The 47663-nt window shown below is 45.5% G+C and carries 45 protein-coding genes and 1 pseudogene (1 of these 46 running past the window's edge); 9 read left to right on the top strand and 37 right to left on the bottom strand.

Going from position 1 to position 47663, the window contains the following annotated elements; translation table 11 throughout:
* The 7 genes from C7820_RS20930 to C7820_RS20900 form a co-directional block, all read right to left on the bottom strand.
* Positions 1-833 (bottom strand): carbohydrate-binding protein (locus C7820_RS20930; protein WP_147306292.1); only part of this gene is annotated, 833 nt, incomplete at its 3' end.
* A gap of 532 nt (positions 834-1365) precedes the next feature.
* Positions 1366-1929: an S-layer homology domain-containing protein gene (locus C7820_RS20925; protein WP_116232632.1), complete on the bottom strand. Its 564-nt coding sequence runs from the start codon at positions 1927-1929 to the stop codon at positions 1366-1368.
* A 405-nt stretch (positions 1930-2334) separates the two neighbouring features.
* Positions 2335-3522: an MFS transporter gene (locus tag C7820_RS20920; protein WP_116232631.1), complete on the bottom strand. Its 1188-nt coding sequence runs from the start codon at positions 3520-3522 to the stop codon at positions 2335-2337.
* 165 nt (positions 3523-3687) lie between these two features.
* Positions 3688-4275 (bottom strand): TetR/AcrR family transcriptional regulator, encoded by a 588-nt coding sequence (locus C7820_RS20915; protein ID WP_116232630.1) that lies wholly within the window; start codon positions 4273-4275, stop codon positions 3688-3690.
* On the bottom strand, positions 4272-5126 hold the full coding sequence (locus C7820_RS20910) for an oxidoreductase (protein ID WP_116232629.1): 855 nt from the start codon (positions 5124-5126) through the stop codon (positions 4272-4274). The genes C7820_RS20915 and C7820_RS20910 overlap by 4 nt, the downstream gene beginning before the upstream one ends.
* 46 nt (positions 5127-5172) lie before the next feature.
* Complete coding sequence (locus C7820_RS20905) at positions 5173-6258, bottom strand: aldo/keto reductase (protein ID WP_116232628.1); 1086 nt, start codon at positions 6256-6258, stop codon at positions 5173-5175.
* A 554-nt stretch (positions 6259-6812) separates the two neighbouring features.
* Positions 6813-7172, bottom strand: coding sequence for a MerR family transcriptional regulator (locus C7820_RS20900; RefSeq protein ID WP_116232627.1), 360 nt, complete (start codon positions 7170-7172; stop codon positions 6813-6815).
* Positions 7173-7275: 103 nt separating this feature from the next.
* Between C7820_RS20900 and C7820_RS20895 the strand changes: the two genes are divergently transcribed.
* The gene (locus tag C7820_RS20895; RefSeq protein ID WP_116232626.1) at positions 7276-7986 is read left to right on the top strand and encodes an SDR family NAD(P)-dependent oxidoreductase; all 711 of its coding nucleotides are present in this window, start codon (positions 7276-7278) and stop codon (positions 7984-7986) included.
* A 210-nt stretch (positions 7987-8196) separates the two neighbouring features.
* Here C7820_RS20895 and C7820_RS20890 read toward each other — a convergent pair whose 3' ends face one another.
* From C7820_RS20890 to C7820_RS20850, 8 genes are all read right to left on the bottom strand, one after another.
* Positions 8197-9384, bottom strand: coding sequence for an oxalate decarboxylase family bicupin (locus tag C7820_RS20890; protein ID WP_116232625.1), 1188 nt, complete (start codon positions 9382-9384; stop codon positions 8197-8199).
* 1066 nt (positions 9385-10450) lie between these two features.
* Positions 10451-11077 (bottom strand): histidine phosphatase family protein, encoded by a 627-nt coding sequence (locus C7820_RS20880; RefSeq protein ID WP_258875320.1) that lies wholly within the window; start codon positions 11075-11077, stop codon positions 10451-10453.
* Positions 11078-11395: 318 nt separating this feature from the next.
* Complete coding sequence (locus C7820_RS20875) at positions 11396-12790, bottom strand: MGH1-like glycoside hydrolase domain-containing protein (protein WP_116232622.1); 1395 nt, start codon at positions 12788-12790, stop codon at positions 11396-11398.
* A 20-nt stretch (positions 12791-12810) separates the two neighbouring features.
* Entirely contained in the window at positions 12811-13083 is a 273-nt protein-coding gene (locus tag C7820_RS20870; protein ID WP_181909135.1) for a carbohydrate ABC transporter permease, read from the bottom strand.
* Complete coding sequence (locus tag C7820_RS20865; protein WP_116232620.1) at positions 13059-13655, bottom strand: carbohydrate ABC transporter permease; 597 nt, start codon at positions 13653-13655, stop codon at positions 13059-13061. The genes C7820_RS20870 and C7820_RS20865 overlap by 25 nt, the downstream gene beginning before the upstream one ends.
* Positions 13633-14688: a carbohydrate ABC transporter permease gene (locus tag C7820_RS20860; RefSeq protein ID WP_258875319.1), complete on the bottom strand. Its 1056-nt coding sequence runs from the start codon at positions 14686-14688 to the stop codon at positions 13633-13635. Before C7820_RS20860 ends, C7820_RS20865 begins: the two co-directional genes overlap by 23 nt.
* Before the next feature lie 16 nt (positions 14689-14704).
* Positions 14705-15976, bottom strand: a complete 1272-nt coding sequence (locus C7820_RS20855; protein WP_116232619.1) for an ABC transporter substrate-binding protein — start codon at positions 15974-15976, stop codon at positions 14705-14707.
* Between the two features lie 66 nt (positions 15977-16042).
* A complete protein-coding gene (locus tag C7820_RS20850; RefSeq protein WP_181909134.1) occupies positions 16043-17098 on the bottom strand; it encodes a LacI family DNA-binding transcriptional regulator in 1056 nt (351 codons plus the stop codon).
* Positions 17099-17421: 323 nt separating this feature from the next.
* Between C7820_RS20850 and C7820_RS20845 the strand changes: the two genes are divergently transcribed.
* Positions 17422-19215 carry a glycoside hydrolase family 36 protein gene (locus C7820_RS20845; protein WP_116232617.1) on the top strand — a complete coding sequence of 598 codons (1794 nt, stop codon included), beginning with the start codon at positions 17422-17424 and terminating at the stop codon, positions 19213-19215.
* Positions 19216-19711: 496 nt separating this feature from the next.
* A complete protein-coding gene (locus C7820_RS20835) occupies positions 19712-19906 on the top strand; it encodes a hypothetical protein (protein ID WP_116232615.1) in 195 nt (64 codons plus the stop codon).
* Positions 19907-20046: 140 nt separating this feature from the next.
* Here the strand turns inward: C7820_RS20835 and C7820_RS20830 are convergent, their stop codons facing one another.
* Both C7820_RS20830 and C7820_RS20825 read right to left on the bottom strand, forming a co-directional pair.
* Positions 20047-20505 (bottom strand): GerAB/ArcD/ProY family transporter, encoded by a 459-nt coding sequence (locus C7820_RS20830; RefSeq protein WP_258875335.1) that lies wholly within the window; start codon positions 20503-20505, stop codon positions 20047-20049.
* Positions 20506-20615: 110 nt separating this feature from the next.
* Positions 20616-20840, bottom strand: a complete 225-nt coding sequence (locus tag C7820_RS20825; RefSeq protein WP_116232613.1) for a hypothetical protein — start codon at positions 20838-20840, stop codon at positions 20616-20618.
* Positions 20841-21840: 1000 nt separating this feature from the next.
* Between C7820_RS20825 and C7820_RS20820 the strand changes: the two genes are divergently transcribed.
* On the top strand, positions 21841-22920 hold the full coding sequence (locus C7820_RS20820) for a hypothetical protein (protein ID WP_116232612.1): 1080 nt from the start codon (positions 21841-21843) through the stop codon (positions 22918-22920).
* 998 nt (positions 22921-23918) lie between these two features.
* Here C7820_RS20820 and C7820_RS20815 read toward each other — a convergent pair.
* The 8 genes from C7820_RS20815 to C7820_RS20785 form a co-directional block, all read right to left on the bottom strand.
* Complete coding sequence (locus C7820_RS20815; RefSeq protein WP_147306291.1) at positions 23919-24368, bottom strand: hypothetical protein; 450 nt, start codon at positions 24366-24368, stop codon at positions 23919-23921.
* Complete coding sequence (locus C7820_RS20810; RefSeq protein WP_116232610.1) at positions 24365-25045, bottom strand: response regulator transcription factor; 681 nt, start codon at positions 25043-25045, stop codon at positions 24365-24367. Before C7820_RS20810 ends, C7820_RS20815 begins: the two co-directional genes overlap by 4 nt.
* A 565-nt stretch (positions 25046-25610) precedes the next feature.
* Positions 25611-25757 (bottom strand): erythromycin esterase family protein, encoded by a 147-nt coding sequence (locus tag C7820_RS33330; protein ID WP_147306290.1) that lies wholly within the window; start codon positions 25755-25757, stop codon positions 25611-25613.
* A gap of 141 nt (positions 25758-25898) precedes the next feature.
* Entirely contained in the window at positions 25899-26153 is a 255-nt protein-coding gene (locus tag C7820_RS20805) for a DUF3231 family protein (RefSeq protein ID WP_258875317.1), read from the bottom strand.
* A gap of 49 nt (positions 26154-26202) precedes the next feature.
* A complete protein-coding gene (locus C7820_RS20800) occupies positions 26203-27474 on the bottom strand; it encodes an MmgE/PrpD family protein (protein WP_258875334.1) in 1272 nt (423 codons plus the stop codon).
* A gap of 194 nt (positions 27475-27668) precedes the next feature.
* The gene (locus C7820_RS34125) at positions 27669-27890 is read right to left on the bottom strand and encodes an SDR family oxidoreductase (RefSeq protein WP_116232607.1); all 222 of its coding nucleotides are present in this window, start codon (positions 27888-27890) and stop codon (positions 27669-27671) included.
* The gene (locus tag C7820_RS34120) at positions 27857-28063 is read right to left on the bottom strand and encodes an SDR family NAD(P)-dependent oxidoreductase (protein ID WP_116232606.1); all 207 of its coding nucleotides are present in this window, start codon (positions 28061-28063) and stop codon (positions 27857-27859) included. Before C7820_RS34120 ends, C7820_RS34125 begins: the two co-directional genes overlap by 34 nt.
* 381 nt (positions 28064-28444) lie before the next feature.
* Positions 28445-29245 (bottom strand): SDR family NAD(P)-dependent oxidoreductase, encoded by an 801-nt coding sequence (locus C7820_RS20785; RefSeq protein WP_116232605.1) that lies wholly within the window; start codon positions 29243-29245, stop codon positions 28445-28447.
* Between the two features lie 399 nt (positions 29246-29644).
* Here C7820_RS20785 and C7820_RS20780 point away from each other — a divergent pair, with 399 nt between their 5' ends.
* From C7820_RS20780 to C7820_RS20770, 3 genes are all read left to right on the top strand, one after another.
* On the top strand, positions 29645-30313 hold the full coding sequence (locus C7820_RS20780) for a TetR/AcrR family transcriptional regulator (RefSeq protein ID WP_116232604.1): 669 nt from the start codon (positions 29645-29647) through the stop codon (positions 30311-30313).
* A 332-nt stretch (positions 30314-30645) separates the two neighbouring features.
* Positions 30646-31470: an oxidoreductase gene (locus C7820_RS20775; protein ID WP_116232603.1), complete on the top strand. Its 825-nt coding sequence runs from the start codon at positions 30646-30648 to the stop codon at positions 31468-31470.
* 20 nt (positions 31471-31490) lie between these two features.
* Positions 31491-32234, top strand: coding sequence for an SDR family NAD(P)-dependent oxidoreductase (locus C7820_RS20770; RefSeq protein WP_116232602.1), 744 nt, complete (start codon positions 31491-31493; stop codon positions 32232-32234).
* A gap of 508 nt (positions 32235-32742) precedes the next feature.
* On the opposite strand, the gene C7820_RS20765 is transcribed toward C7820_RS20770, so the two are convergent.
* The 3 genes from C7820_RS20765 to C7820_RS20755 form a co-directional block, all read right to left on the bottom strand.
* The gene (locus tag C7820_RS20765) at positions 32743-33729 is read right to left on the bottom strand and encodes an oxidoreductase (protein ID WP_116232601.1); all 987 of its coding nucleotides are present in this window, start codon (positions 33727-33729) and stop codon (positions 32743-32745) included.
* Positions 33730-34181: 452 nt separating this feature from the next.
* Positions 34182-35267: an NADH-dependent flavin oxidoreductase gene (locus C7820_RS20760; protein WP_116232600.1), complete on the bottom strand. Its 1086-nt coding sequence runs from the start codon at positions 35265-35267 to the stop codon at positions 34182-34184.
* Positions 35268-35534: 267 nt separating this feature from the next.
* Complete coding sequence (locus C7820_RS20755; RefSeq protein ID WP_116232599.1) at positions 35535-36716, bottom strand: MFS transporter; 1182 nt, start codon at positions 36714-36716, stop codon at positions 35535-35537.
* 321 nt (positions 36717-37037) lie between these two features.
* Here C7820_RS20755 and C7820_RS20750 point away from each other — a divergent pair, with 321 nt between their 5' ends.
* Positions 37038-37712, top strand: a complete 675-nt coding sequence (locus tag C7820_RS20750) for a TetR/AcrR family transcriptional regulator (RefSeq protein ID WP_116232598.1) — start codon at positions 37038-37040, stop codon at positions 37710-37712.
* A gap of 104 nt (positions 37713-37816) precedes the next feature.
* Here C7820_RS20750 and C7820_RS20745 read toward each other — a convergent pair whose 3' ends face one another.
* From C7820_RS20745 to C7820_RS20720, 6 genes are all read right to left on the bottom strand, one after another.
* Positions 37817-39217 carry an MFS transporter gene (locus C7820_RS20745; RefSeq protein ID WP_116232597.1) on the bottom strand — a complete coding sequence of 467 codons (1401 nt, stop codon included), beginning with the start codon at positions 39215-39217 and terminating at the stop codon, positions 37817-37819.
* A gap of 286 nt (positions 39218-39503) precedes the next feature.
* Complete coding sequence (locus C7820_RS20740; RefSeq protein WP_116232596.1) at positions 39504-40379, bottom strand: sugar phosphate isomerase/epimerase family protein; 876 nt, start codon at positions 40377-40379, stop codon at positions 39504-39506.
* Positions 40376-41242, bottom strand: coding sequence for an alpha/beta fold hydrolase (locus C7820_RS20735; RefSeq protein ID WP_181909132.1), 867 nt, complete (start codon positions 41240-41242; stop codon positions 40376-40378). The genes C7820_RS20740 and C7820_RS20735 overlap by 4 nt, the downstream gene beginning before the upstream one ends.
* 26 nt (positions 41243-41268) lie before the next feature.
* Positions 41269-42105 carry an oxidoreductase gene (locus C7820_RS20730; protein ID WP_116232594.1) on the bottom strand — a complete coding sequence of 279 codons (837 nt, stop codon included), beginning with the start codon at positions 42103-42105 and terminating at the stop codon, positions 41269-41271.
* A 242-nt stretch (positions 42106-42347) separates the two neighbouring features.
* Positions 42348-43070, bottom strand: coding sequence for an alpha/beta fold hydrolase (locus C7820_RS20725; RefSeq protein ID WP_116232593.1), 723 nt, complete (start codon positions 43068-43070; stop codon positions 42348-42350).
* Between the two features lie 71 nt (positions 43071-43141).
* Complete coding sequence (locus tag C7820_RS20720) at positions 43142-43588, bottom strand: cupin domain-containing protein (protein WP_116232592.1); 447 nt, start codon at positions 43586-43588, stop codon at positions 43142-43144.
* A gap of 802 nt (positions 43589-44390) precedes the next feature.
* Here C7820_RS20720 and C7820_RS20715 point away from each other — a divergent pair.
* Entirely contained in the window at positions 44391-45200 is an 810-nt protein-coding gene (locus C7820_RS20715) for a tyrosine-protein phosphatase (protein ID WP_116232591.1), read from the top strand.
* A 195-nt stretch (positions 45201-45395) separates the two neighbouring features.
* Here the strand turns inward: C7820_RS20715 and fabF are convergent, their stop codons facing one another.
* The 3 genes and pseudogenes from fabF to cuyB all read right to left on the bottom strand — a co-directional run.
* Complete coding sequence (fabF, locus tag C7820_RS20710; protein WP_116232697.1) at positions 45396-46634, bottom strand: beta-ketoacyl-ACP synthase II; 1239 nt, start codon at positions 46632-46634, stop codon at positions 45396-45398.
* A 575-nt stretch (positions 46635-47209) separates the two neighbouring features.
* Positions 47210-47590: pseudogene (locus C7820_RS20705) on the bottom strand (response regulator transcription factor); the annotation flags it as partial.
* A gap of 36 nt (positions 47591-47626) precedes the next feature.
* On the bottom strand, positions 47627-47663 hold the 3' end of the coding sequence (gene cuyB / locus C7820_RS20700; protein WP_116232589.1) for a cysteate racemase. 698 nt of this gene lie beyond the right edge of the window; only the last 37 of its 735 coding nucleotides appear in the window; the start codon falls outside the window, past its right edge — the gene reads right to left on this strand; its stop codon occupies positions 47627-47629.

Below are 47663 nucleotides of genomic sequence, written 5' to 3'. Positions count from 1 at the left end.
TTTGGAGTATCGCTCTCGTCGGCCCCGAACCGCTGGAGCGCTGCACCGTCAATGTTGTACGTCTTCATCCATTCGAAATGCTTGTTTACCGTGTCTTGATCGTACGAAGAGAACAGCTTGGCCGGGCTGCCGTTGCCCAGATTGGCCAGATCGGTCTGATACAGCTTCGAATACTCGCGAGTATCCGGATACAGCTCGAAATTCACGTTTCCGCCCGCAGACGGGGCGCTGCTGTTTTTGGACCAATGCACCCAGCCGCCGTTCGGCGACCCGTCCCCCGCCGCATTGAACCAGCCTTGGTAGCCGGCAAAGAGGTGGCCCACGACGTCTCCGTCACCAGATGAACCGCTGTTAAACTTAAACCACAGTACATTAAACAGATTGCCTGTCCCACCGGTAAATTTTAAAAACAGTGTATGCACCCCGGTAACGGAGCTGACCGGTGCCGAGCGGGTCACCCAGGACTGCCATCCTCCCGTACCCGGAACCGTCACCGTGCCGATCAGCGTTCCGTTCGGATTGTCCAGCCGTACCTCAATCTGCCCCCCGTTATTATTGCTGGCCACCCTCACATCGATGGAGGAAGCGCCGCTTCCGAAGTCCACGTTCGAAAATGCGATGTAATCGCCGTTATCGATAAACGCCACATTCTGTCCGCCTTCGGTGGAGTTTTCCAATTGAATGCCGAATTGCGAGCTGAAGCTGGAAGCGGGCGTTTGGCTGAAGGCTGATGCGGCCAAGACCGCCCGGGGGAATAATGACAGCACCATGACAACCAGCATGATGGCAGACAAGCTTTTGAAGACATATTTTCGGACTGGCGGAATGTACATTTCATTTCCCTCCTTGATTCGTTTGAGCTGCTGTATACGCGCCCCTTGCGCGGGCTCAACCTGATGCCGACCTTTCGGCAGCCTGAATCATTCTGTCTTAAACCCCGGAGCTGCGCTGCCGGAACACTTGAGTTTTGCGTCCCTCCTTTCCGTGGATCCGTCTCTCTTTCCTCTCCACTCCCCTAGCATACGATTAGGCCCCGACCACCTTCTATGAGGTAATTTTAAACTATTCAGGCAATATGAAAAGAAAAAGCTGCTCTTTTAAAATATGGGAGAGTTACTTCTGTATGAGCCCTCGACCAGCTCCCTGTAAATGAATCGCGTTATGGACAATGAACAGCGGCATCACCTGACTTCTCGAAGCTAGATAAATATCCATTCTCGTTTAGCTCCTGTTTTTCTAAAAAAACGTCCTCCCCCAAAAAAAAGCCACCCATTTTGAGGGAGGCTTCTTTTGTCTATATTCGGCATGCCTTGCGGCTGTGACGGATCTCGTTTCAGTTTGATCATACGGATAGTTTCAACGCTGTTATTCCGCCTTAGGGTGATCCTGCGTTTTCAAAAACTCAAGTGCGTTGTACACCATCACTGCCGCTTCAGACCGGGTCACTTGATCTTGGGGACGAAAGTTGCCGCTGCTGTCCAGGTCAGCAATCCCCCAGGCGAGCGCCCGTTGAATTGCCCCTTGATACCCAGGGGTCATTTTGCTTTCATCTGCTATGTCCTTAGGTATCAAATTGATCATCGGCAGGTTGCCCTTCTTTTCCACCGTCTCGATCAAATATTGCGTGAAAGCTTCACGAGTCATGCCTTGACTAGGCTCAATGTCAGCCGGCAGGGCGATTCCGTGGTTGGTAACTGTAAGAAAAGCTGGAGCAAACCAAGCGCCTGCCTTCACGTTTGTCAGGGCTGCGGTTTCGCTTCCCTCGGCTGCCTTCGTGACCGGTACGTTAGCTAGCAAGTTTGCCAATAGCTGAACGCCTTCCGCGTTCGTCAGATTTGCCTGCGGCCGGAAGGCCAATTCACTTTCGCCCTTCAGCAGCTTTTGCTGCTGGAGCGCAGCGATTTTATCTGCACCGGCGACTCCCGCCAAATCCGTAGAGCCCTCTGCTGCCGCGAATACGGACCCACCGATCGCCAGGGATAACGCCAGGACTGCAACACTTTACCAAAGAAAATGTTCAATATACAAAAACATGGGCTGAGGATTAATCGCCAGCCCATGTTTCTTTTCTTCCACAGTGCACTCGAATCGCATTCATATTGAGTGATTCGGGATAATGTCACTTCTACCCTCTTTGTCGCCATAAAAAGCACCCCTTAGTTTTTATTGGCTAAATCACAAGGATATTACCAATGTCCATTCTAAGGAGTGCCCTTCCTTTTTTTCGATGGGCTTTCCAACCTCCATTCTGAATTTAACGGATCTTTTACTTGTTCAGATGTCTCACCACAATTACCGAATTAAACTATTTTGCTGAATTAGCACTTCTACAAATCAGGCTGTATCCGACAAACGCTGACGTGCAAGTACCCAAATGATAAGACCCGCAAGGTTAACCACCAAGGCAATAATGATAATCGCCTTCCAGCCGCCAAATGCCCAAATCGGACCTGAGATAGCTGATCCGACTGAACCTCCGAGAAAATTACTCACAATGATGGCCGTATTCAGCCGACTACGTCCGCTACCAGGCAAAGCGAAAAGTCGTGTTTGGCTAAGAACAAGGATGCCTTGTGTTGCTAAGTCTAACACGATGACGACAACGATGATCGCGATGATTGAGTGACTCGTCGTTAAGGCTCCCACTAATGACAGGCTGAGAAGTGCCAGGGCGCCCCCTGTCGCAGGCACAGACCAGCCACGATCATGCAAATCACCTGCGCGCCGAGCAGCAACTGCCCCTGCCAAGCCTGCAATACCTAAGAGTCCGATCTGACGTGCCGAATAAGAGAAAGGCGGTGCGGTTAGCAGGTAGGTGAGTGACGTCCAGAATAATGAGAATACGGCGAAGCCCGAAGCAGAGATGACTAGGGTAGGAAGTGCTGCACGATGACGGGCTACGGTAGTGAACACAGAACCTAGTAGATGCATATAAGGAATGGGTTCACGCGGTTCAAGGCGTGGGATAATGATTCGCAAGATGACAGCAACCATAATTGCAGCTGCTGCAGCGATCCCGTACACTACTCTCCATCCGAAGAAATCAGCCACGAAGCCGCTGACCGTACGCGAGAGCAGAATACCGATTAATGCCCCTGAAGCAATCGTACCGACCACTTTTCCACGTCGCTGAGGCTCAGCAAGCTCGCTCGCCAGGGGAGTCAATAACTGCGCTGCGACGGTAGTCAGTCCCATCCCTCCGAGCGCCGCCAGGAGCACTGAGAAAGTTGGAGCAATAGCAGCGCCGATAAGCATGACACCCGATAATATCAAAATTAGCGGAATGAGCCACTGTCGGTTTAGAACGTCACCCAGTGGCACGAGAAGGAAGATACCGAGGGTGTATCCTAACTGGGTAACAGTTACAAGGATTGATGCACTTGATGACGAGACACCGAGGGATGTGGCAATGATCCCAAACAAAGGTTGGGACAAGTATAGATTTCCGACCGCCAATGCAGCTGCAATTGCGAAAATTACAGCCATCATAGGGGTCATCTGACGGTTGGACGTAGTAGACATGGTGAACCTTCTTTCTAACGGTTAAATTCGGAAATTCTAACTTAACGTTAACGATCTATTTTACGAAGCCAGAGCCTCTATTTGAGAAAACACGCTATCTTTTGTATCTAAATCAGCAGTGATCTCCCTATCTTATGGATATATTACAATTGGCATCGTGACTGCTTACTTTTTCTTAATCCCTGATAACAGGACTTCAACAATTTCCTCAGCAGCCTCGTCGTCTAGTGGGGCATGACCAGTCAACAGACGGTAAATCATTGGTCCATATAGCAAATCTACTGCTATATCCTTATTGATTTCTGGACGTACTTCTCCTCGTTGGACAGCCCGCTCCCACATTCGGTAAGCCTCTTTACGGCGTTTTTTCAGAAAGAGGTCCCGGAATGTTTCGGCAATCTGAGGGTCAAACTGACCTTCAGCGATTAGTTGGGAGAACACCTTGCCCCTAGGACTTAAGTAAAACCGTGTGACTGATTTAAGTTGTAGCGTAAAGTCCTCCAGAATACTTCCTGTATTCGGAATAATGACTTCCGCCTCCATCATGTCTAAGAAGGCATCAATTGCTACCGCGGTCTTATTCGACCACCATTTATAAATGGTAGCCTTGCTTATGCCTGTACGGTTGGAAATCTCATCCACAGTCATATCTCTCAAACCGGATTCTAGCAGCAGTTCTGTGGCGCAACTTAATATGGCATGTTTGGCTTTCTCACTTCGGGGTCTTCCCCTCTTTTTCTTCTCCTCACTCAATGCACAGTACCTTCCTTATATCCAGTATTAAGCGTGATGTTCTCCCAAGTTTGTATATCTTCTTCAACAGAGTCTAGTTTCTTGCGCAAGCGCATAAGACAGTCCGGACCCAATGGCAGACGCAGGGTAGAATGCTCCATTTCCACAGCACGAAGGATTGCTTCAGCGGCTTTTGCAGGATCTCCTTGCTGCAGACCGTTTTGATTCAGTAATGTTTCCTTCATCGCACCAGCTGTCGATCGGTAATCTTCCAGATGTTGTTCTGCAACGCGGAGGGAATCACCAAGGAAGTTAGTACGGAATTGACCTGGTTCAACGATCGTTACCTTAATGCCTAACGCAGCGGCTTCGGAGGATAAAGCTTCCGATAGGCCCTCTACGGCAAATTTGGATGCAGCGTACAGACCAGAGCCCGTTCCCGCTGCTATTCCCGCAATAGACGACATGTTTATAATGTGCCCGGAGCGTTGTTTTCGCATAATTGGAAGAATGGAACGAGTCACTGCAAGCAATCCAAAGACGTTAACCTGAAACAACTGTTGCTCTTCCTGCTCACTAACTTCTTCCACTGCACCTAAGAGTCCATAACCGGCATTGTTAACCAGGACGTCAATTTGCCCAAAAACGTCCATTGTTTTTACGACAGCATCTTGAATCTGCTTTTTATTCGTTACGTCTAGAACAACCGGCAGGATCTGTTCATTCCAAGTATGGACAAGATCTTGAAATGCATTTACCTTCCGGGAAGCGGCTACCACTCGGTCCCCATTCTTCAGGGCGGTTTCCACAATAGCCCGCCCCAATCCTTGAGAAGAGCCGGTTACGAACCAAACCCTACTTTTTTTACACATGCCTATCTCTCCTTCTTTATCATCTTAAATGAACTTATTCTTGTTCTTATTTTGACTTTCGTGACAAATTGGAGTGATCAATTTCTCCAAAAACCAAACCTTTAATCATTGGCGATTCAATGAAATCATGTGGATATCCAGCTTCAAAATTGCTGACATCATTCAGGCGCTTCAACTGATCATCGTTAAGCGACACCTCGAGAGCACCTAAATTTTGCTCCAGTTGTTGCAATGTTCTTGCCCCAACAATAGGTGAGGTAACCCCAGGTTTTGTCAAAGACCAGCGAAGTGCAACTTGAGCAGAAGTACATCCAATTTCGGCGGCAATTTCACGAACAGTATTGACAATTTTCAAATTATGCGGGGTAAAATTTCCGAGAGAAGCGTTCAAATCTGTGCGAGTCCCGCTCACTTCCGCACTGGCCGTATGTTCTTGAAAGTTCTCGCTTCTATATTTACCAGAGAGAATACCCCCAGCTAGTGGGGAATAAGGAACAATTCCAAGCCCCAGTTCCTTTGCCATCAGGAACAATTCACGTTCTCCCGTTCTTTCAGCCAAACTGTGTTCAATTTGAAGAGCCACTAGCGGAGACCATCCACGCAGATCTGCAATCGTCTGCATTTGAGCAATTCTCCACGCTGCAGTATTGGAGATGCCCAAATACATAACCTTACCGGAACGAACGAGGTCGTCAAGTACGCGAATGATTTCTTCAGCGGAAGTCGTATCATCCCAAGCGTGTAAGTACAAAAGATCAATGTAATCGGTACCTAGCTGTCTAAGGCTCTGTTCTAAGGAACGTATGATATTCAGACGGTGATTGCCTCCCGAATTTGGATTCCCGGCTTCTCTCATCATGGAAAACTTGGTTCCTATTACAAATCGTTCTCGTCGATTCTTGATAAATTCACCAATTAATTTCTCAGATGAGCCATTCGTGTAATTAACGGATGTGTCGATGAAATTTCCGCCTTGGTCTGCATACATATCAAAGATTCTTCTCGACTCCGAAGCATCGGCTCCCCAGCCCCAGTCCTCCCCAAAAGTCATGGTTCCTAGTGATAGTGGGGAGACACGCAGGCCGGAACGGCCGAGTAGTTTATAAGTATCTAAAGCCATTTTCTCTGTCATGATAAATAACCTCCTCTATGGATCAAAAATCCCATTTCTTCTGCCGGCTTTACATATAATAAACTGAACGTATCGTTTTGTAAATAGCATACACTGATCTCCATTCCGAAACTACGCTGGTCATCCTGATCATTTCATCTGGAAAATATTAGGATATTTATTACTGAGCTTAGTAAGGAAGCTATCTCCGTTAGGTTGCTCTTCTCTTCGAACTGTACTCCGAAGGCGTGTCCCATTGCTGGCTTCGCGACAGACGGATCCTCATTCTGCTTCATAGCGCCTTCTCGTAAAGCAACAAATCGTCCTGTCCGAAGATATTTCCGTATATTTTTGTACTTTTAACCTTCAACCGCTGGCCTTTCCGGATGAGAAGATCAATATTTTATACAGGTTTAACTGGATACCTCTGGACATTAGTTCCGTGAACACTCGCGAGTTTTTGAAAGATACTTCTGTATGGCATATAAGTCGTTAAAACAAAAAAAGCCGCAGCTACGCGGCTACAAGCGTTTATGTTCTAGGTATCTCACCTATACAAACCTTACTCCAGACTTCTAATAATTTTCCCCACGATAATACCGTTCAAGCTTTCGCTCTAAATGGACGAGCTGGGCGCTTTTCGCTTCAATGTCATCCAGCAGCTTTTGCTTCTGGTCTTGAATCAGCTGAATTCGTTCTGGAAGGGTCGAGGTACCCTCTTTGACCTTGTCGTAATACATTTTGATATCTTCCACACTCATTCCGGTTTCACGCAGACATTTGATAAACACCAGCCAATTCAACTCGTTCTCCGTATATAAACGGTTATTCTGCTCGCTGCGCGCAGCCGGTTCCAGCAATCCTTTTCTCTCGTAAAAACGGATCGCACCGATGTTGATTCCGACTGATTTCGCTACTTCTCCGATTGTAAGCATATAACCCCTCACTTATTAAAAAGTTTCTGTTGACCTACACTAAGTGTAGCATAGTAACTTATAGATCAGGTAGCACAACCATTATACAGAAAGAGGGATTTGAATGAAAAAAACCGCTTTTGTAACCGGAGCAAATAAAGGAATCGGATTTGAAATCGTTAAGCAGCTGAGTGAAGCCGGCTGGAAAGTCATTCTAGGTGCCCGCAGCACCGAACGCGGCGAAGCAGCCGTATCCGGGTTGACTTCCAAAGGGCTCGACGTAGAATTTGTACAAGTAGATATGGAATCCTTAGAGTCTATTGAACAAGCTGCCTATACGATCAAACAAAACTATCCTGACTTGAGACTGCTGATTAACAACGCTGGCATGCCTGGTGCATTCTCCCGCTCGTTTATGGATACTAAAGAGGAGAATTTGCGAAACGCCTTTGAAGTTAACTTTTTCGGTACCTTCCGTTTAAACCAGCGTCTGTTCCCGTTGATCAAGAACAACGAAGGAACCATCATCAACGTCTCAACTGACATGGCCTCCCTGGATCATATGCAAAATGCGGAATCCACTCTAAACGCTTTTGATTATAATTCCTCCAAAACGGCAAACAATGCCATGACATTATCGATGGCTTATGAAGTTAGAAACAGCGGCGCTCAAGTATTTGCGGTAACGCCAGGGTTCACAACCACCGATCTCAACGGCAATGCCGCAGGCGGTAAATCCAAGGAAGCCGCTGCTGCCATTATCGTGGGTTATGCCATAGATGGCAAACGTCACAACGGCGAGTTTCTGGATGAGAAAGGCATTTACGCTTGGTAATCAACTTCTAAGCCTTGCGTTTGTCCAGTACTTGAACAACTTCCATTGTCATTTACTATCATGTAGCAGGATGAATGTTTGCATTGTTCATATTAGCTGTAAATCTATCCGTTAGCTGACCAGGCTGCCGATGATCTCGGCAGCCTGGTGTCATGGGCGCTAATTAGTGCAATTAAGTTACCCAATGATAAAGACACCTTACAAAGATGATTATTTATCAAATACCGGGTTGCTAACTATAAATTGTTTTACCTTTTTCAATGCATTCATTAATTCTGGTCCTACATGTAAGTTATTTTGTATTATTTGATGGGGTGTGAGTGCCATCCACTGATTCAGTGAGACATCTTCAAACCGGTCACTATTGAATATTTCCAAAGCCCACACGGTTTCGGTGCCTGTGTTTTGAATGTAATGCCCGAAGGCACGCGGCACATACCCCACATCCCCAGCCCGATAATCGAAAGTACGAGCTGTACCATTGGCTGCGAAAACCGTCATCCGTGCTGTTCCTGAGATATAATACTGCCATTCATCCTTATTCGGATGCCAGTGCATTTCCCTCATGGCGCCAGGTTTGATTTCCAGTAACGATGCGGCAACTTGCGTCGATATAGGAAAGTTGGTTGAATCCACGATCCGAACGGTACTCCCGCCTGGAGTTACAATCGGCTCTTGTGCAAGTAATCGATGTTTAAAGGATAGTGGAACCGTACCTTGTGGGTCGGCTATCTGGTGACTTTCTATAGGACCGGGAACATCCGATTGAAAAATGTATACCTGATTGGTCGGGATATTTTCAAAAGCGCTTTGTGGAACACCAAAATTCGCTGAGAGCACTTCCTTTGGCGTATGTGCGAACCAATCAGTGATAGATAATGTATTTAGGTCTGAGAAGTTACCGTCAGGGAAAACGAGCAAAAACTCTGTGCCTTCCTCGAGGCCTTGAAGAGAATGCGGAATTCCGGGAGGAAAATACCAAAGATCGCCCACACCAATGTCAGCAATGAAGTTCCTCCCGTTTTGATCTACGGATGTAACGCGCGTTTTCCCCACTAGCACAATTGCCCATTCCGCTTGCTGATGCCAATGCATCTCCCGGACACCACCTGGAGTTAGAGCCATATTCACCCCAGCAAGCGTGGTAGCAATCGGAAGTTGTCTAGCCGTCACTTCCCGTGACCAGCCACCGTGATTTAATTGCATATTAGTATCGGAGAAAGAGAATTTTAAGTTAGGAATCGATCCGGCATCGGTGACAGGAGGAACCAGCATGTCAGGGTTCTCAAGGTCTCTCATGATGTCCCGTGGTCCTAAATCCCACCAACCAGCACCATCACTTCTTATCGGTTGTGGTATTTTTCCATTCTGAATTTTGTCTTTCAAATCTCTTTTCATTATGTTTTACACACCTCGATCTACTGTTCGTACTTGGTAATGGGTATGTGCCCACTTTAAGCTATGAACAGGACCGGGATTTGGGAACATGTCCAAATTAATAGTAATAATGGCCCATCTACAAAGGCGCCTGTTAGGATACGATCCCTTCTAAGTTCCCTCGGCTTTTTGCATCGGCTAATGGGGATGGCTTTAGCTTTTGAAATGCTTCATAACTGCCTCAATAAGCGATATGGTTATTAACCCTCCCGGGCACATCTCCTCAAATTCCCCCGTTCTAATGATCCGCAGAGCCTCCAGGTAATCCAGCAGAACGACCGGAACATTTCCAAAAACTTTGTAGGCTTTTTGCTCTTCAGAATTTACAATGATATATAATTCGTTCATGCTTCTACCATTACAATAGACCTTCATTCTTGATCACCTGCCACTGCCAAGAATTGATTCGTTAACTTAATCGGAGCGTTTGGCACTGTACGATAAATTCATGTTCCGGCGTAGTCAATTAGAAGTCTCGTTTCTCGATCGATCACATTTATCCGGTTTTGATTCATTTATAACCACTCCTTGACCGTCTTTTTACCGATCAACAGTCGATCTGAATAGCATTGGACATAACAATCATCGAAAGCTCCAGGTTTCTCCAAGCACCAATATCGATCACCAATGTTCTACCGTCATTGAGAAATTCACGCCGTTACTAATTGCTCTTTGGCAGCTGCATGGACACGGGTCCTGTAAGGACGTTTTGAGCTCTTTGCCGCGTAGCTTGGGATTAAGAAGTAGCTGTTTGGCTAAAGAATATGCCAAAAACTCTTTCCAAGAGCTGAATATAAACTCAATCAGGAAAGAGTTTTTGGCCCCTTTACGACACAGCTCGTCTACTTAGCAACGGGTTCAATGAAGAGGACGAAACACTGCTGCAAATCTTCCATTGCGGCGGATGTGTCGCCAGATCTTGTTCCTGGTCAGGGATCGTAAACGCAAGTGACATCCTTACTAAGAAAAATGGGATCCCTTTGCGCAATCCTTTATGGATCGCCAGCAAAACCTCTTTCTTTTCGAACTATGAATCGAAGTAATGCGAAATATCGCCAAATAGCTCAACCTTCGCCCGACCATCCCTAAAAGCAATTATACTTAAGCTGGCGGGCGGAATATCCGGTGCAGCTCCCATTTCTTCAAGATCGTTTCCAACATAGTGGTTCATCAGCGTCCTTAACGTCATACGGTGAGCTACGACCAAGACATGGCTGCCTTGAGCATCGTAATGGACACCTTCGGACAATATGTCTTCAAAAGCTGATACGGCCCGTTCCCGCAGTTTGGCATATGTTTCTCCTCCAGCGGTCGGCGTGTATAAATGGGGCAGGCTAAAAAAGTTATAAAATTCCTGGGCGTATTCGGTTACTATGTCGTTAACCTGCCGTCCTTCCCACAATCCCATATTTATTTCTCTTAATCCATCCAGTAATACGATGTTTTCGGGGCTTTTCGCGGAAATGATCTCGGCGGTTATAATCGCCGTTGGACTCGTGCTAGAATACACCTTGGCAAAATCAACCGTTTTTAAACGCTCATGAAGTTTCTCCGCTTGCAGTCTCCCTTCTGCAGACAGCGGCGAGTCCTGGTGCCCTTGCATCCTGTTTTCCAGATTCCATTCCGTCTGCCCGTGTCTGACCAGATAAATCAACGTAACATGTCCTCCTCTCAAATTGCTAGAAGGTATAAATCTGAAAATCATGAATAAACATATAAGTCTTTGATGACCCATTCACTATACATAGGGGTTCTCAGGTGCTTAAACAGGCCCGTTCCTAATGGAGCGGGCTACTTTTTGGGGCATTATTTGCTTACTACTTCTAACGGTATCTGGATGTAGACTGGCAGCATGCACCTGCTGGATTTGGAATAAAGCAGCTGCAACGTTACATCACCTTACAGAGATTTCACTAGTCCAACCTGGATTTATACCGCTATCCTCGATTAAATAAAGGGTGCACTACTCAACCTACTGCCCCTTCGCATCTTTGCAGAATATTCGGTGGGTCTCTCCCTGTTCCACCGTAATAGTAACAAAAGCAATTTCCCGGCCGTCCGCTGTGATTTCCGTCCTCGGAGCTATTCGTTCACCGTTATGATAAAAAGAGCCTGCATTTCCTTGAAACATCGCTTTCCAGGAAAAGGGTTGCCCTTCTTGAAGCGTGAGGCTTGTTTCGCCTGCCCTCTCATGCCGAACTTGAATTGTCCGTCCAAGGACAGGAAGATCTTCAATCTCAGCCCATGTGAGCGAGTCACCCAGCTGAGGCAGAGTGCAAATTGTGCGAGTTCCGTCAGCTGCGATGCCCATCATTCCCGTAGCAATGGCACCTACCACACAGAAGGAAACTTCCGGGTATTCCCTGCGCTCGAGCGCGGGGTTCACCAATTCCTTCAGTTCGCCGAAGGCTTGCTGCGGAAGGCCATACCGGTAATATATATCCGGAAGATAAGTCTTGCCCTCCACATTCGGGGCTCCATTGGCTTCCAAATCCTTCAGCGCTTTTTGAAGCTGATCGGAACGGGTGACTGCCCCGTAGTACAGCGGGAGAAAATTGCCTTCTGCGCAGTACGGATCTGCGAAGGAACGGTCTTGTAACATCATGCCATAAAAGCGCTGCCGATTCTCGTTCCACCACGAGCTTCCATACACCTGCTCAAGCGTGTGGGCTTTCGCCGCGTAAGTAGAGGACGCATGAGGATTCCCTGTCAACTCTGCCATTCGGGCAGCGGCCCGGTAAGCGGCAATCTGTACGCCGACCATATCGCCCCCGGCCAAAGGATGTTGACCAGCTTCATTATAGCTCGCCAATCCCCGCCGCCCGTATTCGGGATAATACTCTAAAATGCCGTCCTTATCCCGGTCCCACTTGTCTACGTACTCCGTTAGGGTTAGGTCATAAAAACGGCGCAGTACTGCATCTTCGATATAATCCCGGTCACCCGTCCACAAAAACTGCCTCCAAGCTGTTTCGATTAGGTCGAAGTTGGCGGGAAGGTTATACCAAAAATCCTGATCGTTATCATAATCCACCGCAGCCGGAAGATTATCCTTCGTTATTTCCCAAAAGGTGCACCAGTCCCGCGATTCTGCAATATTCTCCGCGAAACGTCTGATCATGTTTTTCGTATGAGGACTGAGCCCCAGAACAGCAGCACCGGCACTGTGATGCATCACGTCCCGCATGCAGAACGCTTCCCTTGCAGGCAGAGCTGCCTCATACCACAGCCCCACAGCATCCTCCCCAAAATGAGCATAAGACAATGCCTGCCGCTTTGCCCAAGCAAATCCCTCATTCAATGCATCATCGTCAGACCTGAACGTTACCGCCCCTGCTTTGGCGCGGATATTATGCAAATCATTCATTCCTGCTTCACTCCTTCTTCCTAACTTTCTTTTGACCCGGAGAACGTCAGCCCTTCCATGAACGCCTTCTGTGCGCTGAAGAATAAAATAATGCAAGGCAGCGTAATCACGATGGCTGCGGCCATCAACAAATTCGTATCCGTTGAGTACGTCCCCTGAAAACCGGCCAATCCCAGCGTAAGTGTCTTCCACCGGTCGCTGTTAATATAGATCAACGGGCCCATGAAATTGTTCCAAGCCCCCATAAACATCATGACGCCCACCCCGGTCAGAGCCGGCTTGGACAACGGCAAAAGATCGTTCGCCAAATTTTGAAGTAACCACAGCCGTCAATGACCGCTGCTTCTTCCAACCCGACCGGTAACCGAGAATAAAACTGGCGAAACAAAAAAATGTAGAACGGCGAGCCGAAGAAAGCCGGCACGATCAGCGGATACAAAGTATCCAGCATGCCGAGCTTTTTAAACAAAATGAATTGCGGAATCATCGTCACTTCACCCGGCAGCAGCATGGTAGACAAAACAAGCAGAAACATAAGACCGCTTCCTTTAACCCTTAAACGGGCAAAAGCATAACCAACCAGGGAACAGGATAATACAGTACCAATAATTGGAATGATGGTAGTGAGCAGCGTGTTGACCAAATAGCGGCCAAAGGGAAACGCCGTCAACGCTTTCGTATAATTTTCCCAGCGCCAGTGTTGAGGCCAAATGTTCATGCCGGAAATCGCGATTTCCTCCAGGTTGCGTAGCGAAGCGGAAATCATCCATACAAATGGATACAGGAACGACACTGCACCCGCCAGCAGCACGAGATAAGCTAGCAACCGGATTCCGATAGAGTTACGCTTTTTTGTTACGGACACGGCGCTTCCTCCCTCCCACTTCATTTTCGTAATACACCCATAACGCGCTGCTTCGGAATACCAGTAAGGTGAACAGCAAAATGATCACAAACAGCACCCAAGCCAGTGCAGAACCGTAGCCCATCTTGAACCACATGAACGCATTTTGATACAAATAATACGCATAGAAGAGCAGCGAATTATCTGGTCCTCCGTTAACAAGGAAGCCTTGCGTGAAGGTCTGGAATGCCCCGATCATACTCGTGACGGTATTAAAGAACAGAATGGGCGAAATTTGCGGAAGAGTCACGTGCCATAGCCTGCGGAGAACCGTCGCGCCGTCGATTTCGGCTTGCTCATAGAGCGATTGCGGGATATCCGACAATCCTGCAAGGTAAATGATCATATTCCCTCCGACTGTCCACAGGCTCATGAGAATGATAGCCGGCATCGACCACTGCGGATCAGACAGCCAGGCCGGACCATGAATGCCCGCAAAACGCAGCACCGAGTTGATCAGACCAACGTTCGGGTTGAAGATCCAGATGAACAGTACCATTTGGGCAACTCCCTGAACAAGCGTGGGCAAATAATAAATGGTACGGAATACGTAAATGCCGCGTAGCTTCAAGTTCATCAACAAGGCAATCCCAAACGACAGCACCACCTGAAGCGGGACGCTGACCAATGTGTAGTAGAACGTCACAGCAAGCGATTTATAAAACATTGTATCCTTAAACAGCATCCGGTAATTGTTGGCGCCTACCCAAACCGGGTCGCTGACCACCTCCCACTGGGTGAAGCTAATGTAGAAGGAGAAGACCATCGGTCCCAGCGTAAAGAGCAGGAAACCAATGACCCATACCGATACGAACATGTAAAAACTGGCTGTTTTTGTATGAATCACTTTTTTGCGTACCAGAAACCGTGTGAACAGAAAAAGGAGAGCATACACTGCGATCATGACGGTCAGGAATGGGAGGAGCGGCAGCAAATCTGCCGGTATCCCCATCCCTTGAAAAAAGTTATAGATGAGTTGAATCAATCCGTTCATAGGCGTTCTCCCGTTATTATTGTTTCAAAATGTTATTTATCTTCTCCGCAACCTGAGGGAACACTTCCTTCACGTCCTTGCTGCCGATTCCGATGGGAGTTTGGTCATCGATCGCTTTCATTTCATTATTGATTTCGTTCGTTCGTTTTTGCGCTTCCTGCGGGTGTTGTTTCTCGGATGCCAACACAAAAGCTTTCAGGTTTTTGCCGGGGTAAATTTGCTCGAATGCTCCGGTTGCGCTTGCCAAGACTGGTACACCATACGCGCTTTTGTTGCCCCCTATAATTTTTTGCGCTCCATCATCCTGGGTCAGATGATGAACGAAGATCTTAGCTGCCTCGGCGTTCTTGCTGTCTTTGCTAATCGCCAGTCCGTTGATTTCTTTGGAGCCGCCACCGCCTGGAAAAGGAACCATATCCCAGTCAAAGCCTTTAACATCTGCGAGCTGCGGAATATACCAGGGGCCAAAATCGGTGTACATGGCGATGCGCCCGCTAAGAAACCAGTTCATCATGTTCTGTCCCTGTTTCTCGTTGTCGCTCGGAACGATTCCTTCCTGCTTGGCGGCAACGATATATTCGCCGGCTTTAATCGCTTCGGGGGATCCAAGTAGCGATTGAGTGTTATCGTCCGAGTAAAACGAACCTCCGAAAGAATAAATTAGATTCGGCAGATATAATGGTTCTGAGCCGAAAACTTTGGAACTTCCCTCACCCGTAGTGAGCTTTTTGGCCATTTCGTCGAATTGATCCATCGTCATGGGATTGGATGGGCTGGGGAGGGGAATATTGTTTTTCTTGAAAAGATCGAGATTGATTGCCATAACTTTTGGTTTGATGATAAACGGCACAGCATAAGCCTTCCCGTCGACTGACATCGAATCTACCAGAGATGGCGAGCTGAAAGCAGACGGATCCACCTGTTGCTCTTGGAAAGCGCTTGCAAATCCAGGTAAATCCCCTCCTGAAATCAGCATCACGTCAGGAGCCGTCCCTCCGGCAATCATGGTCTGAAGTTTCGTGAGATAATCTTTTTGAATCCATTGGCTCTCCACTTTAATTTCGGGGTGGGATTTTTCAAAATCAGCAATCACTTGTTTGATGGCGTCGGCTTCCGTTTGCGCACCCCAGTAAGCAAATGTAATTTTCCCTTTGGTTCCCGAGCTGGCGCTTTCACCCACGGCGCCGCCCTCGCTTTGCGATGAGTCCGCAGTTCCGGAGTTTCCGGAACATGCGGTCATTCCGATGACAACGAACAAAGACACTACGAACAACAGCCATTTTTTCATCGTTTATTGCCCCCTAATAACGATTGTTTGTGCGACTGCGGCTCTTTCACTCCCCTTTTTTCTGCCCTAATCCTGGACAGCTGTCTTGGGAAATCGGCCAGCACCGCAAGAGCTTCTTACGATTAACTTCGACGGAAGCACCACTTTAAGCGGAACCTCCCTGCCACCAATTCTTTCCATTAGCATTTTCACGGCAGTTTGACCCATCTGTTCGGTATAAATTTTGACTGTAGTCAGCGGTGGATCCATATAGGCAGCCATCTCGATATCATCAATCCCTATGAGTGCCACATCCGTCGGCACTTTCACGTCCGCTTCCTTTAACGCTCTGCTTGCTGCGATAGCCATGGGGTCGGACCCAATCAAGTAAGCTTCTGGCAAATTCCCTTTCTTAATGGCATCCTTCATCAGCTCATATCCGGCCGACATGGAAAAATTGCTGCCGATATGTACATGCTCTGGCATGTACAAATTTTTATTTTTCATATAAGCTTCAAAACTGCTTTGGCGCTGATCAATGAAATCAATGCCAGTGCTGGAACCGAATCGATTGATAAAATCGCGGGAGCTGATTAGCCCGATTTTGGTGTAACCAAGACCTGTCAAGTGATCCAGCGCCGTCGTAGTCACTTTATTGAAATCGACAACGACGGAATCAAACCGGTCTTCGTCTGGAGAATAATCAACGAACACGATATTTGGGATCCGGTTAAAGAACAAATTGTACGGGTCAAATTCAAATTTGCCAATTACAATCAGGCCGTCGAGGCCGGAAAGGCTTTCATAAGAATCACGGTTGACCCAGCGGATCGTCCGAGTAATATGAAGCCCCATCTGGTTGAATTCCTTCTCGATTTGCATCCGGATGGAAAGATAGTAGGGATCTTCCGATTCGAATTGTTCGGAGCAAAATGTAACCAGCCCGATTTTGTAATCTTTTAACGGCATGGACTTGTTAACTGCACGTTTGGAAGCCATATTATACTGCAGCTGTTCCGCTGCGGAAATAATTTTCCTTCTCGTTTCTTCCAGTACGGATAAAGAAGGATCCCCATTTAACACACGGGAAACCGTAGAAGGAGACACCCCTGCCAATCTTGCAACATCACGAATATTTGCCAACACCAATCACCTTTTCCGTCTCTTTTTTTGGGAAACACCCCTTACTGTTATTTTAGTACCTTATGGACCTTTTGCCAAACGAAATGCCCAATGTTTACTAAACAAATATCTAAGATATTATTTGTTTTTCAATATATCAGAGAACAACATCCTTGACAATACTCTAATTAAAAACATATATTGGTAAATATATAGCGTTATGTACATATATACGTTTTGAAATGCTACTCATCTACTTTTTTGTTTACTATATGTTTCGTAAAATTTATACTGTAATTGAAATGATCAGGACCATATTCAGCTTTAATTCGTAGGAGGAGTTTATGAAAAATTTGATGAACATCTCACCCCCTCTCGTAACGTTTCATAATCCGGAACATTTTTTCGATGTATCGCAACACATCGAAATCGTTGAGGACAGTGTATGTCTGATTCATTTGAAGCTGCGGGCTGAGGCCGGAAAGAAGCCCCCCGTTTGCCGACTGGAGTGGTCTGTGCCGGCTATAGATATTCACTCGATGTGGCACCCGGGAACCGACAGGAACAAAGCTTTTCAGATCGATTGGGGCGAGGGATTTGCATCCAGAGGCACCACTTTGGCTCCCGTTGCCACCCTGTTTAATGTGGAAGGAAAAAACCGGCTAACCTTTGCATTCACTGATGCGCTGAATCATTTGACGATCAAAGCAGGGATTCATGAAGAGGATTCGACATTCCACTGCTCGATTACGCTGTTCGAAGAGCCGACGTTGATGAAGGATGAGTATAACGCAACGCTCCGAATTGATCGACGTGACGTTCCTTATTACGAGGCTTTGGAGGAGGTTGTCCAGTGGTGGTCTCGGCAGCCTGGTATGACGCCTTCACCGCCACCGGTGGATGCGACGAATCCTGCCTACTCCACCTGGTACTCCTATCATCAGGACATCACCGCAGATCAGCTGGAAGAACAGGCCCGGTTGGCCAAAGAACTTGGATGCGATACGATCATCGTGGACGACGGCTGGCAAACCGATGATAACGGTCGCGGATATGCATATACCGGGGACTGGGAAGTATGCCCGGGTAAGTTCCCCGATATGGGGGCGCATATTGCCGCCATCCAGAGCCTGGGCATGAAATACATGTTGTGGTACTCCGTCCCGTTCGTCGGAAAGCGCAGCAAAGTTTGGGGCCAATTTGCAGACAAGCTTCTGAGCACCGACGACAATCTAAATGCCGGGATTCTGGATCCCCGTTTTCCGGAAGTTCGGGAGTATTTGATCTCCGTATATGAGCAAGCAGTAACAAACTGGAACATCGACGGGCTCAAGCTCGATTTCGTGGACAGCTTCCGTCTCCCAGCGGAATCTCCTGGTGTGATCTCTCAAGAAAACGGACGGGATTACGTATCGGTCCCCGAAGCCGTCGACCGCCTGCTGTCCGACGTCATGGACCGGCTCAAAGCGATCAAGCCCAATATTCTGATCGAATTCCGTCAAACGTATATCGGGCCACTCATGCGCAAATACGGAAATATGTTCCGAGCGAATGATTGCCCGAACGATTTTCTTCAGAACCGGGTCCGGACGCTGGATCTGCGTCTTCTTTCGGGCGACACCGTGGTCCATTCCGACATGATCATGTTCAACCCCAGGGATAAAGTGGAAAACGCGGCAATGCAGATGATTCACGTGATGTTTGCCGTTCCACAAATTTCAGTTCGCCTGGACCGGGTTGGAGATCGTCATCTGGCTATGCTCCGGTTTTGGATCAGCTTTATTCGCGATCACCGAGATGTACTGCTGTATGGAAAGCTTCAGCCATTTCATCCGGAACTCCTATATCCTAAAGTTACAGCCAGTAACAGGGACAAAACGGTCATCGCCATATACTCCGAGACCGTCGTAGAGCTGGATCACCCAACCGATCGCCTCATCATCGTGAACGGTACGCCGGGGGATCGGCTGTATCTTCGATTCTCCTGTTCATTCCAGGGGAACTATGAGATGAAAATCAAGGATTGCTACGGGCAAACAGTACATTCACAATCCGTAGAGCTGAACGAAGGTTTGCAAGAGTTGATCGTCCCATCTGCTGGATTTGTTGATTTTATGCTGAATTCACCACACATCTAACTGACATAGGAAACAATACCTAACAGGAAGTATTTGTTCACTCCAAATTAAAAGACCTCTTTGGAAGTCTGGAAGGTTGACTTCCAAGGAGGTCTCTTTTTAAACCGGCCAATGAATTAAATGGTCTTTATTGATCAAAAACCATTTCTGTTTAAGCACGAATACAAAAAAAGTAGATCAGAATACTTATCGAATCTACTTTTTCTAATTAAGGAGGAAACCTCAACACCCCCCGTAAGAATTCTCGGAGAGAGAGTCACTTTGTTGAAAATTTTGCAGACGAAAAACTCCGGTCCGATTCAATACAAATCCAATGGGAATTAGATCCTGATATAAATAATGTAAGCAATGAGCAGCTCTCTCTTGCCAAGAGCCCTGAAGAAGAAGTCAAAATTGGCGTGGCTCATTCCCAAATAGGTTTCCAACGTTTCTAAAGTTGTTGCCATTCCCGTTTTAAAATGGCTTGTTCCGCGTCACCGAGAGCGTACAGTTAATCATGTCCATTATGGAGGAATTGAAACAGGTTGGGTGTCCGTGCGCAGAAATTTCGGCCGAGGTTCAGGAACTTGCCGAAGGAACCACATTCGTGCCGGACATCACGATAAAGTCAGGACAAACCGCACAGGTAGCCGCGGCATCCGAACAGCAGTTGGCCACGATGCAGGAGATCTCGTCGGCGTCGTTCATTTAAGTCGTTTCGTTCTCACTGATCAGATGGCGCATTTTAAAGTATAAACCTCCGAATAGAATCGCTCGCACATTTAAAAGACAAATCCTTTATTCTTATAAAACCGGTTTGGCTTTACCTATTTGGCTTTCCGGAGTCCCAGCTTACCTCGGATCCATGCCACCGGCAAGTGCCCGGTAATCCTTGAGCCCAGTCCATTCGGCAAGACCCGCCACAGCGGCATAATGATATGTGGCCAGTTCGATAAACGTGCCGGGCAGCCATACAGCAAGTAGCAAAGCATCGATGTGCTGAAAGAATTCACCGAGTGCAATATAACGAACGACTTCAATAAAGGGATAGTTCAACGTACTGGTATACTCGCCAAAAAGGAATACGGATATAAGCCCGGATGCGGCCAATGTAATCATTTCACCAAACCAGGCCGTCATAACGAACAATGTTACCTTTCGTTTATCGGACAATAACGGGTAATACAGCCCTAGCAAAATATACCCTGCAAACCATGTGAACGGAACGGTGGCTCCTTTGAGCGATGGTAATAATGCCAGCCAGATGTGACCAGACAGGCGACAACCATAAGTCGCGCCCCGCGTTCTCACCCGCAATTTTGGGAATCAGCAGCAGCCCGTCATAAGCCATCAAGGAATAAAGTGAAAACGCCAACTGCCCCGGTGAAATCTTCCCCTTTTCTATCATCTGCAACACCTCATCAACTTAATAAGCCGGAAAGTGGTCTGTAGAGCCACTCAATCCATTTAATTGGCCCTGGCATTTCAGGAATTAATACAGCCATCAGGGCGGATATCCAGCTCAAGCCGGCAATAGAGGCAAGCACAACCCGTTCCCGAACACGACCGATGTCCAATCGAATCCACTCGAAACATACGATGATGACGACAACCAGCGTTATTCCCGCCACCTTCATCCAAATCATGGCTTGGTACGCTCCTTGCGCTGTCTTCCCAGTGGAATGCTGTTCATACCGATGCGACGCAGCTTCGCGCTGGCTTCCACCCTGAAATCCATCTCTGGATAGAGACGGCTCCATTGCGGCTGACGGATGAAAGCACGATCGAACAAAGCCATGCTTCATAATAGAAAAATCAAATATAAGGATTGATTTTTTATCGGGGAAATAAAAAGGAAAACCTTATCCGGACTTGATGCTCGTCTATGCGCGAGAAAAGGCACCCGTTTAGGGTGCCTTCCTATTTCCGTATTCGATTACTATATTAAATTTGACTAATACTAGGTCATTGTAAAGTTAAGAGACAATTGATACGGAAAGGGACTGAAGATCGTTTCATCATGCAGGGTCACCCTACCTATCTTGATATGACACTTTCTAATACTTGGTTTGTTGTCACTCATCTGCATTATTTTCACCAAAAAGCCAAATTTTATATTTAAACTTCGAGGTAAACCGGCTTCTTGTTTTTTCCGTTTTTGCTTTCTTGACCTCTGCTGTAGGATTTCGGGAAGGCTGAATATGGATTTGTTAACCAGGATGGTGTCCAAGAAAAGTTAGGTCAAAAAGAAGTGTCGTTAAATCAAGTGTTTGATATTCCTGAGGAAATAAAACAATTGTAGCTTCGGTGTTTTGTATATCCCCGTAGGATTTCCGTAGGCTAAACAAACTTAAAGGTCCAAGGGGACGCACCTGTTCCAGTGACAACGGGCTAACTATAAAAAATAGTCACCTCTCGATTAAGTTGTCTTATGTAAGACTAGGATAACTGATGAGACTTGCTTACATGGAGGGAAGATTTATTTCCTGAAAAATGTAATTTCTTCGACTAATCGAGTTGAATCATATTGGATTTATAAATAATAAAGCCCGTTTAGGCCCTATTCCTATCTTAAGGATAGAGCCTTCTCCGTGAATGTAACTTTTTAAAACCATTAGCGTCATATAACAAGAGGAGGGATAACCATTGAAATTAAATATTATTAAAATCACGGCTGCGCTCGTGTTTGGGGCAAGTTCCATAGCAATACCCAACATATCCTTTGCGGCATCAAACAATTTGACCGCTGGGGCATCAGTTCTACAAATTAGCGCAAATAAAAGTGTAATTGAGGGTAACGCTAAGGCCCAGTTGTTGGATATCAGCCAGGGAAAACTAATGAAGGCGCTGAGCCCAAATCAAAAAATTCTGGATACGCACGTAATGAATAACCCAACGAAAGTGGTTATTTTGACAACAGGTTCCCGCAACCGAATTGAAAAGCATGTTTACAATGAGGATGGAGTCGAGATCAGCAAGACTGACTATAAAATAACTGTCCCAGATCAGGGCAAGGCCGAGTGGGTAGCACCGGCTAAAGGTGTAAATGAGCGTGTTATGGTTCAAAAAGTAGATCAGTTTACACTCTATACAACTTCCGGTAATCCTGTTGTAAAATACAACGCTCAGCTAAAGGATAGTACCTATGAACATGTGAACATTGTCGATTGGGATTTTTCAGCTTACCCCTACATTGCAATAAAGTACGCCGGACAGCGAACGATGGCTGAGGATTACTTTATCCGTATCGTAAATATGTATAGTAAAACCTCTATTGAGGTACCTGGACTAAACATTGATAAGCAGCTTCGTATCGATAAGCAAGGGCAACTGAATATCTGGAATTCCTACACTTACGATGAGGTTACACCTGCCAATGTTGCACATCCGGACCCAACGGAGAAGCAAACGTTTCATGCTTTATATAGTATGAGTACAGGAAAAGCAGTAACAGAACACCAGCTTCTCTTCAAGCAGACTCCTGGTCAGGAGGCCAGCGGCTGGAATACGCAGGTCGTAGGAGAAACTGTATTTGTTCAAGATCTAAGCACCGGGCTGTGGAGTTTGTATCCTACTGGGAAATCAGACGCTATAGCTTCAGAGCAGACTGGACTTGGGAAGAATCCAACTTTTGTTGGTTATAGTCCTCAATCCAAAGCGGCGTACTTCTTGGAAACAGGAAACAGTTCCACTGCCCCAACCATAAAAAAAATCACTATAAAATAAACCAAAGAATCAGATTTTCTTCTCGAAGAGGATCTGATTCTTTTTTTGTAGTCCGGCTGCGGTACTCTTACCTTGTCCACCAACGACCACCAATAAGGCATTGCTGCTCAGAGTAGTAAGATCAGGACGTAAGGTCTGCAAGTTTGAGCCCTGCTCGAATATTTTCAGGAGACTCCTATGCGGATAGTTCTTTATTTTTCTTGATCAATTATCATCAGATCAACACACCTTATCTTCACTAAACGGGCTTTTTATCCGACATCAAGATATATACCGTATTTCCAAAACCGGGAATCGGAACACAACTTATAAAATGGGGAAAGATATTATCTGAAGAGGTATTATATGAGAAGATTATTTAGCTTAAATAAAAAAGCATTAAAAACGGGCCTAACGGAGAAAAACGATAATCTACATTTAGATAAATTAAACAAATACATAAATGATATTGAAGAAGACATGTAAACGGGGACATTGATACGGTTTTAGAGATGAATCGCAAGATTGTCCACCCAAATGACTTAAAGCAATTCAGCGAGGCGCATCGGAGATTAAAGAGAATAAAAGATTTAGTTGCTGATATTGACCTATTGAACAAACAGTAGTTTTAGTTTCGGAATAAAACCTTTCATTATATTCCGCAATCTTATTATTCATCTCAGGAACAATCTCAAGCAATGCTTTCAACATTAAAGAGGACAAACCTAGGTTGATAGACGCGGATAATATAAATCATACGTAGGCGGTATTGTGTAAAGCCTTAGATAGCTTTTATCCTAGGCTAGGTCATTTGTTGTCGTCGCATATTCCATGAATTGAATGGGAGCTTATAGTCCCAAAAGCTTAAATTCACCACGAGGGCGATCCCGCCAGCTGCCATTTCTTTAGTGAAAGAGAACTTCTTTTTGTTGTAGTACTTTACAAAAAACTCTCTTGCCGTCTGATTGAATTTAACCATCCGGAATCAACCCCCGTTAGCTTAAGAAAACAGCAGCCAATTACTTGCCGGCTGCTGTTTGTTGTTTTGAATTATGGTTCCTCAGTCGACGACCGAGATTTTCCATTCGCCATTTTCCTGCATGAGTACCCGACTTATTGCCGTACGGATCGAACAGGTAGCTGAACGTCACATAAGCCAGCAATGCGCCTCCAGGATGGTCTTCGAGCATCACGGAGCGGACGCCCGTAATGAGCCGCTGGCCGATAATCTCGAACGTCTGCGCCGGTGTGCCGTTCTTCACGAACAGCTGCCCGAGCGCAACGGCTCCTTCAGTCTGCTCAAACTGCCGGGCGAACTGATCCATCCCATGCTCCAATGCCCCCAGTTTCGAGGATCGGTAAAACCGCTCGAAGAACAGTCCTTCTGCCAGCATCACCAGGGAAAACACCACCAAAATCAGCACGGATGTGACGGCAAACAGTTTGAACACAACGCTGCGTCGTCTCATTCGTCCATATCGAATTTATAGCCCGCACGAATCATGGTCCGGATATATCGGCCTTCGTCTCCCAATTTGGCTCTTAATTTTTTGATATGGGTATCCACCGTCCGTACATCTCCCAAGTAATCGTACCCCCATACCGCATCCAAAATCGATTCCCTGGCCAGAACCCTGCCATGGTTCTTGATGAGGTATAACAGCAGTTCGTACTCTTTCGGAGACAGATTCAATTTGGCATTCCCTACGGTTACGGTGTGTGCCGCGCGGTTTACCGATATGGCTCCGTATACCAGCACATCGGAACTTAACCCCACGATTCCTTCCGTTCTTTTCATTAAAGCGGTTGCCCGGGCTACGAGCACTCGAGGGCTCAACGGTTTGGTCACATATTCGTCGGCTCCAAGCTCAAAGCCCATCACTTGGTCGTCATCGTCGGAACGGGCGGTAATGATGATGATCGGTACATCCGATTTCTCACGGATTCGGCGGCATACCGACCAGCCGTCCATTTCCGGCATCATAATGTCGAGCACGACCAGATCGACGGCAACTTCCTCGAATTTCTCCAGCGCGATTCTGCCGTTCTCCGCTTCATTAACGTCCCACTGCTCTTTTTTGAAATAGTCGGTAATGAATTCGCGCATCAGCGTATCATCTTCGACAAGCAAAATTTTACGTTTCATCCCGTTCACTCCGCATCTGTGTCTATGTTGTGTGATGTCGCTGCTTATCCATGGATCGCTTTCGTTGATTCCATGTTATCACATGTTCTTGATCCGGTACGGGAATCTGCATGCATCGCAGTCTCAGGCTGGACCCTGGCTGCATCTAACCTTTGATTTCTCACTACACCCGTCATTATAAAGGTCCCTTGTGTACTTCGTGTGAACTCGGAATGAACTTGCCGTGTCAATGAAAAAAGCCGCCTTTAATCCATCATGGGCAGCTGTTGCATATATGATTATGGACCTTCAAACCATCAGCGGCAGTGCCAGCGGTTCTAACGCATGGGTTTCATGGATAAAGACGAACGCATCGTAACGCATTGGCATGCGCGAGGGAACGTACTTCCCCAGCTCATAACCTGGATCATACACCACGCCGATCGTGGCCGAACACTTCCCAGCTCTGGCTGGGCATCGGCGTCAAACAGCAGTAGCATGTTTTCACCTCCGCCTGCGCGGGCCAGCAGGTCTTCCCAGTTGCCTCAGATGAAGGGCGGAACTTCCATGACCTCGACGGGCACACTCAGGCCGAGCCTGCCAGCACATGCCCGTGATGGGTACCGAAGCCGACGCTGAGCCGGGCGGTAATCGCGGCGACGTTGACCATGCCGTCAGCCGCCATGTCCGTTGCGCGGGCGTCCCCGATTTGGGTATTATCCACCCACAGCAAAGCCTGGGCATCCGGCCCGTTATAATCCGAGGAGCTGACTTCTTATTACAGCAAGCTTGAAAGGGCCATTCTGTATAGAAGGGCCCTTTCTTTTAAGTCGCTCGATTATACAAAGGTAACTGCTCAACCAGCTATTAATTCCTAGGTGTGTAATTGATCTCGATCTATAGCTTCTGGAGGTTGCTCCAACCAGCCATGATCAATCATAATATTGGCACCATCTTCGACGTATAACGATACTTCCAACTGGCATTTTGCAAATAAGGCGGCTACATCTTTTCTTGCACTAAGTGATGCACCATTGGCGCATTCCCTAATCTTCATAGAGAACATATCGATTTTATGATAAACCATCAATTTATCTGAGAAAGGGGACTCCATTGATGGTCTGACCAAATGATCAATATAAGTGTCCTGTGTTATCTTTTAGTACTTCAAGCCTAATTCAGTGATGGGGAGTTGATCCAAGTAAACTCGTCAATGGATGCACATTAGTCATTCTTTCGATTGACATCACGGATTCTAAAATATCAGTTGCCGTCGCAACTGAAGTTACATGGATAAGGTTTTTATAAAACTTGTCATGTATATCTTTTGGACTGGCCGGCGATACGGGATGACCTCGGAAGCCACGTTGATACCTTTCGAAGTGTCGACCATCTTTCATCATTATCTCAACGTTTGCGCTCAGGGCGGGGTCACCTTCTGGGATTGGCATGGCGTATGGCTTAATAAGATCTATGATAGAGAGGATATCATGGTCCTCCCAGCGGGCTGGATCAAAATAATCATGCGGCGAATTTTGCCCCGTAATGAATTGCAGCCCAATACCGAATCCAAGGCTAAATTGGGCCGAGATTGCATCGGTTGGGCGGGTGATTGAAGCTCCATGACCAACGGCAAAGTTGACTAGACCGACACGGATTTCTTCTATATCTCGCCAATCGATGTCATTCTCCTCCCGCAGGTGCAAAACGGCATCAAGTGGTGCATGCACTGTACCGACTCCTGGGAAGAACCGAAAAATGGTATCGAGGATATGCCAATGATTCCATGCATCTTCGAAGCTTTGGATATCAGCGGTTCCACCAAAATTTCTAAAGATTCCCCGCTGACCCTCAAATATCGTTGAAGGGCCGGTAAATCCGCCTTGAGCCAAAAGCGAAGCTTCCAATCCAGATCGAGATGCGGACCCGGCATGCAATCGCTTCACTTCCCCGCCACTTTGATCATATTCCATCGTTCCACCTGCATCGCTACCCGCGATACCGAAAGCTTGGACCAATTCGTATTCGGAAAGCTTAAGGATTTTGCCGGCTGCTGCTGCTGCACCAAATACGCCCATTACCTTTGAACCGTGCCATCCGGCTGTCTGCATACCTTGTCCCATGGCAGCACCAAGCAGACACATGACCTGTATGCCTGCCAATACCGCCGTGATGAGTCCTTTTCCTGAAGCATTCTCTCGTTCAGCTAAGGCCAAGGCGGCTGGGACAACAGCAGAACTGCTATGCCACGCCAGCATATGTGCATCATCGTACTCACAGCTGTGACCCAATGTGCCATTGACATATGCTGCCGTTGCGGCATTGGTGCGAGCATCTCCTAGCGATATTGTGCTTTCTGGTACCGCTTTGATGGACTCAGCAAGACGCCGAACCGGTTGGACGTTTGGCAACGTTGCGCCCATCAGTTGTAAGCCGAGTTGATCAAGAATTAGCAGCTTTGTTTATTTCTATGACCCCCTCGGGGAGGTCTTCGTAACGTAATAACTCCACCCACTTAGCTAGACGTTGAGATATTGTGTGTGCGTGCTCGGATGTAACTCTCATTTTCAACATACTCCTTGTGTGATTTCTAAATCATCCTTCTATGGTACAAACGTTTAAACAGGAATTAGCAACGAGCTTATTATTTTGCTTGGAATCTTCCATCAACACTCAGGACATGCCCGGTTACAAAAGATGCTTCGTCAGAAAGTAACCATACACATAGCCTTAGCGACTTTATCCGGTTTTCCCTTACGCAGTATAGTTGCATTGCCGATAACGGTATCTTCGTCATACTTTCAATGACATCGTTGTTGGTAGTCCCTAGGGCTACAGCATTGATGCGGATGTTTTTGAGTGGCATAATCTAAAACACCTGATTTTATAAGTCCAACAACAGCATGTTTTGTTGGCAGAGTATGGTCCTGCATAAGGCATTCCATTAAGTCCAGCAATAGATGCAAAGTTTACAATTGAACCACCAAAGGTCTTTTGCATTTCAAGGATATGATATTTCATTCCTAAGAAAACGCCCATGACATTCGTCTGAAGTCAATACCCATTGGATGAGAAGTGAATTGGTATCCGGAAAATGATCACAGGTGCTGCAGGCATTGGAGCGAACGATGCAGTTACAGCCCAACATCATTAAACCAAATGATACTTTTTCATCTTGGTTTGGTTATTTTTATCTTATCGATGGAGATTTATCCTGAATTCCCTTGTAGCTAAACCTTACAAAGTACTTGCTGGATTCCTTATTAAGGAAACAAAATATATAAAATTCGTATATGGTGTTTTTTGCTAGGGTTGATCATTTGAACAGAAACATCCCAGACCGCTTTAATAACGGTTGGGATGATTTCTTGTTTTGTTGGGATTTGAATGACTCTCTGAAGCTGCAGAGCAGCTGATTTCTTAGAAAGCGCCTCGAATCAATCCGCCATCCACGCGAATGGTTGCCCCACTGACATATTCTGCGTAGTCGCTGCAAAGATAAGCTACAGCTGCTGCAATTTCATCCGGGTAACCGAAACGTCCACGGTCGTTAGGAATAAGTTCGTTCACCGCATTAGGCATAATCTCTTCCCAGGTTTGGCCCCAGCCGCGAGAAGGTCCGATGTCCTCAACTAATTCTCTAACCGCATCCACGAGGATCGCTCCTGGTGAGACGACGTTGGAAGTGATCTTCGTGCCCTTCAATTCACGTGCCAGAGATACAGCAAGATTGTGACGAGCAGCCAGGGTTGCGTTGTATTGCGGGTGAGTATTCATGGGTTGCAGAGCAAGTCCTCCGCCGATCGTAATGATACGACCCCAGTTTTGCTCACGCATTTTTGGAACCAAACGTTGAATCATGCGCACACCCGAAATGACGTTAACGTTATAGGTATCAGCCCATTCATCAGCCGTTGCTTCCATCCAGGAAAAATGTCGATAGAAGCCGGCGTTGTTGACGAGAATATCGACTGGACCTTCAGCCAACGCAGCGGCAGCTACCGCATCTGCGCCTTCATCCGTCGTTAGGTCACCAAGAGCGATCGAAGCAGCTCCACCATTGGACTTGATGGACTCGGCTACAGCGCGAGCACGCTCTTCATTACGGCCGTGTACGATGATGGATGCTCCTTCAGCTCCCAGCATTTTAGCCATTGCCATTCCGAGACCATTGCTCGAACCTGTAATCAGTGCACGTTTACCTTTCAAATTCAATTCCATGTCTAATTGCCTTCTTTCTTCGTGTTGTAAGTAATTGAATACTCTTAACGCGATATTTTTTGTTTTGGATCGACGCCTTATACATGACATTCCTTGATGAGCAATAGGGGCAACAAGCATGAAATCTATATCAATACAATTACGCCACGGCATTTTAGCTTGCTGACATGATTGCCGATACTACTGAGATTAAAACCGTGTCAACGATAAACTTCCGCTTCCATTAGCTTCCTTACGTCATCATCATTGACCACTCCTTCGTCTTAACCTGATCCGAGTATAACACCGAAACAAGACAATGTAAACAAAAAATATGTAAAGTGTCTATTTTGAATAAACTTTATAATTTGTCGTTAATCTGCACTATAATATAAAGAAACACCTAAGGGGGAAGTCTACATGCCACAAAACCAGGATTCCAAACAAAATATAATCCGAACTAACATGATAAAAAAACTGATCCCAACCATCATGAAAGAAGGATTTCAAGATATGAGAATGGAGAATGTTGCGAACTACATGGATGTCAGCAGAGCGAAACTGTACAAATATTTCTCCTCTAAAGAAAGTGTATTGGTTGGAATCGTTGAGGTGTACGTCGACTATATTAATGAATTGGTTCTCGAAACTTCAGATGATACCGAAACTTCATATGCTACCCGGTTTCAGAATTTGTTCGAGCAGTCCATTCAACTAGCCGTAAATATATCAGATCTTTTTTTGAAGGAGCTTCAAGCGACTTATCCTGATTTGTACAATCAATTAAAGGATGCGATGTTCCAGCGTGAACAGGAAACCGTAAAGTTTTACGAAGAAGGGATTAAAAACGGGATATTCAACGAAATAAACGTAAGATTTATCATATTGCAGGATGACGTTCTACTACGTGAAATCATCGATGCGAAATATTTAATTCGTAACCAGGTTTCCATTCAACAAGTATTATTTGATTACTACACACTAAAGAAGATTCAGTTATTTAAGTCGGATAAAATCGGCGGGATTGATGATTCGAAAATTAAACCGGTGATCGAACACATTGCAAGAAAGATCAACGCTTCCTTTTAATTCTTTCGTTTTTCGGTAAATTTAATCGAATTTAGTTGAATGATCATTAATTGTCAGGTAGTTATTTTGTTTGTGCCAAAATTTCAGCCAATCGGTTCGATCTAGCAAAATAACAGCGAAGAAACGTCGGGGAAAATCTCTCCCATTCTCCTACTTCATCGCCATATTAACTGGTCTCCATATCATGTTATATTTTACGGTCGTTAGGTTTGGTGTCTTAAAAGCGTTAATTATGACCAGCAAATTCATAAATTGGCTGACTAAGGGTACCCTTTAAGAATGGAGCAAAGAGTAACTACTCCAAATTACCTTTAAGGAGAAGTGATTAAAGAATGTCTAAAGTATGGCTCATAACAGGTAGTTCGCGTGGTTTAGGCCGCCACTTAGCTGAAGAGGTATTGAAAGATGGAAATTCCTTAATTGCAACCGCGCGCAAGACAGAACAATTAAAAGATCTGGTTGATAAATACGGCTCTAAGGTCCATCCGGTATCTTTGGATGTGACTAAACCGGAAGAGGTGGAAACGGCAGTTGCTACTGCTTTTGATGTCTTTGGAAGATTGGACGTAGTCGTTAATAACGCAGGGTATGGGAATATCTCAGCAATCGAAGAAACCAGTAATGAAGACTTTAGAGCGCAAATTGAAACCAATTTGTGGGGCGTCATCAATGTATCCAAAGCTGTTCTTCCTTATCTCATAAAACAAGGCTCGGGACACATCATCCAAGTCTCTTCGGTAGGCGGTCGAACTGGCGCACCCGGGCTTGGGGCTTATCAAACGGCAAAGTGGGGCGTAGAGGGATTTTCCGAAGTCTTGTCTAAAGAAATTGCGCCGCTCGGAATTAAAGTTACAATTGTAGAACCAGGCGGCTTCCGTACGGATTGGGCCGGCACTTCCATGCAGCACGTTGAACCGGGCGAAAACTATAAATCCACCGTCGGAGCCATGCTTCAGCGGACAAGAGAATCAAGTGGCAAGCAACCGGGAGATCCCGTGAAAGGGGCAAGAGCAATCATTACTGTTGCAAATGCCGAGAATCCACCCCTACGGTTATTGATGGGCAGTGACGCCGTGAAAATTGCGAATATGGTAGATCAGGCTAAACTCGATGAAACAAAACGTTGGGAAGAATTAAGCGTATCAACGGACTTCTAATGAGAAAGGTTTGAAAAAAGATGAATAACATTGAACCTAAAACCGTCCTAATTACAGGGGCTGGAACTGGTATAGGAGCCGCTACTGCAATTGAATTGGCAAATCGCAAGCAAAATGTTGTTCTAGTCGGTCGCAGAAATGCACCTCTTGAAGAAGTTGCTTCTCAAATTCTTAATAGCGGTGGTAATGCATTGGTTCTTGCGGGGGATGTTTCCAATCCGGAATCAGTTGAACACATTGTTGGTCAAGCTGTTAGCCATTTTGGAGCTTTACACTTTGCGGTAAATAATGCAGGCGTCTCGGGTGAGAACCACAAGCTAGCGGACATTACACTGGAGGCATGGGACAACGTTATGAATGTAAACCTGAATTCAGTATTCTATTGTATGAAGTATGAAATTCAGGCCATTTTGCAATCTGGAGGAGGCGCAATCGTAAATGTTGCATCCGTCTTCTCGTCTAAGGCCCTTCCACAACGTGCAGCCTATACAGCTAGTAAGCATGGTGTAATTGGACTTACGAAAACTGCGGCCCATGATTATGCCGATCAAAATATTAGAATAAATGTTCTTGCACCCGGAGTTATTGAAACACCAATGGTTGATTCAGGCGGTGAAGAAGCCGTACAAATTGCTAAAGCAATCCCATTAGGCAGAATGGGTCAACCGAGCGAAATTGCTAAAGTAATAGCCATGCTTCTATCTGACGATGCTTCCTACATGACAGGAGCACACGTCGTAGTTGATGGTGGCTTCTTAATTTAGAAACTAGGTAACAACCAGATTCAAGGCGGTCGACTTGGAACAATTGGAACGAGAAATTCAATGCGACCGCTACTTTTTTAGCGTTCTAGCCTTCTGGTTTTATTTACAAGCCCTTAGATAACAAAGACTACGTTAATATGGTCAAGGAGTCGTCCTATTCTAGTTTTTGGCTGTTGTTTCCCTTACCGTAACAGGAAGTTACACCTGATCTCATAACTCTCTCGAAATCAACCCTTCAGAGCGAGATACGGTAGTTACAGGCTCTATCAAGGTTTTTACGATGACTAGATATGGAAGCGTTCCCTTCGAGAAAATCACTCTTTAAAATGCTTCCCTATCACAAATTCTTATTTTATGAAGCCCTGTTCTCTATGTCTTACTTTTTTATAGAAATTGTAAAATTCGTTCGATGTCATTATACTGTTCATCATCTAATTAAAAACGACAGCCCCCTCGTGCCTCCGAGGACTGTCGTGCTATTTCGATTTTGTTACTATTAGTACACGATTTAAATAACGAATTCCAAGCCGATCAATTGTTCACTTAAGGTCCACAGCCGCTCGGCGTCATCAGTGTTTGCTGCCCATTCAAAAATACCTGGGGTATATGGAGTGTCCGTTATAACCGCAATATCCGCGTTCTCGCAGTATACGCCGCCCTTCCCGTCAAGTTGCGGATGAACTGCGCACCAGACAGCCGTAGCAGCACCTTCTTCAATCGTTTTAAGTTCATCGTTATACTCCGTAAAGACGCGCTCTCCCTGTTCATTCAATGCGCCCATGGATCGCAATTCTTCCTCACTCAGATAACGGGACAAGTCGGTCACGATCGTGCCTGGATGAACGGAGAATGCCCGAACGCTATGCGATTCTCCCCGCTTGTCCAACGCTACGGCGAACAACGCGTTGGCCGTCTTCGATTGCGCATACGCAAGCCATTTGTCATAGGGGCGCTTTGTAAAGTGGAGATCTTCAAAATTAATGCCGGAGAGTTGATGTGCACGTGACGATACAGATACAATTCTCGCACCCTCCGCTGCTTTAAGTGCAGGCCATAACCGCAGCACGAGCTGAAAATGTCCCAAATGGTTCGTTGCCAGTTGTGACTCATACCCCCGGGAATCACGATGAAGCGGAGCCGCCATGATTCCTGCGGAGTTGATAAGGATATGCAAAGGACGTCCAGAAGCGATGAACCGTTCGGCGAACGCATCGATAGAAGCAGGATCCATGAGATCCAATCGTTCCAACTCCACGCCAGAAACTGCGCTTAAAGCAGCCTGTGCTTTCTCAGGCGAGCGGGCGGGCACGATAACCGTTGCTCCTGCCGATGCAAGCACCTTGACGGTTTCCAGACCAAGTCCCGAATAGCCCCCTGTCACGATGGCGGTCTTACCGGTCAAGTCCCGATCACCTAGGGCTTCCATTGCCGTCGTCCGAGGCCCGAAGCCGGACCGAATCGGTGTTTGTAGCAAGATGTGATTTTGAGTTGTCATATGTGTAACCTCCAAGCATTTTTGTGAGTTATACATCAGGAGTTCTATACAGAAGCGTCTTTTCGTGATCGATTACAGCCGTAGCTCTATTCCAGTCAATCACTGGAACAGTTGTTTGGTCAAAAATCCCAGAGATAGGTAAATAATCAGATGTACATTATATGTGACAACAATTCGATCCTCTCGTTATACCGGTTGTATCTTGGAGAAACCAGTCCGCCTCGCAATGAGATCAAGACTAGCGTCCCCTCTCACTCCCTTCCTACACGCCAAATTTTTTTGTTAGCCCGGCTTGTTCCATCGCATTCTAATCCTTGGAGTATACTTTAAGTCAAGAGGAATCATTAGTTCATCAGTTGGCGGCTGTTCATTATGCTATTTTGTAAACAAATAAAGGTCAAAAACGGTTGACCCTATATTTTTGTCGTCATAGCTAACGATCCTTTTTTTTGTTAATCTTCAAACGGAATATAATTCTCAATCATGTTCCAAAGTCCACTAGGAAGCCTTAAATCAGTATTATCGGCGCGGTATAATTTCTTCTTAATAAGATCTTCATTGCCTTCCCGAACTTTTTCAACCCAGCGTGGATCTAGGAGCAGCCCTCTTGCAATTGCAAGAAGCTCTACACCGGTAGACAAGGCTTTGGTGGCATCCTCAGGCGTCTTGATTCCACCAACGCCAATCAGGGCAGTACGTTCACCGATGACATCTTTAAGAATTTCCATTCTGGAGCGCGTGTCATCTGTTCCCCGACGCGGCTTGGACCAAAAATCATGAAGGGATACGTGGATGTAGTCCAGTCCCTGGTCGGCAAGGATATCAACGTTCCGAATGGTTTCCGTCATAGTCAATCCGTTTGCTTCTGCTTCTTCCGGTGAAATCCGGTAGCCGATAATAAACGGCTTTCCGCTGTCTGCCACAACCTTCTTGATTTCATCGATAACGGCGAGCGAGAAAGCCAGTCGTTTCTCAGGTGTGCCCCCCCATCTGTCATTCCGGCGGTTGTAATGTGGGGAAGTAAATTGTTGAATCAGGAATCCGTTGGCGCCGTGAATTTCGACTCCGTCGAATCCGGCTTCAATGGCTCGTCTGGCTGCATCACCGAAATTTTTAATAATATCCTTAATTTCTCTATCCGTTAATTCACGAGGGACAGGATAATTGGGATTATCTGCGGTAACCGCACTCGGAGCTTCACCTGCTCCATTAGCCCCCTCATGCAGCAGCTGCATGACGGCAACCGCTCCATGGGACTTCAACAGATGGCTCAACTTGCGGAGTCCAGGAATATGATCATCCGATTCCACTGCTGGCAAACCGGGATAATGCTCTCCTTTCTTTACCGTTGTGGAGGAGGTAATGACCATGCCTACATCCTTAATTCTCATATCGTAATAGGCCAGTTCCTCCTCAGAAATAAATCCGCCCGGCAGTGAGCCCAAATGACCCATTGGGGACATAACGATTCTGTTTTTTAATTCCTTGCCGCTTCTCAACCGAAGGGGTTGAAAAATGGATTTATAAGACTCTTTCATACTATTTGCCTCCCAGAGATATTTGATCCTACTTGATTCGGCTAAATCTCCATCAAACTTGGACTTACAAGTTCTAGCCGCTCTATTCAGACAGATCTGTCTGTCTACTTCATATCAACGAACATCCCGTTTCATAAGATCGTTGATAGAAGATCAATGCCCCGGCTTAACTATAACAGGATCCACGTTTTTTTAAAGAAGGCACTTTATTTAAATAAGCTTTACAAAAATACAGTCTTTTGCTCTCCTTGGTAAATTCCCCTAATTTTAATTTGTACTTATCTCTCCACCTTGTGCTTTTTTTACTCTTACTCTATGGGCAGAAAGTATGGACACAATAACGGATAAGGCTAGTCCCACAGCGAGAAGCAGAAAAGTATTCCTTGTTGAAGAGAAACCAAACAGGGTAGAAACTGCGCTCATAAAGAGCGGACAAAGAAACTGGAATCCATAAATGCAGGCTAACAGGATGGATATCGCTGTTGTTAAACGTTCCTTAGGAACCACCTGCGCTGTTTTAGTGAAGGACATAGGAAAGAAGATTCCTTGAGCAAATCCCATGAATAACACGGCAACGGCAATCATCCATATATTCTGTGCAAAGCTTTCTAATAAAAAGGCTGTTCCATAAAGAACTAATCCAAAGGTAACTACAAATCTATGAAAGATCCGTGTTAATACGGGGTAAGCCACACCCGCAAGGAAAATACTAAATAAAGATATCGCTGAGTAATAACCAACAGTTGAAGCTGTCCCAATACCTATTTCAGTCAAGTATAAAGATAAACTGGTGGGTATGGTGAAATAGAGCATTACGTGAAGACCGCCAAGTAAAGCAATTAGGTAAAAGCTAGCCGGAATTCTCGCTGCTGATCGCTTACTTGAATGCTGAACCTGAACAGGGGGAAACTTAGGAAGGAAAAATAAAACCAAAAACAATAGCAGAAGGGCGTAAGAATAACTCAAGAATACACTTCTCCAGCCATACGTGGCTATAAATCCACCGATACTAAGAAAGATAGCTCCCCCAATACCATTGACTGCTGTAACCCATCCATTCATTTTGGTACGTTCATTCCCTTGAAAGCTCTCTGCAATAAGCGCATTAAATGTTGGAGAAATTAAACCAATACTTAACCCTAATATAGCCCGGAATACGAGGATCCAAGGGATTGAATTTACAAATACAGGCCCAATGCCTCCTATAACGTAAGCAGCTAGTCCAACAACCAAGATACTTTTGCGTGAAAATTTCTTCGCTAGTGTGCTGGCAAACAATAGTGTCGGTAAAATAAATAAAGAAGATAAGGTAACTACCCATTGTATAAGTAACGCGCTTGTGTCTGGAAAGTCAGCCTTTAATGATTTTAATGCAGGAGCTGCGAGCATTGGTGCAAACGTTGCCGTAACTGCCATGCATAATAACGTTATTCTGATACTTAACTTCATTTGTTTATATTCCTTCCTTCGTAAAAATTTTGTGACTCATCGTCAAATCATCACCTGTATCCCTCCTAAATAAATTACTCCCCCCGACTCGAATCATTATATACAAAATGTATATATAATGTCTACTTAAATTATTTTGTATTTAAAGGGTATAATGGTATGAAAATTGGAACCCTAAGATTAAGAATTTACTCTTCTTTGTTCCATTTAAGTCATTTTGAGCCATTACTAGATCATACAAAATGGATTAAAAAGGTTTATTTTATTCCATGCGTTAAAATCACCTTTTCTAAGGTATAATAGTTCTTAGGGAGGGTATTTATGAAGGAACAAATAGAGAACCAGCAGGAGATAGCGAGAGTCAAGCTCCTTAAGAAGCTTATCTCAGCCATAATGAATGATGGGTTTCAAAGTCTACGGATGGATGACATTGCAAAGAAGATGGATGTAAGCAGAGCTAAAATGTATAAGAATTTTTCATCCAAACAGGAAGTCATTGAAGGTGTTGTAAATGTGTTTATTGATTATATTGAAGAACTTGAAGATCCTAATTTAAATGATGATGAGGAGTCTTTCGGAGTATGGTTTCAACATTTATTTGAACAATCTGTATCCCTTGTCGGAAAGATTTCTGATGTGTTTTTAAAAGACCTTCAACTTGCGTATCCTGACTTATTTGACCGCTTAAAAGGCACCCTGTCCAAACGTGAGCAGCAAACCTTAAAGTTTTATCAGTACGGAAAAGACAAAGGGATTTTTAATCAAATCAACGAAAAATTCATCCTGCTTCAAGATGACATTTTGCTTCGGGAAATCCTGAACGTGAAGTACCTGCTCTATAATCAAATGTCCATTCAACAAGTGTTATATGATTATTATCAATTTAAGAAAGTCCAATTATTTAAAGCGGAAAAGATAAATATCGTGGATGACTCCAGAATACATCCCGTTATTGAGCATATCGTTGAGAAGTTTAATCGGAACTTGCACGTTTGAAACCCTACAAGGTAAAAAATTAGAGGCAGGCATAACGCCTGCCTTTTTATTCATTCTATATAAAAAAGGGTCTCAGCATTTTCGCTTGAGACCCTTTCCCTATTTTAAGCAGGTACCTTTAATGGTGCTTGCTTTTCTTTTTTGACAAGTAATAGAAGAACAACAACGGTTAATGAGGCCGCAAAAAACAAAGTAGATCCAGTAATGGTTAAGGAGACAGCATGTGCGAAAGCTTGTTTTGATAAAGAGCCGGCCGGAGCCTTCCCGCCAAATATGCTAGCTAATACAGCTAACCCCACAGATCCGCCGATTTGGTGGGCCACATTGACAAGCCCGGATGCAGCTCCCGCATCTCGTGCTTCTACATTGGATAATCCTAAAGACGTAAATGGAATAAAGATAATGCCCGCTCCAACTCCCAACAGTATCATTGGCATTACGATACCTATATAAAAATTGGTTTCAACGGATATTCCGCTTAACCAACTCATGCCTGCAAGGGCAACGAGTATCCCTGCAACCAACAATTTAGACGTTCCATATTTGGATAACAACTTTGGAACAGCATACATCATGGCAAATTGAACAGCTGTCATCGGGACAAATGCCAGGCTAGCCTCGAAAGCGTTAAATCCGAATACCGTCTGTAGAAATTGAGATAGAAAGTACATCATGGAGAACATGCCGCCGACAAAGAAAAATCTTCCTAAATAGCCTGCTGTCCGCTCCCGGCTGTTAAACAATCTTAATGGAGTAATAGGCTGCTTGGCTCTCTTTTCAATAACGATAAAGCTGATAATTAAAACTAAACCGACAACCAGGGACAGCACCGTCTCCGGGTTAACCCAGCCTTTGTCTGCCGCCCTTATAAACCCGAACACTAATGCGGTCATTCCAATCACCGAAGTGACGGCACCCATGAAGTCAAAGTGACCCGATACCCTTTCTGTCTTCGGCAGATACTTTGGAGCCAAGCTTAGCAAAAGCAAACCGATCGGCACATTAATAAACATGCCTAACCGCCATGAAATTAAATCCGTAAGAACGCCCCCAAGCAGTAAGCCTACACTTCCTCCAACACCAGATACGGCGCTATACAAGGCGATCGCTTTGGATCTTTCTTTAGGCTCCACAAAGGTTACGGAAAGCAGTGACAGCGCCGATGGTGTAGCTAAGGCCGCAGCAATACCTTGAAGAGCACGAGACATAAACAAGAACTCTGTGGAATTTGCTAGCCCAACCAGTAGAGAGGCCGCTGTGAACAAACCAATTCCTACCATGAAAACTTGTTTACGGCCGAATATATCCCCCGCTCTCGCTCCTAGAAGTAATAGCCCTCCGAAAGCTAAAATATAAGCATTTTGGACCCAGGTTAAAGTGGTCGTCGCTAAATGCAAGGTTCTGCCGATTTCAGGTAAAGCTGTTATCATTATGGAAGCATCCAGCACAATCATCAGCTGGCAGGCAATGATAATTAATAACGCAATGTTTTTTGATTTATGCATGAGCTTCGCCCACTTTCATTATAGATTTTAAATTGTTATCCTTTGCTTTTTTGCTATTTATCTGCTGTTATTTGCTGTTCTATTTCCACTGTTTCCTTTATCGCCTCCTTAAGACATGTTCATAATAACATCTTGTAAACACAAAGTAAACATTTTATATTCTTTTTGTCTACAATGATTATTGGTAGTGCTTCCAAGGTTTTAACGTTGCTTTTCCATGGTTTCAAACCATCCTAATGTAGATTTGCTCAATGAAAAAAACCGCGCTAAGCGCGGTTTCAACGGGTTATTGGTCTAAACCGGAAATGATCGATCTTAAAGAAGCAGAGCTTTGTTTCCCGGCTTCAGCTGATGTCAGCTGATCAATGGCGTCCCCAAAGATTTCTGTCCCTATCCATTTCAGTTCTCCGGTCGCTGCAATTATACGTAAGATACGATCAATTGCTAATTCTCCACTGCCGGGGAACAGGCGGAAACGCCCTTCTCCGTAAAGGGTATCTGCCTGCTTGGCAAGCCTGGCATCGGCCACTTGTACGTTTTGTATGATACCTGAGGGTATGGATGCAAGAAGTTCAAGATCCGCTTCTAAATTCGTTGTACCCTTGTGCAAATGCCAAGTATCCACTAGAATTCCGCCGTTTGGCCGGTTAGCGCCTTGGACGATCTTCCAGGCAAACGTCAGGTCGGGAATTCCCCAGAAAGGAACGAACTCCAATTCAACGCGCAGATTTCTTTTTGCGGCTGCATCACAAAATTCGCCAAAGGCTTGAATAAGCTCGTCAAGCGAGAGTGCTCCTTTGTCAAAGGCCCCTGCAGCGAGAATAGAGGTCATTCCCAGCGCTTCCGCCATATCGAGGCATTTCTCACTTGAGAAATCAAACCGTTCTTTAATCCATGGAAAGGGGTCTGCTTGATACCACAAAGGGGCCCAGCTGGAAACACCATCCAGATGACTGAATTGAACATGATGGGAATCGGCTTCAGCCAAAAGATCAGCTGCGCTCCTTCCCGATGAAAGCAATTGATCAACCATCAGCGGGCTGACCGCCATATGGCCATATCCCCCGCTGGACGCGGCTTCAAGCAGTTCGGTGAAGCCGCGTCCATTTAGACTACCCGGCCAAAACAAAAGCTGAGGCGATTCGGTTTGTTTGATCTTCATCCTTGACGCCCCCTGTTAGCCGTTTCGATAATTATTTCTGACAATCTATCCGGGTGCTCCTCAGGAATCCAATGCCCTGATGGTTCTACGATGCGTATGCTTCCATTCACCGACACTTCATCCACCATTCCCTGGAGCACTTCCTCGACCGCTGTCATACTGCAGCCGACAGCAACGTAAGGCATCTCCAGCTTTCCATCCTTCTGAAGGGATGAAAGATTCAGTTCCCGGTCTTTAGCCAAAGAGCGGTACATTTCTAGAGCAGCTCGAAGCGCACCCGGAGCAGAGTAAGCGGCAGCGTACAAATCCACCTCTTGCTCGGTAACAGCCCCGGCATTGTAAATACGGGACATAATAAAGTAACGGATATATTCGCGCTCGCGGCCAGCTATCAGCATATGGGCAATATCGGCATTGGCATGAAAGTTAATATGCCAAGTACGAGGATTGCTCATAATCTGCTCCCCAAAGGTCGTCCCTGGAAGAGGGGCGTCCACGGTAATCAAGCCTTTGACACCCGATCGATAGTTTAAAGCATACGCAAAAGCTACATACGCCCCCATGTCATGGCCGCATAACACTACCGGCTCATTCCCGCACTCCGCCTGGACGATGGCCTTAACATCAGCGGCTAACGTATGTTTATCATAGCCATCTGATGGCCCCGGAACACCTCCCAGTCCGCGTAAATCCGGTACTATTAGACGAAAGTGTGCTGCTAATCTGTCTATAATAGGCCTCCACATCAACCAGGTCTGCGGAAAACCGTGCAGTAGAATCAAGGACTGTCCTTCTCCAGCCGTAACATAATGCTGGACCACTCCATTACCCATAATCCTGTGGTGTCGTAAATTTGTAGTCATTATCGTTATACTCCTTCCGTGACTCTTCAATCCGTGGTGAAATCTGCCGACTTGCTTACATCTGCCCATTTCTCAGCCTCGGACACACGTTCCTTTGAAGATTTCAGGGCGCTTTCGAGTGCAGCCGCACCCAGGATAAGGCGAAGCGGAGGTTCTTTCTCTTCCGTCAGTTTAATAATGATTTCCGCTGCACGCGCAGGATCGCCAGGCTGCTTCCCATCCGTTTCTTCCCGCATTTTGTTAATCGCGCCTACCGTCTGTTCATAATCTGGACCGACCTGCGCCCGAACCATGGAGGATCCTTGCCAATCGGTACGGAATGCCCCGGGCTCAATAAGCGTGACCTTCACACCAAAAGGCTTCACCTCATTGTTTAATACCTCCGAAAATCCTTCTACCGCATATTTCGCCGTCTGATAGGCCCCCATGCCAGGAGTCCCGCCTACACGACCGCCAATGGAAGAGAATTGGATAAAATAGCCGTTGCGCTGTTTGCGGAAAATAGGTAATGCTGCTTTGGTGACATTCACGACACCAAACAGGTTGGTTTCCACTTGGGCCCGAAAGTCATCCTCAGCCATTTCTTCGATGGGTGCACTGTTAGCATAGCCCGCATTATTCACTACGACATCCAGAGCTCCAAATTCATCAACAGCGTATTTTACAGCTGCCTGGGCAGCATTCCGGTCTGTCACATCGAGCGAAAAGGTTCGGATTTGATCTCCATACTCCTCCTCTAAAGATACCAATTGCTCACGCCGCCGGGCCGTTGCTACAACCTTATGGCCTTTTGCAAGTACCGCCTTTGTAAGCTCCCATCCAAACCCTCTTGAACTCCCCGTTATTAGCCAAACCTTAGACATTTGATCAACTCCATTTTCAACTTATAGTCAGATTTGATTCCAGGAAATATGATTTAAAATTCCCCAAACAAGTTCGATACATACTTCGAAATCCATGGATGATGGCATTGCTGCAAGCTCTTGAAGGAGTGGTTAATGTTTTCCGAATTGATAGAAAGTTGTAAGTGAAAGAGGCTGCTCTTACCTGAGCAACCTCAATTCTTTTACCTGCCTATTTTTGAGTCAACGTGTATGCAGTTAAATTAACGGGTAAGTTGAATGAAATGAGACGTCAATTCTTCCGGATGGGAATAGAAAGGAGAGTGATCCGAATCCATTGTAATCACTTTTTCGCAAGTCGTTTGGGCATACATGGCACGCTGTAATTGAATTGGAATTGCTCTATCTTTAAGCCCTTCAATATATACACGGGGTACGGATCCGAATTTTTCATCTGACAACTGTACAGGTGTTATCGACGGCATAAGAGGCTCTAAACATAGCTTTTCGCGTGCGTATTTGAAATCCTCTTCGGTGCAATCGGCAAAAAAGTGACTTTGGATGGCTTCTTCCCGAAGACCGATATATGTCTGTGCTTCGTCAATAAACACAGCCGTAGGAGCGTCGTCTCCTAAATCTACGATTTCAAAGGTTTGAAAAAGTGATTGACCATTTTGAGGAAGAAATGCACATAAATAAACTAGCTTCTCAATTTTTTCTGGTAGATATTCGGCTACCTGGCTGATCACCATACCTGCCATACTATGTCCCACCAAAATTACCTTTTCAGTTTCCTTTTCCAGGACAGCAATAAGGCGGTCCGTGTAACTTTTTAGATTGATTTCGGAGAATGGGGTTTGATCTTGTCCATGCCCAGGCAAGTCAAAAGCAATGACCCGGTGACCCTCTTCTTCAAGCTTTGGAATGATATTTTCCCAGCACCATGCCCCATGCCAGGATCCATGTACCAGTACGAACGTACTCATTTATAAAAGTCCTCCTCTGTCTTGATAAATTGTCGGATTTATTAACTCGATATTCTTCTTCAACAGCCTAATCACCCCAAGACCATTGGAGGCCCGATAATAATCGTGTCATTAGCAGCCGCGATTGGTACAATTTCTTCAAGAGAATGTCGGCCAATTTCAGGAAAAAAATCATCGATTCCACCTGGCGTGAAGATGAACAGCATTCGCCCCGTATCAGGGCCCAAATTCGCCCACGCGTGTGGCGTACCGCGAGGAACCAAGACGCTAGTCCCAGGAGTTGCATCAAACTCCTGGTCTCCAACCTGAAAACGGAATGTGCCTTCCAGAATTTCAAATGTTTCCTCACGTTCGTTATGGATATGTTTCGGCGGGCCCATCAGAGACGGCACACGCGCTTCAATCACAGAAATGGATCCGCCAACTTGATTGCTGTGCAGGCGCACGGCCATTTGCTCGCCTGGCATGGTGTCAAACCATACGAGATCCGTTGCGTAATTAACAATTGGTTTACTCATATTGTCATTCCCCTCTAATCAAAACGGTTTATTTTTAAATTACTTTACGGCTTAGATTCCCTCCTATCCTTGCCTAGAGGTGAGTATAGCAGGTATCAAAACTCTTCATAAGAAGGCACTTTTTTTAAATTAGCTTTATAAGAGTAAAGGCTTGCCCCATGGCACCATGAATAGGTATTCACACCCTTCAATAAAAAAACCTGTGAACTCCAGTTGAAGTCCATAGGGTTTCTTACAATGGCTACTTACCATTACTTCATATCACCTTCGATTGCCGGTCGACCGGTACCTAGAAGATCAGTAGTTTCTCCTTTGTGCTGATCCGCCCCTCCCTGTCGATCGAAACGCCGAACGAGATATCGGAAATACGATTCAGAATTGTCCTAAGCACATGCGGATACGAACCAATAATATAGATCGGCGTCCTCAAGAACCCCACCGTCCGGGTAGACGGTACTGCTATCGCCCTTCTGCTGCCGAAAACTGTCCGGAGGGATAACTTCTCATCACCACCGTGTATACGGCAATGATGTGGTGATCAGCACTAGAGGTAAATTTAATACCAAAGGTCGTCATTAAGCTTTATAAAAGTAAAATAGTGTTTTCAGGTTTGATAGTTTCAGAACTTTATTTTTTAAAGCAAATACAAAAGAATTGCCTACTTTTGATATTAATATTCACTTGCTATAGTTAGTTAAAAGCGATCCTCAAGCAGACGGCATTAAACAATAAATTAAATTTAAAGAGCCAGGGACATGTTGATTCCTGGTTCTTCCTATTAAACAACAGATGAGGTGTATGTATGAATAGAATCATTCCCTTTCAAGGTACACGTAATTTCCGTGATATGGGTGGTTATAAAACAGTTGACGGTAGAAAGGTTAAACGTGGACTTTTTTTTCGATCCGATGAATTGACATCCTTGTCAGAACAAGATCTAACAGTATTTCGAGCTCTTAATATCAAGACTATTTTCGACTATCGTGATGAAAGGGAAGCACGCCACAAACCGGATCCCTTGATTCCTGGCATCATTAATGTACGCCATTCGGCCGTTCCTGAAGTCCAAGCCACCCAAATCAACCTGGCGGGTCGTATGGACAAACACGAACGAAGCTCACACTATATTGTTGATTTGATCAACAGTGGTTTCTTTAAACAATTCCGTGCCGAAGACTTGTTGCTTGAACTTTACTCAAGACTTGCAATTAATAATCCTGCTTATAAACGTCTTATAGATTTAATCCGACTCCCAGACCGGTTGGGACTCCTTCACCACTGTACAGCAGGTAAAGACCGTACTGGTGTCGGATCTGCTATCATTCTACTCGCTCTAGGCGTTCCGGAAGCAACTATCATGGAGGACTATCTGCTAACGAATGAAATCATGAAAGTATATAACGCTGAGCAACTGCGACTACTTAGTGATCAAGTAAGTGAGGTGGAATTGAGGAATGTGGAACAGATGCTAGGCGTAAAGGAGGTATTCATGGAAGCAGTATTCAGATCCATAAAAGATAATTACGGCAGCATCGAAGTTTATCTTAATGAAGAGTTCGGCTTAGGACAGGAAGAACGAGAAATTCTGCAGAAGATGTGTCTAGAATCATAACAATCTGGCATCTCTTTTCATGACTGTAGGTTTACGATCAATTCCCTTTCCCGGATGGGATCCCTTAACTAGAAGTAAAAATCGGTCAAGGTGAAAAGACACCTGACCGATTTTTTTAAATAACATTTTTAATGTTCCCCTTGATCATTTTCGTTATCATTAAAGTTAAACTCAATCCCGCACTGATTGAGCTCACTAATTATGGAAGGTACGCATGACAATTACTGCATTGTGACCACCGAACCCAAAAGAATTTGATAATCCAATTCGTAGTTTAGATTCCCTTGCTTGATTAGGTACATAATCCAGATCGCATGCTGGATCTTGTTCATCTTGATTAATTGTGGGTGGAATAATGTTATTCTGAAGCGTCTTGATGAGAGCTACTGCTTCTACTGCGCTTGAGGCACCCATTAAATGGCCGGTCATTGACTTATTTGCTGTAATCGGGATTTTGTAAGCACTTGCTCCAAATAGCGCTTTTATTGCATGAGTTTCAACTCGATCTCCGGCTCTTGTGCTGGTTGCGTGCGCGCTAATCACGCCAATCTCATTAAAATGGATTTTTGCATCTTGAATAGCCATTTCCATCGCATGATAAGCCCCCATTCCTTCAGGATGTGGCCTAACCATATGGAAGGCATCTGAACTGGCTCCATAGCCAATGACTTCTGCGTGTATGTAAGCCCCTCTTCCTAATGCATGAGTAAGTGATTCAAGAACCAAGATCCCTGCTCCCTCTGCTAGAACAAAACCGTCTCGACCAGCATCAAACGGTCGACTTGCGCGAGTAGGTTCATGGTTATGGCTAGATATAGCAGCGGCATTACCAAAGCTCGCGAGGGATAAATCGTTAATTGGAGCTTCTGCTCCACCGGCTAAAACCGCATCTAGTTCACCATATCGAATGGCGCGGTAAGCTTCTCCAATCGCTGTATTACCAATCGAACATGCAGTTACCGGGGACATCGCTGGCCCATATATCCCGTACTTCATACTGATTAGCGCAGGTGCCATATTAGATATCATCATAGCTGACAAAGCAGGGCTGACCCGTTGTGGACCACGTGTTTCTTTGATGGCTGCTTGCTCCAACAACGTTTTGATACCACCAGCGGCTGACCCCACATAAACACCAATTCTCTTTCGATCCATTTGTTCAAGAAGCAGACCAGAATCCTCAATTGCTTCATCAGTTGCCGCCAATGCAAATTGGCAAAAGCGATCCATTTTCCTGGATTCCTGTCGCCCGATAAGTGTTTCTGCATGAAAGTCTTTAACGATACCAGCTATTTTTGATTTCATTGTAGATGCTTTAAATTCTTGTAAATCTTTAATGCCTGACTCTCCTCTTATCAAGGAATTCCAGAAGCGATCGACGGAATTACCTACTGGGGATATCACTCCCATGCCTGTAACCACAACCCGTTCCAAGTCGGTCCTCTCATGATGTCTCATTTTCTTCTCCAATCACCCCATAACAATCTTAGACTCTACTTCCAAGCGATCTTGTCTCACGTTCCTCTTTTCCGAGGTAACTATAACAGATAATCAACTTTTTCATAAGAAGGCAATATTTTTAAACATACTTTAAATTAACAAAGCAATACACCATCTAATTGCTACCTTTCCCAACAGGGTAAACTATTTAACGTAGAGGTAGAGCGACTACAGTTCACTAAGCGATAACTTGGGCTGGGCTCTTTTGTTCCTTGTATTCAAACCAAGGGCTGCCAGTAATTACGGCAGCCCTTGGTTTGTCGGTTTCTATTTTTTACAATATTCTGCTTTAAAAGGCTAACATATTTAATTACCATCGGAGGCCCAACATTAACTGTTGTCAGCATTGAATGGAAAAATTACCTTTCAGGGAATGGAGGCCGATTGCAGGAAAGAAATCGCCGATTGCCCCATCACAAACGGAGCTTCAAACTGTTCATTAATTCGTTCGGCTGTACAACTCGATTTTCAAACCTATAAATTTTTATTTATTTTTCCTTCACCACACGGGCATTGGCTGCCGATTGCCGGCTACTCCGACGGTATAAAGCTCTTACACGGGCTACTACCTCTCGAATATCAAAGGGTTTGGTCATGTAGTCATCCGCACCTTCTTCAAGCCACTGCAGCTTGTCCGTCATATTATTCCTAACACTCAGTAAAAGCACGCACGGCCGAGTAGTAACATCCAAATTCCGATAAACCTCGTATCCGCTTAATTTGGGCAGCATCACATCTAATATCATCACGTCCGGATTAAAAAATGACACTTTTTTTAAAGCCTCTTCCCCATCACCAGCAGTCTCTACTATAAAACCCTCCCGCATAAGAGCATACGCAATCGCTGCAGAAATGCTCAACTCATCGTCTACGACAAGTACCTTTTTCATCTTTATCCCCTTATCAGATAACCAGCATAAAATATCCTATGACCATAACTTGTATTCTTCCTGCTGCTTAAGT

Origin of the sequence: Paenibacillus sp. VMFN-D1, assembly GCF_003386155.1 — a bacterium.
Taxonomy (GTDB): domain Bacteria; phylum Bacillota; class Bacilli; order Paenibacillales; family Paenibacillaceae; genus Paenibacillus_AQ; species Paenibacillus_AQ favisporus.
The sequence above is the reverse complement of the archived record's forward strand: the minus strand, read 5'-3'. Positions and strand labels throughout refer to the sequence as shown.

What these genes read in the sequence shown, in the direction of transcription:
- C7820_RS20920 (WP_116232631.1), bottom strand. Translation starts at nt 3,522, where the DNA reads ATGTCTACTACGTCCAACCGTCAGATGACCCCTATGATGGCTGTAATT.
- C7820_RS20910 (WP_116232629.1), bottom strand. Translation starts at nt 5,126, where the DNA reads ATGTGTAAAAAAAGTAGGGTTTGGTTCGTAACCGGCTCTTCTCAAGGA.
- C7820_RS20905 (WP_116232628.1), bottom strand. Translation starts at nt 6,258, where the DNA reads ATGACAGAGAAAATGGCTTTAGATACTTATAAACTACTCGGCCGTTCC.
- C7820_RS20900 (WP_116232627.1), bottom strand. Translation starts at nt 7,172, where the DNA reads ATGCTTACAATCGGAGAAGTAGCGAAATCAGTCGGAATCAACATCGGT.
- C7820_RS20895 (WP_116232626.1), top strand. Translation starts at nt 7,276, where the DNA reads ATGAAAAAAACCGCTTTTGTAACCGGAGCAAATAAAGGAATCGGATTT.
- C7820_RS20890 (WP_116232625.1), bottom strand. Translation starts at nt 9,384, where the DNA reads ATGAAAAGAGATTTGAAAGACAAAATTCAGAATGGAAAAATACCACAA.
- C7820_RS20875 (WP_116232622.1), bottom strand. Translation starts at nt 12,790, where the DNA reads ATGAATGATTTGCATAATATCCGCGCCAAAGCAGGGGCGGTAACGTTC.
- C7820_RS20860 (WP_258875319.1), bottom strand. Translation starts at nt 14,688, where the DNA reads ATGAACGGATTGATTCAACTCATCTATAACTTTTTTCAAGGGATGGGG.
- C7820_RS20855 (WP_116232619.1), bottom strand. Translation starts at nt 15,976, where the DNA reads ATGAAAAAATGGCTGTTGTTCGTAGTGTCTTTGTTCGTTGTCATCGGA.
- C7820_RS20845 (WP_116232617.1), top strand. Translation starts at nt 17,422, where the DNA reads ATGAAAAATTTGATGAACATCTCACCCCCTCTCGTAACGTTTCATAAT.
- C7820_RS20835 (WP_116232615.1), top strand. Translation starts at nt 19,712, where the DNA reads ATGTCCATTATGGAGGAATTGAAACAGGTTGGGTGTCCGTGCGCAGAA.
- C7820_RS20825 (WP_116232613.1), bottom strand. Translation starts at nt 20,840, where the DNA reads ATGATTTGGATGAAGGTGGCGGGAATAACGCTGGTTGTCGTCATCATC.
- C7820_RS20815 (WP_147306291.1), bottom strand. Translation starts at nt 24,368, where the DNA reads ATGAGACGACGCAGCGTTGTGTTCAAACTGTTTGCCGTCACATCCGTG.
- C7820_RS20810 (WP_116232610.1), bottom strand. Translation starts at nt 25,045, where the DNA reads ATGAAACGTAAAATTTTGCTTGTCGAAGATGATACGCTGATGCGCGAA.
- C7820_RS34125 (WP_116232607.1), bottom strand. Translation starts at nt 27,890, where the DNA reads ATGCCACTCAAAAACATCCGCATCAATGCTGTAGCCCTAGGGACTACC.
- C7820_RS34120 (WP_116232606.1), bottom strand. Translation starts at nt 28,063, where the DNA reads ATGGGCGTTTTCTTAGGAATGAAATATCATATCCTTGAAATGCAAAAG.
- C7820_RS20785 (WP_116232605.1), bottom strand. Translation starts at nt 29,245, where the DNA reads ATGGAATTGAATTTGAAAGGTAAACGTGCACTGATTACAGGTTCGAGC.
- C7820_RS20780 (WP_116232604.1), top strand. Translation starts at nt 29,645, where the DNA reads ATGCCACAAAACCAGGATTCCAAACAAAATATAATCCGAACTAACATG.
- C7820_RS20775 (WP_116232603.1), top strand. Translation starts at nt 30,646, where the DNA reads ATGTCTAAAGTATGGCTCATAACAGGTAGTTCGCGTGGTTTAGGCCGC.
- C7820_RS20770 (WP_116232602.1), top strand. Translation starts at nt 31,491, where the DNA reads ATGAATAACATTGAACCTAAAACCGTCCTAATTACAGGGGCTGGAACT.
- C7820_RS20765 (WP_116232601.1), bottom strand. Translation starts at nt 33,729, where the DNA reads ATGACAACTCAAAATCACATCTTGCTACAAACACCGATTCGGTCCGGC.
- C7820_RS20760 (WP_116232600.1), bottom strand. Translation starts at nt 35,267, where the DNA reads ATGAAAGAGTCTTATAAATCCATTTTTCAACCCCTTCGGTTGAGAAGC.
- C7820_RS20755 (WP_116232599.1), bottom strand. Translation starts at nt 36,716, where the DNA reads ATGAAGTTAAGTATCAGAATAACGTTATTATGCATGGCAGTTACGGCA.
- C7820_RS20750 (WP_116232598.1), top strand. Translation starts at nt 37,038, where the DNA reads ATGAAGGAACAAATAGAGAACCAGCAGGAGATAGCGAGAGTCAAGCTC.
- C7820_RS20745 (WP_116232597.1), bottom strand. Translation starts at nt 39,217, where the DNA reads ATGCATAAATCAAAAAACATTGCGTTATTAATTATCATTGCCTGCCAG.
- C7820_RS20740 (WP_116232596.1), bottom strand. Translation starts at nt 40,379, where the DNA reads ATGAAGATCAAACAAACCGAATCGCCTCAGCTTTTGTTTTGGCCGGGT.
- C7820_RS20735 (WP_181909132.1), bottom strand. Translation starts at nt 41,242, where the DNA reads ATGACTACAAATTTACGACACCACAGGATTATGGGTAATGGAGTGGTC.
- C7820_RS20730 (WP_116232594.1), bottom strand. Translation starts at nt 42,105, where the DNA reads ATGTCTAAGGTTTGGCTAATAACGGGGAGTTCAAGAGGGTTTGGATGG.
- C7820_RS20725 (WP_116232593.1), bottom strand. Translation starts at nt 43,070, where the DNA reads ATGAGTACGTTCGTACTGGTACATGGATCCTGGCATGGGGCATGGTGC.
- C7820_RS20720 (WP_116232592.1), bottom strand. Translation starts at nt 43,588, where the DNA reads ATGAGTAAACCAATTGTTAATTACGCAACGGATCTCGTATGGTTTGAC.
- C7820_RS20715 (WP_116232591.1), top strand. Translation starts at nt 44,391, where the DNA reads ATGAATAGAATCATTCCCTTTCAAGGTACACGTAATTTCCGTGATATG.